This window comes from Arthrobacter sp. 01T428 (assembly GCF_056398685.1).
Map to the genome: position 1 here is coordinate 169,439 of NZ_JBFTPW010000004.1, position 41,161 is coordinate 210,599.

The window sequence follows — 41,161 nt, forward strand, 5'->3', positions numbered from 1 at the left end:
CGATCGCCGCGCCGATCACGGCCAACAGCTCGCTGCGGAGCTCGACGAAGAGCTTGCCCCATTCGCTGGGCGTCCGCCAGTTCTCGCTGATCCAGAGCCGAGCGAAGGACGGGTAGTCGTCCATGAAGTCCATGGCTTGCCCGAGCATGGCCTCCATCGCTTCGAGCGGATCGGCGTGCAGGCCTTCAATCGTCTGGAGCCGGCCGAGCATGATGTCGACGCCGTGGCGCAGCAACTGGGCGATCAGATCGGACTTGCTGCCGAAATTGTAATAGACCGTTCCCTTGGACACCCCGGCTGCGGCCGCGATCTCGTCCACGGTGACGCCCGCTGCGCCGCGCTCGCCGATCAGCTCCATCGAAGCGTCGAAAAGGCGCTGCTTGGTCGCGTTGGTGCGGGCCGGGCGGAGCTTCTTCTCCGGGAGCCCCGAGACATCCGGCTCTTGCATGCTCATACAGCGATCTCCGGCTTCAGGGTCTTGAGGGTCCAGAACTTGTGCTTACGGACAGCCAGCGTGGAAAGCGCGGCCCCCAGCACAGTGTAGCCAAGTAGCCCCAGGACAATCGGCCAGATCATGGTCAAGTCGCCGCCGTAGATCAGGTGCCGCATGCCGGTCACTACGTAGCCCATCGGCATGATCTCGTGCACCACGTGGAGAGGCATGGGGGTGGTTTGCCAAGGGAACGTTCCGCCGGACGACACCAACTGCAGGACCAGCAGGATCAGCACGACGAACTTTCCAGGAGTCCCGAGCAAGGCCACGATGCCCTGGATGAGGGCCGTGAACGCCATGACCGCTGCCAGCATGAACAACCACATCCACACCGGGTGAGCCGCGTTGAGTCCCAGCCCCAGGTCCACCACGAGGGTGAGGATACTGGCCTGCAGCACGGACACCACGAAGAACGGGAGCCAGCCGCCGACGGCGATTTTCCATGACGGCGCGTTCGACGCCAAGGCCCGCTGGGTGATGGGACGCATGGCCTGGACCAGCATGAACACGCCGATCCAGAGGGACAGTGTCAGGAAGAACGGGGCCAGGCCCGCACCGTAGGACCCTGCCTTGGCCTGCGATACGTTGTTGACCGCCACAGGATCGGCGATCACCTTGGACACCTCGCTCTTTTGGGCGTCGTTCGGGTTCGGGACCTTGCCTGCGCCCTTCGCCAACTCGCTCGCCAAGGTGCGGGATCCGTCAGCGGCGCTGGCAGCACCAGTGGCAAGCTGCGCCGCGCCGTCGTCGAGCTTTGCGGCGCCGTCCGCGAGGGCCGCCGTGCCGTTGACGGCGGACTGTTCGCCAGCGGCGAGCGTGGAGGCTCCAGAACTGAGCTGGTCCGCGCCTGCCGAGGCCTGGCCGATGGCGCCCGTCAGCGCCGGGGTAGCGCCCGCAAGCTTGGCGGCGCCGGCACTGACCGCGGCCGATCCGTCCGAGAGCTGCTGGATCTGCGCGGCATCCGCCGAGATCTTGGCTTTGGCGTCGGTGACCGGAGCGGACGCGGCGGCCGTGTCGAAGTCGGCCAGGATCTTGTTCGCCTGGTCCTGGGTGATGACCCCTGCGGACACGAGCCTCGCGTTGGAGGCCACCACGCGGTCCCGCGCCCCGGCGTCGAACGCCGAAAGCTGCCCGACGACGTCCTGGACTTTCGCGTTCAGCTGTGCGTTTCCGGCGGCTACTTGGGCGGCGCCGTCGGCAAGCTTCTGGGAGTCTGCCGGGAGGGACGCGGTCTTGTTCTTCAGCTCCGTGAGGCCCGCGCTGAGCTGCCCGGCACCGCCGTTCAGTTGATTGGCGCCGTCGCGCAGCTTGTTTTGGCCCGCCAGGAGCTCGGACGCACCGCTGCTGAGCTTGCTGGTGCCGTCGTGAAGGGCGGCCGCGCCGTCGCTGAGCTTGCCGACGCCGTCGGCAAGTTGGGAGGCGCCGTCGGACGCCTTGACGATCGAAGCGTGGATGGTGCCGAAGCCTGTGAGGAGTTGGTTGGCGGTTTCCTCGCCTACTTCCTTGGCCACAGTGGAGTGCACCGCAGTGGTGAGTTTGTCCACGATGGTGCTGAGGAGGTAGTTGTTCGCGTCATTGGTGGTGACGTTGAGCATCGCCTGGTTGGCCGCATTGAAACTGCCCGGCGAGACCAGGTTGGCCGAGAAGTCCTTCGGGATCTTCAGGGCGAAGGCGTACTTGCCGGATTCAACGCCGGCGTCGGCTTCGGCCGTGGTGGTCACCCGCTGCCAGTTGAACACGTGGCTCTCCACGAGGCTGTCGGCAACCTTCTGGCCTGCCTGCAGCTCCGGGCCGCTTGCCGGCTGGGCTCCCGCGTCCTCGACGACCAAAGCGGCGTCGATCTGGTTGAGATTGCCGTAAGGATCCCAGTTCGCGTAAAGGTACACGGCCCCGTAGAGGAGGGGCACCATGGTCAGGGCGAGGATGGTCAGCTTGGGCAGGAGCCCGCCGGTCATGCGCTTGAGTTCGGAGCGGGCCAGCCGCAGAACAGTCACTTTGCGGTCCTTTGCAGGGTTTCGGGTACTTCTTCGGGATCTTCTTGCGCGGCTTCCGCGGGTTCGGCGGGTGCCGTGTGCGTGACCGAGTTGCCGATCACGGCGGCCGGGCCGTCCCAGCCGTCCGGAAGGGCAGAGACGACGGCGACGACGGCGAGCGGCCGCCCGGCGTCGTACGCCAATTGCTCAAGCCGGGGGAGCCAGTCCGCAGTGTTGGCGCTGTGCCGGTCCGGGGAATCGAGCACCAGAAGGTCGAGGGCAGGGTCCGCGAGGGCCAGGGCGGTCAGCAGTTCGAGGCGGCGGTCCGCAGGGAGTTGCTCGATCCACAGCCCGGCGATGTCTTCGAAGCGGTTGATCTTGAGCCACGGCTTACTGAGGAGCGCGCCGCGGTAACGGCGGGGGATGAGGGAGAGGTCTTCGGTGACGAGGTCGCGGACGCTCAGATGCTGCTCCGGCTCGTTGACACCCGGAGCGTCAATCAGGGCGCTCGCAGCCCGGAGCTTCTTGGTTTTCGCCGTCTTGTCCCAGCTCAGGAGGCCTTTGCTGGTCTTCATCCGGCCGCTCAGAGCAAGTGCCAAGGCCGTGCGCTGGTCCTGACCGTCGCCGCTGACCAGGAGGAGCTCGCCGCGCCTGGCTTCGAGGGAAGTGGGAGGCAGGAGATCGTCCCGGCGGCCGTCGATCTGGAGTTGCTGTGCAGACAGCACAATTGGACCTTTCGCAGAACTTGTTATCTGCTCCAATCGTAACTGAACTGACCAGTCAGTTCAAATAGACCTCTATCACAGTCCGTACTTCTCCAACAGGCGCAGCCACACCTCGCTGATGGTGGGGAACGACGGCACGGCATGCCACAGCCGGTCCAACGGCACTTCGCCCACAATCGCGATGGTGGCGCCGTGCAAAAGCTCGGCCACTCCGGGCCCGGCAAACGTCGCGCCCAGCACCACCTTCCGGTCCTCGTCCACCACCAGTTGTGCCCAGCCTTGGTAATTTTCCGAATGCAGCTGGGAGCCGGACACATTGATGGGGAGCTCAACCGAGCTTGCGTTAATGCCCTTTTGCAGCGCCTGCTTGAGGCTCGGTCCCACGGATGCCACTTCCGGATCCGTGAAGACCACGCTGGGGATCGCATATTCGTCGGCCGTCTTCGCGAGGGCGCTCCATGCCTTCGGGGTGCCGTGGAGGGTTCCTTTGGCACGGGCCACGATGGCGTCGCCGGTTGCCCTGGCCTCGTACTTGCCCTGATGGGTGAGGAATACCGATCCTGCGGCATCGCCGGCCGCGTAAAGCCATAGCCCGCTCGTGCCGTCGCTGGCGGCGCCCTCAACCAAGCCGCTCGAGTCCGTGGTGAGGCGCAATGGCTTGCCTTCTTCGGCGTCGAGCCCTACGTTTTCGAGTCCCAAATTATCAAGGGAAGGCCGACGACCTGTGGCCACCAGCAACTGGTCGGAGTGCAAGACCGTCCCGTCGCCGAGAGTGACGCTGAAGGCTTGGTCCGGGTCGTGTTCGACCCGCGTGGTGTCGGTCCCGAGGTGCAGATCAACGCCGTCGGCCCGCAGTCCCGCAGCGACCAAATCGGCGGCTTCCTCGGGGAACGCGCTCAAGAGTCGGCCTCGGGCAACGATCGAAACCGACGAGCCTAGGCGGGCGAAAGCCTGGGCAAGTTCGACGCTGGCGACCCCTCCGCCCAGCACGATGAACCGTTTAGGGATTTGCCGCACGGAGGTGGCCCCGCGGGTTGTCCAGTAGGGGACGTTGCGCAAGCCGTCGATTTTCGGGATGAGCGGTGTGGATCCGGAGGCCACCACCACGGCGTGATGGGCTTTGAGCGAGTAGCTGGTGCCGTCCTTGCCATCCACTTGGACTTCACGCGGGCCGGTGATGCGTGCCCGGCCCCGGATGAGTTCGATGCCGGTGTCCACGAGCCACTGGACCGCGCCGTCGTCCTGCCATTTGTTGGTGAAGTAGTCACGGTATTTCAGGACCGGTGCGGGATCCAGGACCTTCGTGACGGCGTCCGACGCTCCGGGCACTGATTGTGCCGTGTGCAGGGCGGTTCCCGGCCGAAGGAGCGCTTTGGACGGTATGCAGGCCCAGTAGGAGCACTCCCCGCCGACGAGCTCAGCCTCCACAATTGCGCAGGTGAGGCCGCCCCGGACCACCCGGTCTGCAACGTTTTCCCCCACAGTCCCGGCGCCGATCACGATGACATCGAATTCCCGGATATTCTCCTCAGCCATGGGAGAAGCCTACGCCCGGACACAGGCCGGGATCAGGGATCCGGCGACGGATTCTGCCGGGTCAGGTGTCCATCGCGCCTTTGAACCAGCCGGTGATGCTCGCCGGATGCGTGATGGCAGTGCCGACGACGACGGCGAACGCCCCGGCGTCGAGGGCCTGGCGGGCCTGTGCCGGGGTATGGATGCGGCCCTCGGCGATGAGCGGCTTGCCCAGCCCAGCGCCGGCGATCTCCGCGAGAAGCTCAAGATCGGGGCCGTCAGTCTTGGGACGGTCCCCGCTGTACCCGGCCAAGGTGGTGCCGATCAGGTCAGCACCGGCGTCGACGGCGGCCGCCGCATCGGCGTAGGAACCGCAGTCAGCCATGACCAAGGCGTGCGATTCGGCGTGGATTCCGTCAATGGTTCGCTTGAGTGTCAAGCCATCGGGACGCGTGCGTCGCGTTCCGTCGATGGCCACGACGTGGGCGCCGGCATTCGCGACGGCGAGGGCGTGCCGGAGCGTCGGGGTGATGAAAACGCCGTCGTGCCCGTCCTTCCAGAGCCCGATCACCGGGACCTCCACAGCTGCGCGGGTGAATTGGACGTCTGCAAGGCCCTGTACGCGGACTGCGGCGGCTCCACCGATAACGGTCGACGCCGCCACCTGGCCGGTGGTCCGGGGATCGCGCATGGGTTCGCCCGGGTAGGCCTGGCAGGACACGATCAACTGCGAGCGGAGGGCTTCGAGGCCATCGGGGGTCAGGATCATGGGGTTCTCCTTGCGAGGGGTTCGGGTGTTCGGGTGTCAGTTCAGGACGAGTTTGGCCGCGCCCACAATGGCCGCGGTATTGCCTAGCGCCGCGCGAAGCACGGGAATGTCGGCAAGCGGGGCCATGAGCTCCTTGCGAAGGGCGCGTTCCATGGGTTTCCACCAGAAATCTCCCGCATCCGCCAAACCCCCGGAAACCACCACCGTCTCCGGGTCGAGGATGTTGACGAGCCCGCCGATCGCCTGCCCCGCAGCACCCGCGCCCGCCCCGATGGCTTTGATGGCGGCAGTACCGTCGGCCGAATCGGCACGATCGCCGTCGTGCACCAAGGCAAACACGGCACGAGAGTCCGGGGCCTCGGGGGAGCCGCCGAAACGGACGAAGGATTCGTGGATGGCCGGGCCGGAAGCGATCGCCTCGACGTGGCCCGAGCCGCCGCACACACACGGGAGGGCCTTGCCCTCGTGATAGGCGTACGGCGACGCAAAATGCCCCACGTGCCCACCCACATAGTGGTGCCCCAAAACAGGAGCGCCGTCCAGCACAAAGCTGCCGCCCACACCCGTACCGAAAGCCACCATGAGCGAACTCGAAGACCCGGCAGCCGCCCCACGCCACGCCTCACCCAGAGCATGCGCATGCACATCGTTGACGGCACACACCGACCCCCGAGGCAAACCCAGGAGCTGCGCCAACCCCGCCGTCAATCCGGTCCCGGCCCACCCCAGGATCGCATCAGTCGCCGAAACCACCTCGCCATTCACGGCATCGATGACCCCGGCCGAACCGACGCCAACACGCACGACGTCGATTCCCGCACCCGCCGCCCGCCGCATGAGCCGCCCGACGAGCGCCGCAGTTGCCCGCAAAATAGCGTCGCCCCCGTCCCGATTCAGCGTAGGAATCTGCTCCGAAAACAACACCTCCCCATCGGCCCCCACAACCCCCGCGGCAGTCTTCGTCCCCCCAAGATCAACGCCGACCACGTACATCATGTTTGTCCTCCGGATCGTTCGGTTGCTGTTGCTGCGGTTGCTGTGTGGTCAGGTTTAGCCGTCGTCGCGGCGGCGCCCAGGCTGCGGTTCGTTGATGATCAGGTTAGCTCTGGCTGGGACAGCGCGGACCCATCATTTCGCCGGCGCTTAGACACCTCCCGCCGTCGTCTTCCGGTCGCTGGGCGACCTTCAGACGACTCTGGTCGGCGATGCGCGCCTACACGAAACAATGCGCCCGCGCTTTGCGCTGTCGACTCGCCGATCGGGACCTGCCGCCTGTTGTCCCGCCTGCTGCCGCCTGAGGCGGCACAGTGCGGATCCCGACCCTGCCGCAAAGGTTCCGCAATCGCCCGAGTGCCGGAGGGACGGTTTTGTGTAGTCCCGCATCGCCGACCAGAGCATTGCGGAAGTCGCTCAGCGACTGTAGCGATGCGTCGGGAGGTGTCTAAGGGACGGCAAAACTGGTCCTGCGGCACGACCCGACCACGGCAACAAGCACGGGTGAGCTGACGGCAACGCCACGAAAGTGACCCCAGCCCGCTCAGGTGAGCGTAGATCCGAATCTCAGGCGAGAGCAGCCGGCGCCGCCCTTCTAGACCAGTCCGTTGCGCTCGAGGATCGTGCGGATTGCGGAGGTTTCTTCGGCGTTCAGGGAGAGCATGGGGGAGCTCATGGTGTTGGATTCGATGATGCCCATGATTTGGAGGGCGGTCTTGAAAGCACCTAGTCCTGCTGCGCCGCCGGAGACGCGGCCGTTGGGGGTGTAGACGATGTCGAAGAGGTCGGCCAGGCGGTCTTGTTCGGCGGCCGCTGCGGTCCAGTCTCCGGCCTGGGTGGCGTCGAACAGGCGGCGGTAACCGGCGGGGTCTACGTTGCCGAGGCCGGGTACTACGCCTTGGGCGCCGGCGAGGAGGGCGCCGTCGACGACGATTTCGTGGCCCGTGAAGATGTCGAAGTCGGGGATGTCCTTGGCTGCGAGGAGGAGTTGGCGGAAGGAGACGTCGTCGCCGGAGGAGTCCTTGACGCCTGCGATGACGCCGTCACGGCCGAGGCGGACCAGGAGGTCGGTGGGCAGTTTGAAGTGGGTGCGGACGGGGACGTCGTAGGCGAAGATCGGCTTGTCCACGGCAGCGTGGATGCTGCGGAAGTGGGTTTCGGTCTCCTGGGCGTTGCCGATGGCGTAGTACATGGAGGTGACCACGATTGCGTCGGCGCCGAGATCCACGACTTTGCGTGCTTCTTCGATGACCCGGTTGGTGGTTTGTTCGTTGGCGCCGACGATCAGGGGCACGGCGCCGGCGTTCGCGTCGGCGATCGTGGAGACCACCAGTTCGCGCTCTTCGTTGGTCAGGTAGGGGACCTCACCCGAGGAGCCCAGCACGAAGAGGCCGGACACGCCGCCGTCGAGCAGGTGTTTGGTGACGTTCTTCAGGGACGCGGTGTCAACGCGCCCGTCGGCGTGGCGGGGCGTGATGACCGGGGGAATGACGCCCTGGAACTGAGTAGACACAAAAATCTCCGTTGCTTGGATCTGGATGGGAAAAACTTAGGTGTGGAGCAGGCTGGGCGCGGCGCCGAGCAGCTTCTTGGTGTAGTCGTTGCTCGGGTTGTCGAAGACCTGGGCGGCCGGGCCTTCTTCGACGATCTGTCCGAAGTACATGACGCAGATGCGGTCGGAGACGTAGCGGACAGTCTGGATGTCGTGCGAAATGAAGACCATGCCGAGGTTCAGCTGGGTTTTCAGGTCAGACAGCAGGTTGAGGACTTGGGCGCGGACGGAAACGTCGAGGGCCGACGTCGGCTCGTCCGCCACGATGATGTCCGGGTCCAGGGCGAGGGCGCGGGCGATCGCCACGCGCTGGCGCTGGCCGCCGGAGACTTGCGACGGCGTGACCTCGGCCGCCGATTGTGGCAAGCCAACAAGGGCCAGCAGTTCCTTGACCTTGGTCGAGCGCGACGGGGCGTTGCCGATGCCGTGAACCTGTAGGGGATCGGTGAGGATGTCCTGGATGGTCATGCGCGGATTGAGGGCCGTGGCGGGGTCCTGGAAGACGACGGAGACGGCGCGTCCGAACTCCTTGCGCATCCGGGCGTTGCGTTTGATGGCCGGCTTGCCGTGGAAGAGCACCTGGCCCGACGTCGGGGCCTGGAGTCCCACGAGCACTGACGCGAGCGTTGACTTGCCGCAGCCGGACTCGCCGACGATGCCGACCGTTTCGCCCCGGCTGATGCTGAAGTCCACGCCGTTGACTGCCTTGACGATGTTGGGCCGGAAGAGGCCGCCCGTGCGCGCCCGGTGGTGGACCTTGACGTCTTTGAGCTCGATGACCGGTTTGCCGGTTGAAACACTCACTTTGCGTCCTCCTTCAAGTGGCTGGCCCAGTAGTGGTCCCGGTCTGCTCCGCCGCCGGCGGGTTCAACAACGGCGAGGACCAATTGCTGGTTCGGGTCGGCGTCGGGCCTCAGCGAACGCGCCGCAAAACGGTCGCCTGGAGCGAAATCGCGCGGTGACGGGACGGTGCCTGGGATCTGGTGGAGGCGGACGGCGTCGGCTTCGATCGAAAGGACCGCGCCCAACAGACCGCGCGTGTATTCGTGCCGCGGGTTCTGCAGGAGCTCCGAAGCCTGTGCGGATTCCACCACCTGGCCGGCGTACATGACCGTGATCCGGTGCGCCAGGGAGGCAACCAGGGCGAGGTCGTGGCTGACGAAGACCATGGCGAAGCCGAGCTGTTCGCGCAGTTCGTTGAGCAACTCCACTACTTGCTTCTGGACGGTGACGTCGAGGGCGGTGGTGGGTTCGTCTGCCACCACGATCTTCGGCGAGCGTGAGAGCGCCATGGCGATTAGGACGCGTTGGCGCTGGCCGCCGGAGAGCTCATGCGGGTAGCTGGCGAGGGTGCGGACGGGATCGAGCTTGACCATTTCCAGCAACTCGGCAGGGGTCTTGCGGCCGCCGCGCCTGGTCAGCTGGGTCATCTGTTCCTTGATCTTCATGGATGGGTTGAGCGAACTCAGCGCATCCTGGTAGACCATGGCGATCTGTTCGCCGCGCAGGCCCTGGTAGGCCTTGCTGTTGCTGTGCTTCGAGCCGGAATCCAGGAGTTCCTTGCCATCGAAGACGATGGAACCGGTGATCTCGGCGGTCTTTGGCAGGAGACCCATGATCGCGAGGGACGTGATGGACTTGCCGCAACCGGATTCGCCCACCAGGCCCATGGTTTCGCCTTCGCGGACGGTGAAGGAGACGTTGTCCACGATCGCGGTCTCGCCGAAGCGGCCCGGGAAGCGGATGGACAGGTTCTTGACCTCCAGGACGTTCCTGGCGTCCGCGGGAACCTGGGGGAGCCGGTCCGTGCGCTTGGCCTCGATGGATGCGAGGAGCTCGAGTTCCTTGTCCAGCAAGGCATGCGGATTCTCCGCTGCGAGTCTCGGATCGTTCAGGACGGACGCCGCGTAGTCCTCTTCGGAGAGCGGATCGCCGTTGGCGGCGCGAACGCCGTCGAGCTCGTGCTGTTCCACCACGGAAGACTGGGCTACTGACGTCGCGATCTCGGTATCGACGGCGGCGCCCGCCACCGCGGCGCCCGCAAAGGCAGCGGCAGCGCCGTCGTCGTCCTTCACGACCGGCGCCTTCCGCAGCTTCGGGTTCACCATGGCATCGGTGAGCCCCTCGGCGAGGATGTTCAGCGCAAGCACGGTGAGCAGGATGGTGAGGCCGGCGAAGGTGGTTGCCCACCAGCCGCCGGAGAGGACCAGGTTGCGGCCGTAGGAGATCACGTTGCCCCACGACGGCGCGGGATCCTGCACACCGGCGCCGAGGAAGGACAGCGATGCTTCGAGGATGATGGCGTCGGCCACCATGACCGTGGCGAAAACCAGCACCGGGGCCGCAGTGTTGCGGACAATGTGCTTGAGCAGGATGTAGGCGCGGCCGGCGCCCATCACGCGTTCGGCGCGGACGTAGTCTTCACCGTATTGGGAGAGCACATTGGCGCGGACCACGCGGGCGAGCTGCGGGGTGTAGATGATCGCGATCGCGACGATGATGGTGGGCACCGAGTTGCCGAACGCCGCCAGGAGCACAGCTGCGAGGGCGATGCCTGGGAACGCCATGAGGATGTCCATGACGCGCATGACGATCTCGTTGACGGCCTTGCTGGACGTCGCGGCGAGCGAGCCAAGCACGGCGCCGACGACGATCGCAAGGGCCACTGCGCCGAGGCCGATCATGAGCGAAGACTGTGAGCCGTAAAGGAGCCGGGAGAAGACGTCGCGGCCCAGGCGGTCGGTGCCGAAGAAGTGGTCGCCGTCCGGAGCTTGCGCAGGAATGAACGTTTCCAGGGGGTCGTGTGGCGCGATGACCGGAGCGAAGATGGCTGCCAGGGCGATGACCACGAGGAACAACAGGGCAAAACGCGATCCCCACGGGAGGGACTTGAAGCGGACGCCCGGGGCGCTGAGCCGTTCAGCAAGTTTGCTGCGCATGGCTATACCGTCCTGATTCGGGGGTTGATGAGCAGGTACAGGAGGTCCACCACGATGTTCACCAGAACGAAGGTGACCGAGATGGTGAGGACCACGCCCTGGACCAGGTTGACGTCCAGGTTGGTGATGCCGTTGAGGATCAGCTGGCCCATGCCCGGAAGGGCGAAGATCATTTCAATCACGACGGCGCCGCCCAGGAGGTAGCCGATCCTGAGTCCCAGCACGGTCACCGGAGTCACGAGCGCGTTGCGCAGGACGTTGCGGGACACCACCTCGCGGTACGGAACTCCGTTGCCAATGGCTGTCCGGACGTAGTCGCGGTCCAGTTCCTCCACCATGGACGTGCGGACCACGCGGATCAGGGAAGCGGAGACCGGAATGCCGAGAGCGAGGGCCGGGAGCGCCATCGAGTTGAGCCAACCGCCGAAGCCGGACTCCGGCGTCGCGATCCCGCCCGAGGGAAACAGAGGGTTGTCACCGAGCGCGAACCACTGGATGAGCAGGATGCCAAGCCAGAAGGACGGGGTGGCGATGGCCGCGATGGAGAAGATCCGGACCAGTTGGTCCTGCCACTTGTCGCGGTAAAGGGCGCCGATGATGCCGAATACCAGCGAGAGCACGACGGCGATGATCACGCCGAGGAACGTCAGCTGGAGGGTTAGCGGGAAGGCAGACGCGATCATGCTTGCCACCGACTTGGACGGCGGGGTGGTCACGCCGAGATCGAGCTGCAGGAGCCTGCCGAGGAAACGGAAGTACTGGACGAACAGGGGATCGTTCAGGCCGTTGTCCTGGCGGTACTGCTGTTTGGCGGCCTCGCTGGCGCCTTCGCCGAGGGCCGTGCTGGCCTGGTCGCCTGGGGCTGCTTGAAGGACGAGGAAGACCAACAGCGTGATGCCCAGGATCATCAAGGGCAATGCCGCGAGCCTTCGTCCAAGCAGACGCAATATCATGACCATTTGTTCTCCGGTTGCTTTGGTGCGGGAACCCAACTGACTCGCAGTAAGTGTCGTTTTGAGCCGTCTAAACGACAACAAATGCGAGCCAGTTGGGTGTGGCTAGGACGTGCGGCCGACGCCGATGAAGGACAGTCCCGTGGTGGGCAGCGGCTTGAAGCCTGAGAGCTTCTTTTCGTCCCAGGCGCTGGGGAGCTGGCGGTGGAAGAGCGGGTACAGCGGGACTTCGTCCGAGACGAGGTCCACGATCTGGCCGGTGATCTTCTTCGCGTCGGCGGCTGCGGCCTGCGAGCCCTTGTCCATCAGGCCCTGGAGGGTGGCGCTCTCCGGAGTGGTCCAGTAGGCGCGCTTGGCCATCCAGGTGGCGCCGGAGTAGAACCAGCTCAAGAGCAGGTCTGCGTCGTTGCCGAAGACGGAAGGGTCGCCCGGGGCCGCAACCACGGAGAAGTCGGCCTTGCCAACCCTGTCCGAGTACAAGGCGCCGGACTGCAGGTTCTTTGCGGTGACCTTGACGCCCGGGATCTTGTTCCAGGATTCAAGCATCAGCGGGGCAACGTCCTTGACCCAGGCAGTATCGGTGGTGAGCAGCTCGAATTCGAGGTTGCTCACGCCGGCTTGCTTGAGGAGGTCCGCGGCCTTCTGGGGATCGTAGCCGTAGACGTTCTTGGCCTTGACGTAGTCCGGGTGGCCTTCCTGGAAGTACGACGACGCAGCCTTGGCATTGCCGAACAAGGCCTTCTTGATGATGGCGTCCTTGTCCAGTCCATAGTGGAGTGCCTGGCGGACCAGCTTGTTGTCGAACGGGGCCTTGGCGCAGTTGAACATCAGGAACAGCATGCCGAAGGACTGCACGGATTCAACGCGGGTCTTGGACTTGAGCCCGTCCATGTCCAGGTACGGGACGTCTTCGATCGCCTGGACACGGCCTGACTGGACTGCCGTGACACGGGCGGCCGCGTCCGAGAGCAGCAGCCAGGTCATGCCCTTGGCGAGTGCCGGCTTGGGACCGTTGTAGTCGGCGAAGGCTTCGAAGACGATCTTGTCGTCCTTGACTGCCGAAATCAGCTTGTAGGGGCCGGAACCGACGGGCTTGGCATCGAATCCCTTCGGATCGGCAGAGGCCAACGCCTTCGGCACCACCTTCACCACGGAGATACGCGGTCCGAAGCCGGGGAAAGGATATTTCAGCGAGAACTCGACTGTCTTGGCATCGAGGGCCTTGACGTCCTTGATGAAGGGAATGAACTGGGAGAACAAGGACTTGTTGGCCGGGTCCATCACGCGGGTGAAGGAGTAGACAACATCGTCGGTGGTGACAGGGGCGCCGTTGTGGAACTTGGCACCGTCGCGGATGGTCACCTGGTACGTGGTGTCGTTGACCTTCTTGGGGTCGCTGGCGGCCAGCGCGTTGTAAGGCTCGCGGGTGGCGGGGTGGAGTTCCACGAGGCCTTCGAAGACGTGCAGGTTGGCGGCCTGCGGCGTGGCACCGGAGGACGTCATCGGGTCGAAACCCGTGGACAGGGCATAGGAGATGCCTGCTTCGATGGTGAGATCCTTGTTGACCGCCGCAGTGTTGTTTGCTGCGCCCGTTGTGGTGGAGGCAGGACCGCCACATGCCGACAGGGTGGCCGTGAACGCTGCCGCGGCTCCAATCGCCCCGGTCAGCTTGAGGAAGTTGCGTCGGCTGGCGTCGCTGACCAGCGGCAGGGTGTTAATCGTGTTGCTCATAAGATGCCTCACCATTCAAGTTTTCTGGTTATCGGATGTAGGACATCCGATGCTCGTAAAGAAACTGTAAGGGTGGTCACATGAAGTCGTCAAGCGAGATCTGGATCACTGGTGGCCGGAGGAGCGGTCGCTGCGGTGCTGCCGGAGTGCTGCCGGTGGGCGCGGCGCCGCGGTTTACCCTGCGAGATTCGGGCCCGGGGCTCGGTGAAAAATAAAGGCGAACATCTATCAAGGAGATGGGACATCCGATATTGTATGTTGCGAAGCACTATATCCACGGTGGGCGCTAGGCTCACCTCAACATTAACACTGCACTGATTCCTTGTCCCCGGTCCTGAAAGGATCCGGGCCAGGGAGGGGTACTTTTGCAAGGAGAGCCATGACCACTTCCGGTGTCGTTCCGCAGGCGCGGTTCAGCGCACAGGCCCGGCTCAGGGCCCTTCAGTCGGACATTATGGAATTGATCCTCGAGCGCGAGCTCGAGGCGGGCGATCCTTTGCCCACGGAAAATGAACTCTCCGTGGCGTTGGGGGTAGGGCGCAACACCCTGCGCGAATCGCTGAAGGTGCTGCAGGCGCTCGGTGTCATCGAGATCCGCCACGGCTTTGGCATGTTCGTCGCCCCGAGCAACTTCGAGGCGCTCGCCGACGGCCTGACGTTCCGGGGCCGCTTGTCCCTGCGCCACCAGGGGCTCGAGGCGCTGCAACTGGTGGACGTGCGCCAGGCCCTCGAATCGGGGCTGATCGGATCCTCCATGGATGTGATGACCGCTGAACAGCTCGCCCTGATCGAAGAGGCCGTCAAGCGGATGGAGGAGCTCGCAGCCTCCGGCGAGAACTTCGTAGCCGCCGACGCCGAGTTCCACCGCCGGCTGTTCGAGCCGTTGAACAACGAGCTCCTCATCAATCTCATGGGCGTTTTCTGGAAGGTCTACCGGAAGATCCACGTGGAGATCGGCTCCGACAACGAAGATCTTGTAGCCACCGCGGCCATGCACCGAAGCATCTATACCGCCGTCGCAACCGGCGACAAGCTCGCGGCCGCCGAACTGCTCAACCGTCACTTCGACGGAATCCGCCGCCGCATCAGCGAGGCCGTCGCAGTCTGAGGCCTGGCACCCAAGCCCGAGGGCCGCCGTCGTACTTTTCATGAAGTACGACGGCGGCCCTTGCCTTTTGCGCGCAACCCCCGGAGACGCTGCCCTTCCTGACCTTCTTTGGTTTGGGAAAGCGCTTACGACAAGGCGAGTCTCCTCATGTGGCGGCCGTGGGGCGGCAAAGAGGGTCAGGACGGCGAGGGCGTCGGCTTGCACGTTGGATCGTAGAGCGATGCCCTGGGTAGGTGTCGGATTCTGCTGGATCATTCCCCCGCCGAAGGTCCCTGGCCGTGTGATTCCAAGGGTGCCGGCCCCGGGGAGTGCTTGTGATCCAGCAGAATCGTAGGCGCACCTCCGCCGTGGAGTGAGGTCTGCTGGCCGCGTAGTGCCGGGGGAGTCCTTCGGGTTCTTGAAGGGCTGCCCTTCCTGATTTTCTTTGGTTTGGGAAAGCGCTTACGACACGGCGAGTCTCGTCATGTGGTGGCCGTGGGGCGGCAAAGAGGGTCAGGACGGCGCGCGCAACCCACGAGGCGAGGCGCGCCAACCAACCCGGCCCGGAATTTGACGAAAAAAGACCCGCACCGGGTCCGGTGCGGGTCTTCATTTGTGCGCCCAAAGGGATTCGAACCCCTGACCTTCTGTTCCGTAGACAGACGCTCTATCCAGCTGAGCTATGGGCGCATCTTGGTGATTCTCGGGAGTTTCAAACTCGTTCCCCCCTCGAACCTCAATAAACTTTACGCGAGATCCCCGTTCGTGCCAAATCGACTCGGTGTAATCTGCCTAACTAGACCGGTCTATGTGACCTTGGTCACTAAATTTGGCCAATCGCTGACGCGGATCCTTGATTTTTAGGGGTTTTGCTCCGAAATGGTCAAGAGATCCCATGTCCGAGCCCAGATTGGTCTACTCCGCGACCCCTAGCATTTAGGACACACCACTGAACCCGAGGAAGGGAACCACGATGGGCGATCTGGCGCGACTGCCGTTGCTTGAGAAGGCACCTACTACGCATGCACGCCTGTTGGCCTGGGTGGAGGAAGTTGCCGAGCTGACACAGCCGGACCGCATCCACTGGGTTGACGGCAGTGAAGCTGAGAACAAGAAGCTGACCGACGAGCTCGTCGAGGCCGGGACCCTGAAGAGGCTGAACCAAGAGCTCTTCCCCAACTCTTTCGCTGCATTCTCTGATCCCGCGGACGTAGCCCGTGTGGAAGAGCAGACCTTCATCTGCTCTGAGAAGGAACACGACGCCGGCTTCACCAACAACTGGATGGCTCCGGCGGAGATGAAGCAGAAGCTGCGCGGGCTGTTCGCCGGCTCCATGCGCGGCCGCACCATGTACGTCATTCCGTTCGTCATGGGCCACCTGGATGCCGAAGATCCGAAGTTCGGCGTCGAGATCACCGACTCCGCCTACGTTGTCGCCTCGATGCGCATCATGGCCCGCATCGGTACCGACGTCCTCGACCGCATCACGCAGACCGACGCTTTCTTTGTCCCCGCGCTGCACTCCCTGGGCGCTCCGCTGGAAGCCGGCCAGGCCGACGTCGCGTGGCCCTGCAACCCGGACAAGTGGATCGTGCACTTCCCCGAAGAGCGCTCCATTTGGTCCTACGGCTCCGGCTACGGTGGCAACGCCCTCCTCGGCAAGAAGTGCTACGCCCTGCGCATCGCCTCCGTCATGGCCCGTGACGAAGGCTGGCTGGCCGAGCACATGCTGATCCTGAAGCTGACTTCGCCCGAGCAGAAGACCTACTACATCTCTGCGGCATTCCCCTCCGCTTGCGGCAAGACCAACCTCGCGCTGCTCGACCCCACCATCAAGGGCTGGAAGGTGGAGACCCTCGGCGACGACATCACCTGGATGCGCTTCGGCAAAGAGGGCGAGCTCCGCGCCGTCAACCCCGAGGCCGGCCTGTTCGGCGTCGCACCCGGCACCGGTTGGGGCACCAACCCCAACGCCATGCGCGCCATCGCCAAGGGCAACAGCATCTTCACCAACGTTGCGCTGACCGACGACGGCGGCGTGTGGTGGGAAGGCATGACGGAGGAAACTCCGGCGCACCTGACTGACTGGCAGGGCAACTCCTGGACTCCCGGCTCCGGCAAGCCCGCGGCACACCCGAACTCCCGCTTCTGCACGCCGATCGACCAGATCGACATGCTCGCCGAGGAATACTTCAGCCCCGACGGCGTGGAACTCTCCGCGATACTCTTCGGCGGCCGCCGTAAGACCACCATCCCGCTGGTCACCGAGGCCCGCGACTGGTCCAACGGCATCTTCATGGGCTCGACGCTGTCCTCCGAGACCACCGCTGCAGCGGCCGGCGCCGTCGGCGTTGTGCGTCGCGACCCCATGGCCATGCTGCCGTTCATCGGCTACGACGCAGGCGACTACCTGAACCACTGGGTCAACCTGTCCGCCAAGGCCAACCCTGAGCGACTGCCCAAGATCTTCCTGGTCAACTGGTTCCGCCGCACTGCCGAGGGTGGCTTCGCCTGGCCCGGATTTGGTGACAACGCCCGTGTCCTCAAGTGGGCCATCGAGCGCCTTGAAGGCAAGGCCGACGCCGTCGAGACTCCCATCGGCTTCGTGCCGACCGGCGAGTCCATCGATCTCGAAGGCCTGGACATGACCCCCGCCGAGGTGGAAGCCGCAGTGCGTGTCGACGCCTCGGAGTGGAAAACCGAACTGGCATCGATCGAGGAATGGTACGCAAAGTTCGGCGGATCCCTGCCGGCCGCACTGCTCGCCGAGCTTGACGGCCTGAAGGCTCGCCTGGCCTAGACCACCAGACGGACGTCCACCTGCACGACCCCACGGCGGTCCCGCACTTTGGTGCGGGACCGTCGTCATTTCCGCATCCTGGAGCAGTCGCTGTGGAGCATTGTGCCGCGATGGGCGTGAGCGTAGCTTTTAGAGAACCAGCAGTTCTCTAATTCAGGGGAGCCGGGCCATGGACGATTCCCAGCGGCACGCAACACGGACCACCGCGCCCTTGGCCGCTTTGGGCGTTGGGGACGTCGCAGTTGCCGGTGGAAAAGGTGCGGCGCTGGGGGAGTTGGTGCGCCAAGGGTTCCCGGTGCCGCCGGGCTTCATCATCACCACGGGCGCGTACTTGTCCTTCCTGGCGGAAACAAACGTGGGTGCCGCGCTGGGCGGCTTTCTGTCCGTCGGGCCTGAAGAAGCCCCCGACGGCGGTGCGTCCGACGCCGACGCCGGTGACGGCACCGGGGGTGCTGACGGTGCGGCCCTTCGGGCCCTTTTTGCCGCGACGGAAATGCCCGGCTGGCTGCGGCAGGAGATCCTCGATGCCTATGCGGGGCTGGGCGGCGGGGCGGTCGCGGTCCGCTCCAGCGCCACGGCGGAGGATCTCCCGGGAGCCGCGTTCGCCGGTCAACAGGACACGTATCTCAACGTGCAAGGCGGGGACAACGTAGTCCAGGCGGTCGCCAACTGCTGGGCATCCTTGTGGACGGACCGGGCCATGGCCTATCGCCGACGGCAGGGGATCAATCCGCACGAGGTGGCCATCGCCGTCGTCGTGCAAAAAATGGTACCGGCCGCCATGGCGGGCGTCCTGTTTACGGCGAACCCGGTCACGGGCGAGCGCAGCGAAATGGTGGTGGACGCGAACCCCGGGCTGGGGGAGGCCGTGGTCTCCGGGAGGGTGACGCCGGAGCACTACGTCTTGGACGGTTCGGGAAAAGTGCTGAGTTTCACGCCCGGTGGCCGCGAGGTGGTGATCAGCGCGGCCGAGGGCGGCGGCACCCAAGAAAGCTCCGGCACGCAAGGAGCGAAGCCCGGGCTCGCCGCGGAGGAATTGGCGGATTTGGCAACGCTGGGAAAGAAGGCCCAGCGGCATTTCGGCCGGCCACAGGACATCGAGTGGGCGGCGGCAGGCGGCACGCTATACATGCTGCAGTCGAGGCCGATGACCGCGCTGCCGCCCCAACCGCCCGACCTCAACGCGGTCCAACGTCGGGTGGGGCCGTTCTTCATCGAGATGTTCCAGGCGCGGCCGTATCCCTTGGATGTATCCGGATGGATGAGCCGGGGAATCCTTGCCATGCTGCATGGCATGGCCGGGAGCGTGGGCGTGGTCTTCCCTTCGGTGGAGGATTTGCTGCCGGAGGAGGAAGGAGTGGTGGTGCAACTCATCCCACCCGTCCCGCGCCCGACCATCCGGACGTTTGCCGCACCGGTGTCCTTGTTGCACCGGTCGAGGCGGTTCAAAGCCGCCAACTGGACCCGGGATCCACGTTTCTCCCTGTTTATCGACAACATTGAAAGGCTGAACGGCAAGGACCTCGGCCCGCTGCGGTGGAGTGCGGTTGTTGCATTTGCCCGGGAATGCTTCGCGGCGATGCAGGGCATCACGGATTTGAGGGTCTCCTACCTGCCCGGCATTCCGGTGCCGGTGCTGAAGATGCGTTTCATGCTTCTGCTCCTGGGCAAGATCAAGCTTGCGCCCTCGCTGATCGCTGGGGCGGAAACCCGGACGAGCCAGGCAAACCGGGCACTTGAACGGCTCGCTTCCATCGCGGCGGACGATCCCGGGCTGTCGCGCGCGCTCCTTGAGTCGGACCCTCGCGAAATCCTTGGGCTGCTGGAAAAAGAATCCGGACATCGTGCATTCCGTGAGGCCTTCGACGCGTTCCAACTCGAGTATGGCCACCGTGAAACCACGAGCGTTGTCCTCAGCAGTTCGCCCACGTGGTCCGATGCCCCCGAAGTGGTCCTTGGGCTGGTCAAGGCCATGTCGGGAGAGCGGCCCCTAAAAGCGGACCCGGCCGGGAATGCGCTTGCGGAATTGAAACGCCACCCGGCTCTCCGGTTCGAACCGCTACGGCGGAGGGTGCTCGCCGCCGTCGAGTCCGCCCAAGCCGGCATGGCGTTCCGCGAGGACAGCCATTTCTACGCCACCAAGGCCATACCGCCGATCCGCCGGGCGTACCGGGAACTCGGCCGCCGGCTGGTGCTCGCCGGGGTGCTCGAGGAGCCGGACGAAATCCATCACCTGCGGTTCGAGGAACTTGAGTCCATCACAGACAACGACGACGGCGCGCTGCCGGCTTCGCTCCGCGACCGTCTCAGGCCGCTGGTTCTGGCTCGGGCGGCGAAGCGGAGAGAACTCGAAGGCATCCCGTTGCTCGATCCGGCTTTGCTCTTTGGCCGAGGCCACCCGGGTCGCCAGATGGAAGGGGTCCTCGTCTCCGGCACTGCAGCCAGCCGCGGCCAAGCAACCGGGCCGGTTCGTGTGATCCGTACGCCGGCAGAGTTCGGACAGCTGCGCAGCGGAGAGGTCCTCGTCTGCCCGTACACCAACCCCGCCTGGACGCCGCTGTTCCAGCGGGCAGCCGCGGTTGTGGTGGACGCCGGTGGGCTCGGCTCGCATGCGGCGATTATTGCGAGGGAGTACGGGATTCCGGCCGTTATGGGCACCGGTTCGGGCACCAGCACCTTGGTTGACGGCCAGCGTGTGCTCGTGGACGGAACCCTGGGAGTGGTCCTGCCGGCCGCTTCTCTGGAGGGATCTTGAGATGCCGCAGCAGCCTGACCACCGGAAGCTGCCGCGCCGCCGCGGGGCGGTCCTGAACAGCGCGATCTTCGAGGCGGTCCGGGCCGAGATCGCCGAATCCGGCTACGCGGCACTGACCATGGAAAGCGTGGCCGTGCGCGCCAGGGCGAGTAAAGCTTCGCTCTACCGGCGGTGGCCCGGACGCGCGGCCCTCGTCCTCGAGGCGGCATACGATGCCATGCCTGGCCCCGCCTCCGCGCCGGATACCGGCAGCCTGCGCGAAGACGCCCTGGCGATACTGCGGCTCGTGGCCCAACAACTGGAAGGAGCAGTGGGGCAAGCCATGCGCGGGCTCTTGGGGGAGGCGCTGCAGAATCCTACGGTGGCGGCTGAGGTCCACGAGTACGCTCGCGGCAACGTAGCAAGGATCATGGGCGCCATCATTGAGCAAGCCGCGGCCCGCGGCGAATGCCATCCCAGCGTGGCCACGGAGACGAGGATCGAGGCCGGCCCCGCCCTGCTGCGGCAGCGGTTCATTTTCTCCGGAGCACCGATTGACGACGATTATCTGGTGCACGTGGTGGACGAGGTGATGCTGCCACTTCTGGTTGGGCCGGGGTCGTCTGCTGCTTGCTAGTTAGCGAGCCAGATGTCCGGACCGAAGACCTCGTAGTGAATCTTTGTGGCGGGAATTCCGGCGTTGATGGCTTCGTTGCGGATGTGCTTCATGAACGGCAGCGGTCCGCAGAGGTACAGCGAGGCGTCGGTCGGAAGGTCCACCTCGCGCAGTGACATGAAGCCCGCGTTGGCCCCGGCCTGCGGTTCCTCCAGCCAGAGCTGGAGTTCGGCTGCGTCCAGGCGCTCGACGTCGTCCGTCATCTGCCCGCGCAGGGCCCAACTGTCCAGATTGCTCTCCGCGTGCAATACCAGGACTTGGCGGCTGGAGCCGGAATCGGCGAGCGAGCGCAGGATGGAAGCCGTAGGCGTGCAGCCGATACCGGCCGAGGCGAGGACCACAGGGCCGTCTCCATCCTTGAGCGTGATCTCTCCGTAGGGGTTGGAGATCTCCAGGACATCGCCGACCCCAACGGTTCCGTGCAGCACGGGCGAGACCTCGCCGCCGTCGTCGATCTTGGTCGTGAAGCTGCGGCTGGTGCCGGCGTCGCCCGAAAGCGAGTACTGGCGGACCTGGCGCAGGCCATCCGGGAGTGTGACTTTGACGCTGATGTATTGGCCGGGCAGGGCTGCGGTGATGGGGGTATCGTCGGCCGGCTCCAGGATGAAAGTCATGGACCCGGTGCCCGCGGGGGTCTTGGACGCGACCTTCCAGGGGCTCCACATCTTTCCGTTGGCCTGCGCCGCGTAGAGTCCCTTTTCGAGCTTGATCAGGGCGTCCGCCATGAGCCAATAGACCTCGGTCCAGGCTTCGGCGATTTCAGGAGTGATGACTTCGGCGAGATCCTCCGCGATGGCGGCGAAGAGGTGCTCGTAGACCACTTGGTACTGCGGCTCGGTGATCCCCAGGGAAGCGTGGCGGTGTGCGATGCGGGACAGGACCGTCTCCGGCAGGGTGCCGGGATTGCTCACCAGATGGCTTGCGAACGCGGCGATGCTTCCAGCGAGGGCCTGCTGCTGGGTGCCGGAGCGCTGGTTCGAACGGCTGAATAGCCCATCAAGCAGTTCGGGGTGCGCAGCGAACAGGCGGGAGTAGAACTTGGGGGTGATGTGGCCAATCCGTGAGCCGACGAGCGGCAAGGTGGCCTCGATGACGGGGAAGGACTTGTCCGAGAGCATAGGTACTCCTGTCGTAGTGGCCCGTGGGGTGAGTGCGGACCGGAATCAATACTTGTATTTGGAATGCAAGTATCTATAGCTAAAGTTCTACACGCTGTAGAAGGATTTCGCGAATCGACAGCCCGGAGATGACAGGACGCGCTGGAACCAGGCTTACAGTCCGGGGCGTAACCCGATCGCCTGGAATGCCGGCGCCATTTGCCGGGGGCGCGGCAGGGAAGATACGACGACGTCGTCCAACTCCCGGTAGAAGGCTTCCCTCGCCCGGGCCAGGGCGTGGCGCAGGCCGCACTCGGTAATCAGCGGGCAGTCGCCATGCACGGATTGGCACTCGGCGGGGTCGGGCCTGTTATTCAACTCCCGCAGGATGTGGCCAACGGTGGCTTGGCGTCCGGCGGCGCTGAGCCGGGATCCACCCTTGCGGCCGCGCTCGACGTCGATGAGGCCCAGCTCCCGTAGCCGAACAATGGCCTTGCTGACGTGGTGGTACGGAGTCCCCACGGCGTCTGCAATATTCTGGGTCGTCAGGAGTTCACCTGCGGGCGCGGACGACAGAACCAGGAGCGCACGCAGGCTCACATCCGCGAAGGCATTGATCTTCATGCCCTCAAGCTTACGGAGTAAGGTCTAGTCCACCCATACAAGGGGTTCATTGGTGTCAGCTTCGGCGTTGTCAAAGGTGAAGCCTTCAGCGGTCCGGGCATAGGGGACAACGGCCGCGAGGAGACCGCCGCTGCGATGCTCGGCCGCGGCGTGAATCCCGTCCGAGCCGTGCTCCGGCAGGATGACATCGCTCGTAATCGCCACCGCGCGGTATTCGTCACGGCCCTGGCGAAGCAATTCGAGGATGTCTGCCAGCATAGACTCCGTGTCGACGTTTCCCTCGTCGTCCGGCTCTCCGGGCGTTACGAAGACGATCCGAAGTTCGTTGTCCTGGGCGAGCGTGACGGCGAAGGGCAGGAAGCCACCGTTTTGTTCAAGGTGTTCCTGCGCCGTCGCCAGGGCGGCCCCAAGGGTTTCACGCACTTCGCGGAGTTCGAGTTCCTTGGTGCTTTCGAGGCCGTCGATGGAGTTCATGCTGCTGCTCGCCTTCGCGGCTGCCGGCTAGGCCCTGACCAGTGCAAGGACACGGTCCCGGACCTTTTCCATGGTGGCAACATCCTTCGCCTCGGCGTTCAGGCGTAGGAAAGGCTCCGTGTTGGAGGGACGAAGATTGAACCACCAGCTACCGTCCTTCGCGGTGAAGGTGCTGCCGTCCATGGTGTCCACGTCCACGTCTTCGCCATCAAAATCGGCGCGGACCCGCTCAATGGCTCCTGCCTTATCCTCGATTTCGGAATTGATTTCACCGGAAGAGACATAGGGCTCGTACTGGCGGCCAAGTTCGGACAGCGGGCCATCCTGCTCGCCCAATGCGGCCAACACATGCATGGCCGCAAGCATGCCGGTGTCAGCGTTCCAAAAATCGCGGAAGTAGAAGTGCGCCGAGTGTTCGCCGCCGAAGACGGCTCCTTCTTCGGCCATGACAGCCTTGATGAAAGAGTGCCCCACACGTGTGCGCACGGCCCTGCCACCGTCCGTGGCCACGAGTTCCGGGACTGCCCGTGAGGTCAGCAGGTTATGGATGATCACGGGGGTCTCTTCGCCTGCAGCCTGTGCACGGGCGATTTCCCGGCGCGCAACCATCCCCGTGATGGCAGACGGCGACACGGGTTCGCCTCTTTCGTCGATCACGAAGCAACGGTCGGCGTCGCCGTCGAACGCCAGGCCAATATCCGCACCGTGCTCGATGACTGCGGCCTGGAGATCGCGCAGGTTTTCGGGCTCAAGCGGATTGGCCGGGTGATTCGGGAAGGAACCGTCCAGCTCAAAGTACAGGGGAACAATCTCGAAAGGCAGGGCCGGAAGCAGCTGGTCACCAAGGACCGCGGGAGTGGTCAGCCCGGCCATGCCGTTTCCGGCGTCGACGACGATCTTCAGCGGACGGGAGCCCTTGAGGTCAACCAGGCTGCGCAAGTACTCCGAGTAGTCCTTCAGGACATCGCGGGTGCTGATCTTGCCCTGTACATCCGCAGCAGGGATGCTCCCGCTATTGAGGTACTTCTCCGCCAGCGCCTGGATTTCCTTGAGGCCTGTTTCGGAAGAGATCGGCTGGGCGCCGGCCTTGGACATCTTGATGCCGTTGTACTCGGCGGGGTTGTGGCTCGCGGTGAACGTCGCGCCGGCCGCATTGAGGGCACCGCAAGCGTAGTAGAGCTCGTCGGTGGAGATGAGGTCCAGGAGTTGGACATTGGCGCCGCGGCGGGCAGCGCCGTCGGCAAAAGCCTTGATGAATTCAGGGGACGACGGGCGCATGTCGCCTCCAACCAGCACAGTTTCCCCGGCGAGGCCGAGGGTGTCGACGAAGGCCGCGCCGACGGATTCCACGATGTGGGAGGTGATGGATTCGCCGACGATTCCCCGGACGTCATAGGCCTTGAAGGAAGCCGAGAGGTCAAATGTCTTGTTCTGCTCGCTAGTCACGCGCTCAATCTTACTGTGGAGCGAGGTCGTCGCCGCGCCGGGACCTCATCTATGTGGAAAACGCTTGTCCACATAGATGACGTTCCGGGTTCTGGCTGTCTGCGGGTGCTGGAATACTGAAGCCATGCCCAACAACCCGGATGCTGCCCTACTCGCAGCAGAACAGTCCACCACCCGGCTGCAGGCCCTTGAAGTACTGAAGGAGCTTGTGGGAAATGCGGACGCCCGATTCCACGACGGCCAGTATGAGGCGATTGAGGCCCTCGTCGACGCCGGACGGCGGGCTTTGGTGGTGCAGCGGACGGGCTGGGGCAAGTCGGCCGTGTACTTCGTCTCGTCGTTGTTGTTGAGGCGCCGGGGCGCAGGGCCAACCCTCATAGTGTCGCCCCTGCTCGCGCTGATGCGGGACCAAGTGGCAGCGGCCGCACGTGCCGGAGTGCGGGCCGTGGCGATCAATTCCGCCAATCAGCTTGAGTGGGACAACGTCCGGGAGCAACTGGCCGCGGACCAGGTGGACGTTCTCCTGGTTTCGCCGGAGCGGCTCACCAATCCTTCGTTCCGGGAGAACCAGCTTCCCGAGCTCATCCGCCGCACCGGCCTCCTGGTGATTGACGAGGCACACTGCATTTCGGACTGGGGGCACGATTTCCGTCCCGACTATCGGCGCATCTCCGATCTTATCGAGCAACTGCCTGGGAGTGTTCCCGTGCTGGCTACCACGGCCACAGCAAACTCCAGGGTGGTCCATGACATCGAAGAGCAGCTCGGCGCCGGAGTGCTGACCATCCGCGGGCAGCTTGGCCGGGAGTCCTTGCGGCTAGGTGTCTTGAAGCTCGCCGATTCGCGTGATCGCCTTGGCTGGTTGCTGACCCATCTGGCAGACATGCCAGGCAGCGGAATCATCTACACCCTGACTGTTTCGGCCGCTGAAGACACCGCCCGGCTGCTCTCCGAGGCAGGCCATAACGTTTTGTCCTACACCGGGCGCACGGACCCCGCGGATCGTGAACGGGCCGAGCAACTGCTCAAGGACAACCAGGTGAAGGCGCTCGTTGCCACCTCGGCGCTCGGCATGGGCTTCGACAAACCGGATCTCGGATTCGTCATCCACCTTGGCGCCCCCTCATCGCCGGTGGCCTACTACCAGCAGGTCGGCCGTGCCGGTCGTGGCGCCGCAAACGCCGATGTGCTCCTTCTTCCCGGATCCGAGGACCGCGAGATCTGGCAGTACTTTGCCACTGCTTCGATGCCCTCCGAGGAGAAGGCCGCCGCCGTACTTACCGTCTTGGCCGAAGCCGGCTCTGCCTTGTCCACCGTGGCACTCGAAGCGCGGGTGGACCTGCGCCGGACTCCCTTGGAACTCCTGCTGAAGGTCCTGGCCGTGGATGGAGCGGTGGAGCGCGTGGGCGGTGGCTGGAAGTCCACGGGACGTCCGTGGATCTATGACGCCGAACGCTACGCCCGCATCGCCGAGGCCCGGGTGGACGAGCAGGATTCCATGGTGATCTACCAGGACACCGCCGGATGCCGCATGGAATACATCACCGCGGTCCTGGACGACGAGTCCGCGCGTGCGTGCGGCCGCTGCGACAATTGCGCCGGCAGGTGGTTCCCGGCGGACGTGGCAGCAGCCGCCGCCGACGCCGCCGGGCAGACGCTTCGCCGGGCGGGCCTTGCGCTCGAGCCACGGCTTCAATGGCCCAGCGGGATGGACCGGCTGGGCGTGGCGGTGAAAGGCAAGATCAAACCGGATGAATTGCTGGCCGAAGGGCGCGTGTTGGCGCGCCTGACCGACCTCGGCTGGGGCGGTGCCCTCCGTGAGCTCTTTGCCGCCGGTGCGGCTGACCGCGAGGTTGAACCTGCCATGTTGCAGGCTTGCGTGCAGGTTTTGCGCGAATGGTCTGCCGGAGACGGCCGATTCACCGGGTGGAGCGGCCAAGGGCGTCCGGCAGCCGTCGTGAGCATCCCGTCCAGGAATAAGCCGGCGTTGGTCGAGTCCTTGGCCCGCGGCATAGCCGGAATCGGCCGGATGCCCTATTTGGGAGCCCTCGAACTCCAGCACGGCGGACCAACTGGCGGGCGCGGCGGCAACAGCGCCTACCGGCTGGCCGGTGTCTGGGAGCGCCTCGTGGTGGGTTCGGAACTTGGACAGAACCTTGTGTCGCTCGGCGGCCAAGGCATCCTTCTGGTCGATGACCTTGCGGACAGCCGCTGGACCATGACTGTTGCCGGCCGCGCTCTCAGGCAAGCCGGAGCAGGATCGGTGTTGCCTCTTGTCCTCGGCCAAGCGGCGTGACGGGCGCAGCCCCGGACGTCCTGTCCGAATCCAAGTGGCAGCCACGGCTCGCCTTGCTGGTTGCCGCCACCTTCTTCATGGAGTTCCTGGACGGAACAGTCCTTACAACCGCCATGCCGAGCATCGCCGCCGACTTCAAAGTAGTCTCGGCCGATGTCAACATCACGATGACTGCCTACCTGGTGACTGTGGCCATGGGAATTCCGCTCAGTAGCTGGCTCGCAGAACGATTTGGCGCACGCCGGATCTTCTGTCTGGCGATCGCCGTCTTCACGGTGGCGTCGGTGCTGTGCGCGGCCAGCCAGGACCTCACCCTGCTGACCTTGAGCCGGGTGGCACAGGGGGCCGGCGGGGCCATGATGGTGCCGGTAGGCACTCTCGTGGTGCTGCGGGGCACGCCCAAGTCGGAGCTTCTCCGCGCCACAGCATTCCTTGTCTGGCCAGGGTTGCTGGCGCCCGTTTTGGCGCCGCTCGTTGGCGGAGCTTTCACAACGTATCTTTCCTGGCACTGGATCTTCCTCATCAACGTGCCGCTGGGGCTTGCTGCGTTCATCGCAGCCCTGAGGCTGGTTCCGCACAAGGGAGGCGATGCGGGCCGGCGGCTCGATTGGCTCGGCCTCACGCTCACCACGTTCGGCGTCGGATCGCTTGTGGTGGGTCTTGAAGGGGTCGGCGGTCACGGCGCGGGCGCGGTTCCGGCAGCAGTGCTGCTGGCCGGAGCATTGGCTTTGGCTGGAGCGGCCTGGTGGATGCTCAAGGCCAAAGCCCCGCTCTTCGATCTCCGGGTTTTCGCCACTCGCACGTTCCGGGCCACTTCCACCGGAGGGTTCGTCTATCGCCTGACCATCAGCTCGGTGCCGTTTCTGCTACCGCTGTTGTTCCAGGACGGCTTTGGCTGGGATCCACTTAAATCCGGTGCCATGGTGGCAGCGGTGTTCATTGGCAACATAGGCATCAAGCCGGCCACGACGCCCATCATTCGGCGGTTCGGTTTCAAGCCTGTGTTGGTCTTCGCCTCTTTCGCGTCGGCCGTCACCTTTGCCGCTTGTGCGGCCCTCAACGCAGGGACGCCGGAGCCGCTGATTTTTGCCTTGCTGCTTGCCAGCGGGGCCTTCCGTTCGATCGGATTTTCCGCGTACGCCTCCGTGCAATATGCGGATATCGTTCCAAGGGAGCTACCTTCGGCCAACGCGGTGTCAGCCACCCTGGTGCAACTGGCCGCTGGTGCGGGTATTGCGGTGGGTGCGCTCTTCTTGCGTCTCTTCGATCATGCGTCGTTCTTCGGCGATGGCCCTTCCTCGGCATACCGTGGCGCCTTCCTGGCCATGGCCGCTGTGATGCTTTTGAGCACAGTGGACAGCCTCACGCTGCACCGGCACGCCGGAGCTGAAGTCAGCCGCAGTGTTGTGGGCAAAGCTACGAAGCCGGGTGCGTGAACGGGACCCGCTCGAACGACATGACGCTCGTGGCTTCCTCGGGGTTGACCGTGACCTTGAGCCAGTCCTTGGCATTGTTGGATCCATCCACGGTGATTCGCGTCAGGTTCTTCGCTGCTCTGGCCTGCCCGTAGAAGGAGAGCCACGCGGAACCGGCAGCAAGGGGGTGGTCTTGGTTGTAAACGTGGCTATCGCCGTTGATCAGGTAGACCGGCCCGCCGAACGAGTTCGATTCCTCGATCAAGGTCTGCACCAGGGGCTTGAAAGCACCAAAGTCCGCCTGCGAAGGCGCTGCGACTGTCGGGTCGAACATGTCCGCCTGCGTCATCACGACGACGGCCCGGTCACCGTTGTTCCGCGCCTTGCGGAAGGTGTCCCGCAACTCCTGGATGTCAGCTTCGGTCCTCTGCTGTACCTCGTCCACTTGGGCGGCGGTCGGCTGGCTCTGGCCAAGTCCTGTCCAAGGCAGCATCGAATTATCGCTGCCCGGAATGTTGACGGCAGTGAAGGCGACCTCATGCTTGCGGAAGCTGACGTTCTCCGGGAAGCCTTCCTTTGCCTGTGACTTCACCTGCATCGGGGAACCAAGCGTGACACCTGGCTTCGGGAAGAACACTTCCCGAACCTTGGCCAGTCTTTCGAGGGGGTTGTAGGCGCCGTTGTTCGTTCGGTGGCAGTCAGTCCACTCGTTGTCGCCCGGGGTGTAGACGAGCGGAGCCGTGAAGCTGTCGAAGTTCTTCTTGATGGCTTCGAAGTACTGGTCCGTGCACTGGGATGACCCGTTCTTGATGTCGCCCACGTGTGCTACAAAGCTCAGTTCCTTGTGTGCGTTGAGGTCCTGGATGTAGGACGGGAAGGCTTGGATCTCAGCGGCACCGTAGGGTACATCGCCGATCACGCCGAAGCTGAAGCCTTCGGTATTGCCTTGGTGTCCGTTGCCGTTGGAGCCATTCTGTCCTGAAGTGTTGCCGTCATTGGCCGCCAGTGCCGGCGGAGTGAGCAACGTGGTTGACAGCAGGACGGCCCCAACCGTCGCGATCGCGAATCTCGTCATTGAACGCATGAATCTCTCCTCGTCGGTGGTCTCCGTTACCCGGACGAGGCTATTGGCGCAAGCTGAATTCAAGGAGTCGGAGACATGAATCTTCCCCGCCAGAACCGGACGCTGAAGGCCCCGGAACGCAAAAAGGCCCCGGTCCAAGGACCGGGGCCAAAACGCGGAGACGGGGGGATTTGAACCCCCGGTGGAGTTGTGCCCCACACTTCATTAGCAGTGAAGCCCATTCGGCCGCTCTGGCACGTCTCCAGTTGCTATTGCTAGCCAACCAAGGATACGCAGAACTGGGCACCCAGTGCAAAACGGGGACGCGGGCCGCCGTCGGGCGCCGCGCCACCGCCTGCCGGACCCGACGCGGGCCGCCGTCGGGCGCTCCATCGTTGAGGGCGTTAGTGCCGTGAACCCTCCTTGCCCGCAAGCGCACGCCACAGGAAGTGCTGGCTGCGGGCTTGGAGCGAGGCCGCCTGGCGGTTGTCCGAGGCTCCCGCGTGACCGCCTTCGAGGGCTTCGTGGAACCACACGTTCGGGATGCCCATTGCCTGCATCCGGGCGGCCATCTTCCGTGCCTGGACCGGGCCTACCCGGTCATCGGAGGTGGCTGTCCAGATGAACGTCTCCGGGTAGTCCACTCCGTCGCGCAGCAGGTGGTACGGGGAGAAGGTGCGGATGTACTCCCACTGCTCCGGGACGTCGGGGTCGCCGTACTCGGCAATCCAGGAGTAGCCGGCCGAAAGCTTGGTGTAACGGCGCATGTCCAGCAAGGGGACACCGCAGGAGACGGCTCCGAACAACTCAGGGTACTGGGTGAGCATGTTGCCCACCAGCAGTCCGCCGTTGGAGCCGCCCACGCAGCCGAGCCTCCGCGGACTGGTGACGCCCCGCGAAATGAGGTGCCGTGCCACAGCGGCGAAGTCCTCGAACGCGCGGTGTCGATTCGCCTGCAAGGCAGCGCTGTGCCACGCGGGACCGTACTCGCCGCCGCCGCGGATGTTGGCTACGACGTAGACGCCGCCGCGTGAATGCGGTGCGGAACCGTCGTCGGGCGCAATGCCTTCGCTCCGGCGTTCCAGCCAGGCGCGCCCGATGGCTCCGCTGTAGGCGGGGGTCCTTGAGACCTCGAACCCGCCGTAGCCAGATAGCTGCGTTGGGTTCTCGCCGTCGAGGTCCAGGTCTTTGGACGCCACCTGGAAATAGGGCACGCGCGTGCCGTCCGCTGAGGTGGCGAAGTGCTGCTGGACCTCGTAGTCCGCCTCGTTGAAGAACGACGGCGAGGACTTCACTACCGCGTGCGTGCTCGCCACCCCGCCGTCGTGGCCTGCGTCGAGCGTGTAACTGGCGATACCCGGGGACAGGGTGCCGCGCATGAGCGTCGTGGGGGTGGTGAAGCCGGTAGCGACGAGCCAGTAGTCGTTTCCGGCGTCGTCGCCTTCTGCTTCGTCCTCGTCGTCGACGACGTAGGCGTTCACATCATGGAGCGGCGGGCACGCATCCAATAAAGTGGAGGCCCACCCGCCGGTGGAGTCCTTGCGGGCCGGGTCGAGCACCCTGATCTCGGACGAGACGTCGTGCAGCAGGTTCAGGAGGAGGTAGTTCCGGGTCCAACTCCATGACTGGAGGGAGGTGTGCTCATCCGGGGTGAAAAGCACCGTGAAGTCACGTGTCCCGGACAGGTAGCCCTCAAAGTCGGCGGCCAACAGGGATCCGGCAGGATAGGTGGTTCCGTCCACGTTCCAGTCCTGCCGAGGACGGAACATGAGCCATTCGCGGTGGGAACTGAGGTTCACGTCGGTGGGCACATCGATGGCCAGCCACGCGTCATCGCGCAGCACGGACGTGGTCCGGTTGAAGAAGTCGATCCAGTCCACCGCGAAAGTGCGTTCGAAGCCCGGGGTGGAGTCGCGGGCGACGAGCGCCATCATGTGGTCTTCGGGGATCTCGAAGATCCGCTCGGCTTCGGCCAGGGATTGGCCACGACGGAGCTTCACACAGGTGCGCGCGTACGACGAGCTGGTTTTAGGCAGGCCGTCGGCGGTCGTGGCAACCAGCAGGGTGTCGGCGTCGAGCCAGCTCACGTTGCCCTTCGCGGTCGAAAGGTCGAAACCGCCTGCAGCGGGGTCCACGAAGGTGCGGGTTTCGACGTCGAACTCGCGGTGGCGGTTGGCGTCGCCGCCGTCGGGGGAGAGGGCGATGATGGCGAGGCGGTGCGGTTCGCCTTCGGCCGGGCGCAGGAAGTTGGCGCCGTGGAAAACCCATTCTTCGCCTTCGGCGGCGGCCAGCGCATCGATGTCGAGCAGCACGTCCCATTCCGGGGCGTCGCTGAGGTAGCTTTCCCACGTGGTCCGGCGCCAGAGGCCCTTGGGGTTCTGCTGGTCTTTCCAGAAGTTGTAGTAGTGCTCGCCGCGCTTGTTGACCATGGCGATCCTGTCCGTGGAGTCCAGAACCTCCAGGATTCCGGCTTCCAGCGCGGTGTATTCGGCGTCGTCGAGCAAGTCTTCGGTGCGGGCATTTTGCTCCCGCACCCAGGCCAGCTGTTCCTCGCCATGAATGTCTTCGAGCCAGATATTCTCGTCGACAGGTTCGGGGGCGATTGCGGTACCCTGGGCAGTTTCGTTGTCGGGTGCGGGCGCTTGATCAGCTGCTGTGGTGGTCATGCCTCATCCTAGAGTGACTGTCTGAGCAGGAAGCAAGTCACAAGAAGTTAGGCTTGGGCGTGGGTAAATCGCAGAACATCCGGGTTGGGCTGATCGGGGCAGGTCCCCGCGGCACCAGTGTGCTGGAGCGATTGCTCGCCAATTGGGTCGCGACGGAAACGCACACACGCTCCCTGCACATCGACGTCGTGGACCCCTATCCCGCCGGTCCCGGGCACGTCTGGCAGCCCGATCAGTCCCGGCTCTACCTCATGAACACGCAGTCGTTCTACCCCACACTGATTCCCGAGGACGAGCGACTCGCGCCGCCCCTCGCCGGGGGCTCTTTTGAGCAGTGGCGGACGGAGAAGCAGTCCGTCGGCGGTCAAGGCCTGAGCTCCGAGGAACGGGCCGAACTTGCCTCGCTCGCCTCCCACGACTTTCCCAGCCGTGCCCTTTACGGACGGTATCTCCGTTCGACTCTTGAGGAACTGCTGGACCGCGTTCCGGCCGGAGTGGAGATCGCCTTCCACCGAAGCAACGCCGTGGCGGCGCATCCACTGCCGGGAGGCCCGGCGGACGGTTCGCCGGGCAAGCCAGCGGGCGGAGGGTTCGACGTCGAACTCGACGACGGCGCTCGGCTCACCGTGGATTCCCTCGTCCTCGCGCTGGGCCACCTTGAGTCCCGGCTCAACCCGGAGCAGCGTTCGTTCAGGGAGGTGGCAGCGGAGCTCGGGCTGCTGTATGTGCCGCCGGCCGCTCCGGCCGATGTGGACTGGGCGTTGGTCCCTGCGGGGGAGACGGTCTTGGTCCGGGGCATGGGGCTGAATTTCTTCGACGTCATGGGCCAGCTGACCGAAGGCCGCGGCGGACAGTTCGTGCCGGCCGAAGGCGGTCTCCATGGGAAGCTCAAGTACCTGCCTTCGGGCCAGGAACCGAAGATCATTGCGGCATCCAGGCGCGGCACTCCGTACCGGGCCAAGGCCGGGCTGGACGGTTACTATCCCAAGTCCGTGCGCTTGCGGTATCTGACCGAGAGCGCGGTGGAACGCTTCGCCGCGGCCGGTATCCAGCCTGGCTTCGACCATGACCTTTGGCCCCTCCTGCATCGCGACGCCTTGTGGGCCTACTACTCAACGCTGGTTGTGGCCGAGCCCGTGGCCGTGTCTGATGCGACGGAATTCCTGGCCGCTCTCGAAGACTTGTTGCAGCCCCACGCGCATGCCACCGGGCGCTGGGAAAACCATGTCGCCGAGTTGGTCTCCACCCATGTTGCATCGTCGCGCCGCCTTGACCTGCTGGGCCTCGCGGCGCCCTTGGCCGGGCACTCCTTCGCGTCCAGGAAGGAACTCGACGCCGCCGTCGTGGACTATCTGGACGATGACGCCCGCCGCTCCGCCCTGGGAGAGTCGGATCCCGTGAAGATGGCCATCGGTGCGTTGCACACCGGACGGGCCATCCTGAAGAGCGCCGTGGCCGACGGCGGTATCACGGACGAATCGTGGGTGGGCGAGCTGCGCGGCTGGTTCGAATCCTTCGTTGAGGGGCTCGCGAGCGGTCCTCCAGCGCTGCGCGCCGAACAATTGGCCGCTTTGGCGCGTGCCGGCGTCGTGAGTTTTGTGGGCCCGGATCCGCGGTTCAGCGTCGACCGTTCCCAGCGCGTCTTCCGGGCGGTATCTGCTTGGGTGCACGACGACGCCGCGGAAGCCAGGATCCTGATTGAGGCCATGTCCCCGGCGAACCGGGTAGGCGTGAGTGTTTCTCCGTTCCTGCGGCAGTTGCTCGCCGACGGATTGGTGCGGCCCAAGGTGATGATGACTGCCGAGGGAACGCCGGTGCAGACGTCCGGCTTGGATGTCGAGCCGCATCCGTACCGCGTGGTGGGTGCCAACGGTTCCGTGACTCCGGGAATGTACGCCCTCGGCCTGCAGCTTTCTTCCACGCAATGGGGTACGGCCATCGCCGCCGAGGCCCGGCCTTCCGATGGTCGCGGCTATCGGAGTGGCCAACGGACGCTCCGCGACGCCGACGAAATCGCCAGGGACATGCTCGGCCTTCCGCTCCAAAAATGAGCATGTTCCACCAATAAGACTGAGCATGCTCCCTGCCGGTTCCGACGAGTGGACATAAGCCTGATATGTCCACTCGTCGGTCCCGGGGGAGAGCATGCTCTCTGGCGGTAGCGGGCTGCGCCTGGCGGTTGGGCTTATGCAGCCTGGTTTTGGATGAGTTTGAAGATCGCACCCGTCGGGTCGGTCAGGGTGGCCATCCGGCCGTAGGGGGTGTCCTCAGCCGCCTGGACCACGGTGGCGCCCAGGGAGACGGCCTGCTCGATGGTGTCATCGACCTTGTCCACCGCGAAGTAGACGCCCCAGTAGGACGGCACCTCGGCAGGGAGGAAACCGGAGGCATCCATGATGCCTGCCTTGGAGTTGTCGCCCTCACCGAGCGTCGTATAACGGAACTCCGGGGTGTCGCCCACGACGGTGGTTTCCCAACCAAAGACGTTTTGGTAGAAGGAAACGGCCGAGTCGTACTCCTTGGCGAAGAGTTCGTGCCAAGCCGGTGCGCCTGTTTCGGCAGCCAGCTGATAGCCCTTCATCTCGCCGAACTGCCAGGCACCGATGGCCGCTCCGGAGGAATCCGCGTACATGGCCATGGTTCCCTGGTCCGGAACTTCCATGGGTTCCATGTAGACCTGGCCGCCGTTGGCGAGGGCTGCTTCGGTGGTGGCCTTGATGTCGTCAGTCCGCAGGTAAGTGGACCAGACATCGGGCATCTGGCCCATGTTTTCCTGCTTCTGCATGATCCCGGCCACCATCTTGCCGTCCTTCGAGGCGGTGATGTAGCCACCGTACTTTTCCTGATCCCCGGTCTCGTAGGTCCAGCCGAAGAGCGTGTTGTAGAAGGACTTTGCCTTCTCCGGGTCCGAGGTCATCAGGTCGATCCAGCAAGGTGAGCCGGGGGTGATGTCAGGCGTGGGCATGTTTTCTCCTGTGTCGTTACCGCGGTTGTTCCACGGTTTCATGTGTGGGTGGTGGAGACAGACAAAACCCTATGCGGGGCCTCTGACAGTTTCAATGCCTTGGCTCGATGCCATTAGCGGACCCTAGCCCATGACGAGCATCAAAATGAAGTAGATCGCTCCGCCGACCACCGAGTAGATGGCAAACGGTGTCAGGGTCCGGGTCTCGAAGAAGCGAAGCAGGAACTTGGTGGCGAACCATGCGGCGACACCCGCGCACAGCGCCCCCACCAGGAACACGCCACGCTCGTCGGCCATGGCCGGAGTGAAAAGGTCAGGCAGCTTGAGCACGGCGGCCGCGCCGATGATCGGCGTGGCGAGCAGGAAGCTGAAGCGCGCGGCGTTCTCGTTGTTCAGCCCGGACAGCAAACCGCCGGCCATGGACGAGCCGGAGCGGGAGATGCCCGGGATCAGGGCGGCTGCCTGGGCCGTTCCGATTGACAAGGCGCGCTTCCACGGCAGGGTGGCGATTTCGGCGTCGGAAGCCGTTGCGGTGGCGGGCTGCTCCGCGGCACGGCGGCTGTCTCTTGTCCGCAGGCGTTCGGCCCCGAAAAGGACCAGACCGTTGACCACCAGGAAGGCCGCGGCGATCAGCGGGGAACCGAAGAGGTTCCGGATAGGCTTCTCCAGGACCAAACCGATGATTCCCGCAGGCACGGTTCCAACCACGAGGAGCCAGCCGAGCTTTGCATACGTGTCTGACGGAGCAATCTTCCTGTCCCGGATTGAACGGCCAAGGCCCTTGGCAATCTCAATCCAGTCCCGGAGGAAGAAGAAGAACAGCACAATTGCTGTAGCCAGGTGGGTGGCAATGAGGAAGTTCAGGAATTCCGGCGCCTTCTGGTCCAGGCCCCAACCGAAGAGCTTGGGCAGGATGACGCTGTGGCCGAGGCTGGAAATCGGGAAGAGCTCGGTGATTCCCTGCAGCAGGCCCATGACGATGGCCTGGATCATATTAATCATGGGCTCGATCCTAGCCAGTACCGGTTACTGCGAGATGAACGTTTGCTGGGAGGCAGCCGGGTGCCAGCAGGTGAACGCGGTCGATAGGGTACAGATCACCGGCCCAGACAGATCGGTAGACCAAGGCTTAGACCCTTATAGTTAGGGAATCCTCCCGCCATCGCGGGGAATCATCACCGCACTGCAGAACAATGAAATCGGGGAACATGAAGCGCTACCTCTCTGCCGTCTTGGCAATGACTCTTATGTGCGGTCTCGCGGCTTGCGGGGGAGGAGTCCAACAAGCGGCATCTTCGACGGAAAAATCCACGCCCTCGCCAAGCAAAACTGCAAATCCTGTTCCCGACGTTTCCGGAAAACCTTGGGATGTTGCATTCACCGCCTTGGTGGCCGGCGGATTCAACGTCGTTATTATCGGCAAAGACGGAAAGAAATGGGCCACGGGCATTCCGAACCATACTGTCACGGTCGTTTCCCTCAAGCCTTCGGCGGGCCAGCTGTCAGACTCGGGTGACGTGGAGGTGACGGTGAACATAACCGAAGCCGAGTTTGCCGACGCCCGAAAGGCCGCGGCTGACAAAGCGGCAGCAGAACAGGCTGCGGTTGACAAGGCTGCCGCAGATAAGGCTGCCGCTGCCAAGGCCGCGGCTGGGACGGTCAGTCAGCAGAACGCTCTGCGGAAAGCTGCTCAATACCTCAATTACTCCGCCTTCTCGCGGACCGGCCTGATCAAACAACTGGAGTACGAGAAGTATTCGACCGAGGATGCGACCTGGGCCGTGGACCGCGTGGCAGTCGACTGGAACGTGCAGGCAGCCCAAAAGGCCAAGGATTACCTGAAACACTCCTCCTTCTCTCGCAGCGGGCTGGTCGACCAACTGCTCTACGAGGGCTACACCCCGGAGCAGGCAGAATACGGAGTGAGTCAGACGGGTCTCTAGTCCAAAACCGTAGCTGAACACGAGAAAGCCCGCAGTCTCAGCTGCGGGCTTTCTCGTTCGATCAATTTGTTTTAAAGCGTGTTGAGCTGCTTGTTGGCAAAGCAGACGGCGCCTTTGCCGGCAATTCCCCACTATTTGCGGACCGGCGGGACGACGGGCGGTTACTTCAGCCCTACCTGGTCGGCGGCGTACCCGGCCTGCGCATCGGTGAACTGGTTGCCGGCAGCGCTGGTTAGCTGGGTGATCAGGCTCTGGCGTGAGAAACCCATGCCTGAGGACATGTAGCCCTTCGCTGCCTTGACGGCCTCCGCGTTCCAGTCCGCACCCGAATTGGCGACAGCGGACTCAGCCTGCGGCGCCGTGAATTCGTTACCGGCACTTGAGGTGAGCTGCTTGGTAAGTGAAGCCTGCGAGAAACCCATGCCGGAGGTCAGATAGCCTTTTGCCGCCTTGAGGGCCTGTCCGTTCCAATCTGCACCGGAGTGATCGACGGCCCACTGGGCGTCGGCCTGCGCGAATCCGTTGCCGGCGCTTGAGGTGAGCTGCTTGGTAAGTGAAGCCTGCGAGAAGCCGATGCCAGAATCCAGGTAGCCCTTTGCTGCGGCCAGTGCCTGAAGCTGAGCTGCGGTCCCGCTTGGCGCAGCGGGACCGGCGGCTTGTGTGCTCGCGGTCGAAGTGGCCGCAGCGCTCGTTGCTGCGGTGTCCTTCTTACCGGAGTTGGCAGCGATCGCGATAACGATGATGACCACAAGGATCAACGGGAAAAGGAAGCGCTTCTTTTTGAACCACGGACGGGACGCCTTGCGGTAAGCTTTGTCCGCTGCGGCCTGGGCCTTGGCGTTACTCTTGACATTCTTCTTATCAATTTGAGCGTAGTTTTCTGTCATGGCAGATCCTGTCTAGATTGCTTCTTGAGTGCGAGCGGAGGTCTTGTCCCTGAGAAAAGGACTCCTGGGCTGCACCCCAAGTTCATTTCGTTTGACACGATCCCCCAGCTAAGACTTGACAATAGTGCCCGTCCTGGCAGGCGGCAAATACTTCGGGTCAGAGAGTTCGTGTCGGAAGGGAGAAATATTTCGGTGGAATGCCGTTATCATTTGGCCTCTTCGAAAGCCTTGAATGCGCGGTTCTGAGGCATCACGGTGCCAAGATTCGGGACTAACTTCAGGCAGAAGCTACTGGGATGCTCCCTGTTCCGGGCGGACAAGTGAGCGAACTGCGGCGTTCGATTCGGGAGCGCGACTCTGATTCCGGTTACCGCGTGGCAGCCGTTCTGGACCGAGAAAGACTCCCTTTTGAGAGTCTCGTGGTCACGGACCGTAAAAACGTCGTCGCCAAACGGCGCGATTCCAAGATCGCTCAGGCTCGTTGCCAACTGCCGGACATCTAGGGCTGGCGGGGTAGCCTCCGGCATTGTGGCGAAGAGCTGGAGATCCACGGCAACCGCATCGGCCAACTGAACGCAGTGTCGCAAGAAAAATGAGTGCGTCCCGAATACTTCGATCATCAAAACTGCTCCGCCAGGCCCGAGGATGACTCCAGCTGGCATTCGAGGGGAGGGGTAGCAGGAATTGCTGCGAGATCGTCCTATTTCGGCTGGTATTCAGGAGTTCCACCAAGGAGCCTGTCGGGATGATCCGCTAATGCACTGATATCGAGAACCGCGCTCCCATATCCGCCCCTGACGGCCGCCAGACTGTGAACCGTGGAGCTCTGCTCTCACTGTAAGTGGCGCACGGCAGGCCCTGCGACTGTGGGATGTGCCACCGGCTCACCGGCCCCTTTCGACGTTATAGGTATCGATTTCTCCACCTTCTCCAGCGCCCAGGACGACATCCCGTGCGCAGATCCTGTGCTGGTGGCCCCCTTCAAACTACTCGCCCTCCAGCAAAAGCGCTGGCTTGGCACCGTGATTCCTAATTCTGAGCTTGCCGACTTGAGGGCCCGACGCGAGTTCCGTCACTTCCAGATGGCTGCCGGTTCCGGTGCTGATGCCGAGCTGACCACTCGCGTTGGTCCAAACGGAGAAGACGGTTAGGGAGCCGAGCTGAGTGCCGGCGCCGATGTGGAGCTGAGGAATTGTCATTTGCTGCCATTCACAGGAAGTGATGTTGTAAAAATTGTAGAATGTAGAAGCGGTGCAAATTTGCGGGTGAACATTTATTTCATCAATTAATACAATTCATCTTTTTGAAAATGCACATATCTCCCGTAGCTCCGACCCTTTCTCGGTTCCCACAGCGGCTACCCAGGGCAAGCCTGTGGTCCAGAGCGTTCCTTAACTGCGTCCCCGTTCGATCCAGGGCCGCATTCCGGCATCGCTAGCCGACCCAGTCGGAAGGGACCGCCCCGGGATCGCGGGGCAATTGCCTTACGGGTAATCGGTAGTTCAAGCTAGGTGGTAATCAGCCTAGGGCGAATTGCGTGGGTCGGGGTGGACGGCTTCCTGTTCGGCTGGTTGAGCCTTTGGAGCTAAGACGTCCGGAACCAAGCGTCGCCCGATGTTGGGAGGCTCAGCGACCGGCTATTAGTCCCTTCCGCGGACCGGGATGCTCGCGGAAGAAATCAAGACGGCGCTCTTCTCTTCGTTGGTGGCCGGACGGATCTGGCCGCGTTCCGGGACGAAGACGATGGCCTCATCTTCCTGCTCGGGGGCGTTGACGAAGGAACGGAAGCGGCGCAGCCGTTCCGGGTCCTTCAGGGTCGCGGCCCACTCGTCCTCGTAGGACCCGACGTGCTTGGCCATGGCGGCCTCGAGCTCGTCGGCGATGCCGAGCGAGTCCTCGACGACCACCTGGCGCACGTGCTCCAAGCCGCCGTCGAGCTCTTCCTGCCAGCGGGCGGTGCGTTGAAGCCGGTCGGCGGTGCGGATGTAGTACATGAAGTAGCGGTCGATGTACTTCACCAGGGTCTCGTCGTCCAAGCCGCCGGCAAGGAGCTGGGCGTGGGCGGGGTTCGCGCCGCCGTTGCCGCCGACGTATAGGTTCCAGCCCTCCGAAGTCGCGATCACGCCGACGTCCTTGCCGCGGGCTTCGGCGCATTCGCGGGCGCAACCGGAGACGCCCATTTTGAGTTTGTGCGGGCTGCGCAGTCCCCGATAGCGCAGCTCGAGGTTGATGGCCATGGAAACAGAGTCGAGCACACCGAAGCGGCACCACGTGGAGCCCACGCAGGACTTCACGGTGCGCAGGCTCTTGCCGTACGCCTGGCCGGATTCCATGCCTGCGTCAATGAGCTCGCCCCAGATCTCCGGGAGCTGTTCGAGGCGGGCCCCGAACATGTCGATCCGCTGCCCACCGGTGATCTTCGTGTAGAGGCCGTACTTCTTGGCGATCGTCCCGATGACCACGAGCTTGTCCGGTGTAATCTCCCCGCCCGGGATGCGGGGGACCACCGAGTAGGTGCCGTCCTTTTGCATGTTGGCCAGTGCGCGGTCGTTGGTGTCCTGCAAGGTGCCGCGGCCGGCGTCGAGCACGTACGCGGAATGCTGGGAGGCCAGGATGGACGCGATGGTGGGCTTGCAGATGTCGCAGCCCGCGCCGGTGCCGTATTTGGCCAGGATGTCCTCGAAGGAGGTCAGCTCCAGCACGCGGATCGCGTCGAAAAGCTCCTGCCGGGAGAGCTCGAAGTGCTCGCACAGGGCCTTGGAGACTTCGATGCCGGACTTCTTTAGTTCCCCTTCGAGGAGCTTCTTGAGCATCGGCACGCACGAACCGCACTGGGTGCCGGCCCGGGTGCAGGCCTTGAGGCCTGGCACGTCGTGGACCGGCTCCTTGCCTTCGCATGTCCCGCACGCGTTGACGGCGTCCCGGATAGATCCTGCGGCCACGTTGTTGCAGGAGCAGAGGATCGCGTCGTCCGGGAGTTCGGTCTCGGGGGCGTCCCCGCCGCCGGCCGCGGTGAGGTAGGCGCCGGGTTCGGCGGGCAGTTCCCGGCCGAGCAGGGGGCGCAGGCTCATGTACGGGGTGGCGTCGCCGACGAAGATCCCGCCGAGGAGGGTCTTGGCATCGTCAGTGGTGACGATCTTCTGGTAGACGCCGCGGGCGGGGTCGGCGTACACGATCTCCAGGGAGTGCTCGGTCTTGGCGAACGCATCGCCGAAGCTGGCCACGTCCACGCCGGAGAGCTTGAGCTTGGTGGCGGTGTCGAAGCCGGGGAACGTCGCTTGGCCGCCGTGCAGCCGGTCGGCCACGATCTCAGCCATGGTGTTCGCCGGAGCCACGAGCCCCAGG

At 64.2% G+C, this 41,161-nt stretch carries 31 protein-coding genes and 2 tRNA genes (1 of these 33 only partly in view); 8 read left to right on the forward strand and 25 right to left on the reverse strand.

Features of this window, described 5'->3' with window-relative positions; translation table 11 throughout:
* The 11 genes from AC1DJB_RS07475 to AC1DJB_RS07525 form a co-directional block, all read right to left on the reverse strand.
* Positions 1 to 454 carry the 5' portion of a TetR/AcrR family transcriptional regulator gene (locus AC1DJB_RS07475; protein WP_284988753.1) on the reverse strand. The gene continues 179 nt to the left of window position 1, outside the view, so the window shows 454 of its 633 coding nt (coding positions 1-454); the start codon lies at positions 452 to 454; the stop codon falls past the left edge of the window.
* Positions 451 to 2,487 carry a YhgE/Pip family protein gene (locus AC1DJB_RS07480; protein WP_441437606.1) on the reverse strand — a complete coding sequence of 679 codons (2,037 nt, stop codon included), beginning with the start codon at positions 2,485 to 2,487 and terminating at the stop codon, positions 451 to 453. The genes AC1DJB_RS07475 and AC1DJB_RS07480 overlap by 4 nt, the downstream gene beginning before the upstream one ends.
* Entirely contained in the window at positions 2,484 to 3,191 is a 708-nt protein-coding gene (locus tag AC1DJB_RS07485; protein ID WP_441437607.1) for an ABC transporter ATP-binding protein, read from the reverse strand. The genes AC1DJB_RS07480 and AC1DJB_RS07485 overlap by 4 nt, the downstream gene beginning before the upstream one ends.
* A gap of 75 nt (positions 3,192 to 3,266) precedes the next feature.
* Entirely contained in the window at positions 3,267 to 4,727 is a 1,461-nt protein-coding gene (locus AC1DJB_RS07490) for a dihydrolipoyl dehydrogenase family protein (protein WP_441437608.1), read from the reverse strand.
* A gap of 61 nt (positions 4,728 to 4,788) precedes the next feature.
* Positions 4,789 to 5,475 carry an N-acetylmannosamine-6-phosphate 2-epimerase gene (locus tag AC1DJB_RS07495; protein ID WP_441437609.1) on the reverse strand — a complete coding sequence of 229 codons (687 nt, stop codon included), beginning with the start codon at positions 5,473 to 5,475 and terminating at the stop codon, positions 4,789 to 4,791.
* A 36-nt stretch (positions 5,476 to 5,511) separates the two neighbouring features.
* Complete coding sequence (locus AC1DJB_RS07500) at positions 5,512 to 6,471, reverse strand: ROK family protein (RefSeq protein ID WP_441437610.1); 960 nt, start codon at positions 6,469 to 6,471, stop codon at positions 5,512 to 5,514.
* 592 nt (positions 6,472 to 7,063) lie between these two features.
* Positions 7,064 to 7,981 carry a dihydrodipicolinate synthase family protein gene (locus tag AC1DJB_RS07505; RefSeq protein WP_441437611.1) on the reverse strand — a complete coding sequence of 306 codons (918 nt, stop codon included), beginning with the start codon at positions 7,979 to 7,981 and terminating at the stop codon, positions 7,064 to 7,066.
* Between the two features lie 36 nt (positions 7,982 to 8,017).
* On the reverse strand, positions 8,018 to 8,824 hold the full coding sequence (locus AC1DJB_RS07510; protein WP_441437612.1) for an ATP-binding cassette domain-containing protein: 807 nt from the start codon (positions 8,822 to 8,824) through the stop codon (positions 8,018 to 8,020).
* The gene (locus tag AC1DJB_RS07515) at positions 8,821 to 10,959 is read right to left on the reverse strand and encodes a dipeptide/oligopeptide/nickel ABC transporter permease/ATP-binding protein (RefSeq protein ID WP_441437613.1); all 2,139 of its coding nucleotides are present in this window, start codon (positions 10,957 to 10,959) and stop codon (positions 8,821 to 8,823) included. The genes AC1DJB_RS07510 and AC1DJB_RS07515 overlap by 4 nt, the downstream gene beginning before the upstream one ends.
* A gap of 2 nt (positions 10,960 to 10,961) precedes the next feature.
* Complete coding sequence (locus AC1DJB_RS07520; RefSeq protein ID WP_059388624.1) at positions 10,962 to 11,918, reverse strand: ABC transporter permease; 957 nt, start codon at positions 11,916 to 11,918, stop codon at positions 10,962 to 10,964.
* 99 nt (positions 11,919 to 12,017) lie between these two features.
* Complete coding sequence (locus AC1DJB_RS07525; protein WP_307053113.1) at positions 12,018 to 13,658, reverse strand: ABC transporter substrate-binding protein; 1,641 nt, start codon at positions 13,656 to 13,658, stop codon at positions 12,018 to 12,020.
* A 364-nt stretch (positions 13,659 to 14,022) separates the two neighbouring features.
* Here AC1DJB_RS07525 and AC1DJB_RS07530 point away from each other — a divergent pair, with 364 nt between their 5' ends.
* Positions 14,023 to 14,751: a FadR/GntR family transcriptional regulator gene (locus tag AC1DJB_RS07530; protein WP_059388626.1), complete on the forward strand. Its 729-nt coding sequence runs from the start codon at positions 14,023 to 14,025 to the stop codon at positions 14,749 to 14,751.
* 595 nt (positions 14,752 to 15,346) lie between these two features.
* On the opposite strand, the gene AC1DJB_RS07535 is transcribed toward AC1DJB_RS07530, so the two are convergent.
* Positions 15,347 to 15,420: transfer RNA gene (locus AC1DJB_RS07535), tRNA-Arg, on the reverse strand.
* A 283-nt stretch (positions 15,421 to 15,703) separates the two neighbouring features.
* Here AC1DJB_RS07535 and AC1DJB_RS07540 point away from each other — a divergent pair.
* The 3 genes from AC1DJB_RS07540 (at position 15,704) to AC1DJB_RS07550 (ending at position 20,901) form a co-directional block, all read left to right on the forward strand.
* A complete protein-coding gene (locus tag AC1DJB_RS07540) occupies positions 15,704 to 17,530 on the forward strand; it encodes a phosphoenolpyruvate carboxykinase (GTP) (RefSeq protein WP_284988765.1) in 1,827 nt (608 codons plus the stop codon).
* A 169-nt stretch (positions 17,531 to 17,699) separates the two neighbouring features.
* Positions 17,700 to 20,285, forward strand: a complete 2,586-nt coding sequence (locus tag AC1DJB_RS07545) for a PEP/pyruvate-binding domain-containing protein (protein WP_441437614.1) — start codon at positions 17,700 to 17,702, stop codon at positions 20,283 to 20,285.
* 1 nt (position 20,286) lies between these two features.
* A complete protein-coding gene (locus tag AC1DJB_RS07550) occupies positions 20,287 to 20,901 on the forward strand; it encodes a TetR/AcrR family transcriptional regulator (protein WP_284988767.1) in 615 nt (204 codons plus the stop codon).
* Here AC1DJB_RS07550 and AC1DJB_RS07555 read toward each other — a convergent pair.
* From AC1DJB_RS07555 to AC1DJB_RS07570, 4 genes are all read right to left on the reverse strand, one after another.
* Entirely contained in the window at positions 20,898 to 22,058 is a 1,161-nt protein-coding gene (locus AC1DJB_RS07555) for a globin domain-containing protein (protein ID WP_059388629.1), read from the reverse strand. The two genes, AC1DJB_RS07550 and AC1DJB_RS07555, sit on opposite strands and share 4 nt — an antisense overlap.
* Before the next feature lie 153 nt (positions 22,059 to 22,211).
* Positions 22,212 to 22,661, reverse strand: a complete 450-nt coding sequence (locus AC1DJB_RS07560; protein WP_059388630.1) for an RrF2 family transcriptional regulator — start codon at positions 22,659 to 22,661, stop codon at positions 22,212 to 22,214.
* Positions 22,662 to 22,685: 24 nt separating this feature from the next.
* On the reverse strand, positions 22,686 to 23,135 hold the full coding sequence (locus AC1DJB_RS07565) for a hypothetical protein (protein ID WP_059388631.1): 450 nt from the start codon (positions 23,133 to 23,135) through the stop codon (positions 22,686 to 22,688).
* 27 nt (positions 23,136 to 23,162) lie between these two features.
* Positions 23,163 to 24,581 (reverse strand): phosphomannomutase/phosphoglucomutase, encoded by a 1,419-nt coding sequence (locus AC1DJB_RS07570; protein ID WP_441433457.1) that lies wholly within the window; start codon positions 24,579 to 24,581, stop codon positions 23,163 to 23,165.
* A gap of 124 nt (positions 24,582 to 24,705) precedes the next feature.
* Here AC1DJB_RS07570 and AC1DJB_RS07575 point away from each other — a divergent pair, with 124 nt between their 5' ends.
* Together AC1DJB_RS07575 and AC1DJB_RS07580 are read left to right on the forward strand one after the other, a co-directional pair.
* Positions 24,706 to 26,877, forward strand: coding sequence for a RecQ family ATP-dependent DNA helicase (locus AC1DJB_RS07575; protein WP_441433458.1), 2,172 nt, complete (start codon positions 24,706 to 24,708; stop codon positions 26,875 to 26,877).
* Positions 26,874 to 28,313, forward strand: coding sequence for an MFS transporter (locus AC1DJB_RS07580; protein ID WP_441433459.1), 1,440 nt, complete (start codon positions 26,874 to 26,876; stop codon positions 28,311 to 28,313). Before AC1DJB_RS07575 ends, AC1DJB_RS07580 begins: the two co-directional genes overlap by 4 nt.
* Here the strand turns inward: AC1DJB_RS07580 and AC1DJB_RS07585 are convergent.
* From AC1DJB_RS07585 to AC1DJB_RS07595, 3 genes are all read right to left on the reverse strand, one after another.
* The gene (locus tag AC1DJB_RS07585; RefSeq protein ID WP_441433460.1) at positions 28,294 to 29,376 is read right to left on the reverse strand and encodes a metallophosphoesterase family protein; all 1,083 of its coding nucleotides are present in this window, start codon (positions 29,374 to 29,376) and stop codon (positions 28,294 to 28,296) included. The genes AC1DJB_RS07580 and AC1DJB_RS07585 overlap by 20 nt on opposite strands.
* Positions 29,377 to 29,531: 155 nt before the next feature.
* A tRNA-Ser gene (locus AC1DJB_RS07590) sits at positions 29,532 to 29,619 on the reverse strand.
* 140 nt (positions 29,620 to 29,759) lie between these two features.
* Complete coding sequence (locus tag AC1DJB_RS07595) at positions 29,760 to 32,021, reverse strand: prolyl oligopeptidase family serine peptidase (RefSeq protein WP_476910124.1); 2,262 nt, start codon at positions 32,019 to 32,021, stop codon at positions 29,760 to 29,762.
* A 59-nt stretch (positions 32,022 to 32,080) separates the two neighbouring features.
* On the opposite strand from AC1DJB_RS07595, the gene AC1DJB_RS07600 reads away from it, so the two are divergent.
* The gene (locus tag AC1DJB_RS07600) at positions 32,081 to 34,072 is read left to right on the forward strand and encodes an FAD/NAD(P)-binding protein (protein WP_441437615.1); all 1,992 of its coding nucleotides are present in this window, start codon (positions 32,081 to 32,083) and stop codon (positions 34,070 to 34,072) included.
* 134 nt (positions 34,073 to 34,206) lie between these two features.
* Here AC1DJB_RS07600 and AC1DJB_RS07605 read toward each other — a convergent pair whose 3' ends face one another.
* Together AC1DJB_RS07605 and AC1DJB_RS07610 are read right to left on the reverse strand one after the other, a co-directional pair.
* On the reverse strand, positions 34,207 to 34,986 hold the full coding sequence (locus AC1DJB_RS07605) for a VOC family protein (protein ID WP_059388636.1): 780 nt from the start codon (positions 34,984 to 34,986) through the stop codon (positions 34,207 to 34,209).
* A 123-nt stretch (positions 34,987 to 35,109) separates the two neighbouring features.
* Positions 35,110 to 35,988, reverse strand: coding sequence for an undecaprenyl-diphosphate phosphatase (locus AC1DJB_RS07610; protein ID WP_476910125.1), 879 nt, complete (start codon positions 35,986 to 35,988; stop codon positions 35,110 to 35,112).
* A gap of 206 nt (positions 35,989 to 36,194) precedes the next feature.
* On the opposite strand from AC1DJB_RS07610, the gene AC1DJB_RS07615 reads away from it, so the two are divergent.
* Entirely contained in the window at positions 36,195 to 36,929 is a 735-nt protein-coding gene (locus AC1DJB_RS07615; RefSeq protein ID WP_441433462.1) for an Ltp family lipoprotein, read from the forward strand.
* A gap of 161 nt (positions 36,930 to 37,090) precedes the next feature.
* Here the strand turns inward: AC1DJB_RS07615 and AC1DJB_RS07620 are convergent, their stop codons facing one another.
* The 4 genes from AC1DJB_RS07620 to nirB all read right to left on the reverse strand — a co-directional run.
* Positions 37,091 to 37,816 carry an Ltp family lipoprotein gene (locus AC1DJB_RS07620; RefSeq protein ID WP_441433463.1) on the reverse strand — a complete coding sequence of 242 codons (726 nt, stop codon included), beginning with the start codon at positions 37,814 to 37,816 and terminating at the stop codon, positions 37,091 to 37,093.
* Positions 37,817 to 38,022: 206 nt separating this feature from the next.
* Positions 38,023 to 38,436 (reverse strand): hypothetical protein, encoded by a 414-nt coding sequence (locus AC1DJB_RS07625; protein ID WP_441433464.1) that lies wholly within the window; start codon positions 38,434 to 38,436, stop codon positions 38,023 to 38,025.
* Between the two features lie 366 nt (positions 38,437 to 38,802).
* Positions 38,803 to 39,015, reverse strand: coding sequence for an ARPP-1 family domain-containing protein (locus AC1DJB_RS07630; RefSeq protein WP_441433465.1), 213 nt, complete (start codon positions 39,013 to 39,015; stop codon positions 38,803 to 38,805).
* Between the two features lie 441 nt (positions 39,016 to 39,456).
* Positions 39,457 to 41,161 (reverse strand): nitrite reductase large subunit NirB (gene nirB, locus AC1DJB_RS07635; RefSeq protein ID WP_441433466.1); only part of this gene is annotated, 1,705 nt, incomplete at its 5' end.

What these genes read in the sequence shown, in the direction of transcription:
- AC1DJB_RS07525 (WP_307053113.1), bottom strand. Translation starts at nt 13,658, where the DNA reads ATGGTGAGGCATCTTATGAGCAACACGATTAACACCCTGCCGCTGGTC.
- AC1DJB_RS07520 (WP_059388624.1), bottom strand. Translation starts at nt 11,918, where the DNA reads ATGGTCATGATATTGCGTCTGCTTGGACGAAGGCTCGCGGCATTGCCC.
- AC1DJB_RS07500 (WP_441437610.1), bottom strand. Translation starts at nt 6,471, where the DNA reads ATGATGTACGTGGTCGGCGTTGATCTTGGGGGGACGAAGACTGCCGCG.
- AC1DJB_RS07620 (WP_441433463.1), bottom strand. Translation starts at nt 37,816, where the DNA reads ATGACAGAAAACTACGCTCAAATTGATAAGAAGAATGTCAAGAGTAAC.
- AC1DJB_RS07625 (WP_441433464.1), bottom strand. Translation starts at nt 38,436, where the DNA reads ATGATCGAAGTATTCGGGACGCACTCATTTTTCTTGCGACACTGCGTT.
- AC1DJB_RS07630 (WP_441433465.1), bottom strand. Translation starts at nt 39,015, where the DNA reads ATGACAATTCCTCAGCTCCACATCGGCGCCGGCACTCAGCTCGGCTCC.
- AC1DJB_RS07605 (WP_059388636.1), bottom strand. Translation starts at nt 34,986, where the DNA reads ATGCCCACGCCTGACATCACCCCCGGCTCACCTTGCTGGATCGACCTG.
- AC1DJB_RS07585 (WP_441433460.1), bottom strand. Translation starts at nt 29,376, where the DNA reads ATGCGTTCAATGACGAGATTCGCGATCGCGACGGTTGGGGCCGTCCTG.
- AC1DJB_RS07610 (WP_476910125.1), bottom strand. Translation starts at nt 35,988, where the DNA reads ATGATTAATATGATCCAGGCCATCGTCATGGGCCTGCTGCAGGGAATC.
- AC1DJB_RS07490 (WP_441437608.1), bottom strand. Translation starts at nt 4,727, where the DNA reads ATGGCTGAGGAGAATATCCGGGAATTCGATGTCATCGTGATCGGCGCC.
- AC1DJB_RS07575 (WP_441433458.1), top strand. Translation starts at nt 24,706, where the DNA reads ATGCCCAACAACCCGGATGCTGCCCTACTCGCAGCAGAACAGTCCACC.
- AC1DJB_RS07560 (WP_059388630.1), bottom strand. Translation starts at nt 22,661, where the DNA reads ATGAAGATCAATGCCTTCGCGGATGTGAGCCTGCGTGCGCTCCTGGTT.
- AC1DJB_RS07530 (WP_059388626.1), top strand. Translation starts at nt 14,023, where the DNA reads ATGACCACTTCCGGTGTCGTTCCGCAGGCGCGGTTCAGCGCACAGGCC.
- AC1DJB_RS07545 (WP_441437614.1), top strand. Translation starts at nt 17,700, where the DNA reads ATGGACGATTCCCAGCGGCACGCAACACGGACCACCGCGCCCTTGGCC.
- AC1DJB_RS07550 (WP_284988767.1), top strand. Translation starts at nt 20,287, where the DNA reads ATGCCGCAGCAGCCTGACCACCGGAAGCTGCCGCGCCGCCGCGGGGCG.
- AC1DJB_RS07555 (WP_059388629.1), bottom strand. Translation starts at nt 22,058, where the DNA reads ATGCTCTCGGACAAGTCCTTCCCCGTCATCGAGGCCACCTTGCCGCTC.
- AC1DJB_RS07495 (WP_441437609.1), bottom strand. Translation starts at nt 5,475, where the DNA reads ATGATCCTGACCCCCGATGGCCTCGAAGCCCTCCGCTCGCAGTTGATC.
- AC1DJB_RS07595 (WP_476910124.1), bottom strand. Translation starts at nt 32,021, where the DNA reads ATGACCACCACAGCAGCTGATCAAGCGCCCGCACCCGACAACGAAACT.
- AC1DJB_RS07515 (WP_441437613.1), bottom strand. Translation starts at nt 10,959, where the DNA reads ATGCGCAGCAAACTTGCTGAACGGCTCAGCGCCCCGGGCGTCCGCTTC.
- AC1DJB_RS07540 (WP_284988765.1), top strand. Translation starts at nt 15,704, where the DNA reads ATGGGCGATCTGGCGCGACTGCCGTTGCTTGAGAAGGCACCTACTACG.
- AC1DJB_RS07565 (WP_059388631.1), bottom strand. Translation starts at nt 23,135, where the DNA reads ATGAACTCCATCGACGGCCTCGAAAGCACCAAGGAACTCGAACTCCGC.
- AC1DJB_RS07615 (WP_441433462.1), top strand. Translation starts at nt 36,195, where the DNA reads ATGAAGCGCTACCTCTCTGCCGTCTTGGCAATGACTCTTATGTGCGGT.